At 64.7% G+C, this 54,891-nt stretch carries 46 protein-coding genes and 1 other RNA gene (1 of these 47 only partly in view); 15 read left to right on the forward strand and 32 right to left on the reverse strand.

The genetic code is table 11. The annotated features are described in order from the left end of the window. Positions 1-82, forward strand: partial view of an SspB family protein gene (locus ACFQ2F_RS11480; RefSeq protein WP_379089968.1) — the end only. Its footprint begins 461 nt before the window's first position; only the last 82 of its 543 coding nucleotides appear in the window; its start codon lies beyond the left edge, outside the window; its stop codon occupies positions 80-82. A 59-nt stretch (positions 83-141) separates the two neighbouring features. Here the strand turns inward: ACFQ2F_RS11480 and ACFQ2F_RS11485 are convergent, their stop codons facing one another. Further along, positions 142-2,082, reverse strand: a complete 1,941-nt coding sequence (locus tag ACFQ2F_RS11485; RefSeq protein ID WP_379089969.1) for a sensor histidine kinase — start codon at positions 2,080-2,082, stop codon at positions 142-144. Between the two features lie 215 nt (positions 2,083-2,297). On the opposite strand from ACFQ2F_RS11485, the gene fumC reads away from it, so the two are divergent. After that, the gene (gene fumC, locus ACFQ2F_RS11490) at positions 2,298-3,713 is read left to right on the forward strand and encodes a class II fumarate hydratase (protein ID WP_379090692.1); all 1,416 of its coding nucleotides are present in this window, start codon (positions 2,298-2,300) and stop codon (positions 3,711-3,713) included. A gap of 31 nt (positions 3,714-3,744) precedes the next feature. Beyond that, positions 3,745-3,954, forward strand: coding sequence for a ribbon-helix-helix domain-containing protein (locus ACFQ2F_RS11495; protein ID WP_379089970.1), 210 nt, complete (start codon positions 3,745-3,747; stop codon positions 3,952-3,954). Between the two features lie 48 nt (positions 3,955-4,002). Here the strand turns inward: ACFQ2F_RS11495 and ACFQ2F_RS11500 are convergent, their stop codons facing one another. The 3 genes from ACFQ2F_RS11500 to ACFQ2F_RS11510 all read right to left on the reverse strand — a co-directional run bounded on the left by ACFQ2F_RS11500 (position 4,003) and on the right by ACFQ2F_RS11510 (position 9,472). Continuing rightward, on the reverse strand, positions 4,003-8,079 hold the full coding sequence (locus tag ACFQ2F_RS11500) for an AsmA family protein (protein ID WP_379089972.1): 4,077 nt from the start codon (positions 8,077-8,079) through the stop codon (positions 4,003-4,005). Positions 8,080-8,317: 238 nt separating this feature from the next. Continuing rightward, on the reverse strand, positions 8,318-8,998 hold the full coding sequence (gene trhA, locus ACFQ2F_RS11505; protein ID WP_379089974.1) for a PAQR family membrane homeostasis protein TrhA: 681 nt from the start codon (positions 8,996-8,998) through the stop codon (positions 8,318-8,320). 93 nt (positions 8,999-9,091) lie between these two features. Continuing rightward, positions 9,092-9,472, reverse strand: a complete 381-nt coding sequence (locus ACFQ2F_RS11510) for a hypothetical protein (RefSeq protein WP_379089976.1) — start codon at positions 9,470-9,472, stop codon at positions 9,092-9,094. Positions 9,473-9,716: 244 nt separating this feature from the next. Here ACFQ2F_RS11510 and ACFQ2F_RS11515 point away from each other — a divergent pair, with 244 nt between their 5' ends. The 4 genes from ACFQ2F_RS11515 to ACFQ2F_RS11530 all read left to right on the forward strand — a co-directional run bounded on the left by ACFQ2F_RS11515 (position 9,717) and on the right by ACFQ2F_RS11530 (position 14,836). Continuing rightward, positions 9,717-12,050: an ATP-dependent helicase gene (locus ACFQ2F_RS11515; RefSeq protein WP_379089978.1), complete on the forward strand. Its 2,334-nt coding sequence runs from the start codon at positions 9,717-9,719 to the stop codon at positions 12,048-12,050. A gap of 132 nt (positions 12,051-12,182) precedes the next feature. Then, complete coding sequence (locus ACFQ2F_RS11520) at positions 12,183-13,148, forward strand: trypsin-like serine protease (protein ID WP_379089980.1); 966 nt, start codon at positions 12,183-12,185, stop codon at positions 13,146-13,148. Between the two features lie 145 nt (positions 13,149-13,293). Further along, a complete protein-coding gene (locus ACFQ2F_RS11525) occupies positions 13,294-13,473 on the forward strand; it encodes a YegP family protein (RefSeq protein WP_379089982.1) in 180 nt (59 codons plus the stop codon). Next, positions 13,454-14,836, forward strand: a complete 1,383-nt coding sequence (locus tag ACFQ2F_RS11530) for a DUF3754 domain-containing protein (RefSeq protein WP_379089984.1) — start codon at positions 13,454-13,456, stop codon at positions 14,834-14,836. The genes ACFQ2F_RS11525 and ACFQ2F_RS11530 overlap by 20 nt, the downstream gene beginning before the upstream one ends. A gap of 2 nt (positions 14,837-14,838) precedes the next feature. Here ACFQ2F_RS11530 and ACFQ2F_RS11535 read toward each other — a convergent pair whose 3' ends face one another. After that, the gene (locus ACFQ2F_RS11535) at positions 14,839-16,206 is read right to left on the reverse strand and encodes an APC family permease (RefSeq protein ID WP_379089986.1); all 1,368 of its coding nucleotides are present in this window, start codon (positions 16,204-16,206) and stop codon (positions 14,839-14,841) included. 79 nt (positions 16,207-16,285) lie between these two features. On the opposite strand from ACFQ2F_RS11535, the gene ACFQ2F_RS11540 reads away from it, so the two are divergent. Genes ACFQ2F_RS11540 through ACFQ2F_RS11550 form a run of 3 tightly spaced genes read left to right on the forward strand, consistent with a single transcriptional unit; the run spans position 16,286 to position 19,297 of the window. Continuing rightward, complete coding sequence (locus ACFQ2F_RS11540) at positions 16,286-17,188, forward strand: 50S ribosomal protein L11 methyltransferase (protein ID WP_379089988.1); 903 nt, start codon at positions 16,286-16,288, stop codon at positions 17,186-17,188. A gap of 31 nt (positions 17,189-17,219) precedes the next feature. Beyond that, positions 17,220-19,037 carry an aminopeptidase P family protein gene (locus tag ACFQ2F_RS11545; protein WP_379089990.1) on the forward strand — a complete coding sequence of 606 codons (1,818 nt, stop codon included), beginning with the start codon at positions 17,220-17,222 and terminating at the stop codon, positions 19,035-19,037. After that, the gene (locus ACFQ2F_RS11550; RefSeq protein ID WP_379089992.1) at positions 19,037-19,297 is read left to right on the forward strand and encodes a SemiSWEET transporter; all 261 of its coding nucleotides are present in this window, start codon (positions 19,037-19,039) and stop codon (positions 19,295-19,297) included. Before ACFQ2F_RS11545 ends, ACFQ2F_RS11550 begins: the two co-directional genes overlap by 1 nt. A gap of 160 nt (positions 19,298-19,457) precedes the next feature. On the opposite strand, the gene ligA is transcribed toward ACFQ2F_RS11550, so the two are convergent. The 21 genes from ligA to ACFQ2F_RS11655 all read right to left on the reverse strand — a co-directional run bounded on the left by ligA (position 19,458) and on the right by ACFQ2F_RS11655 (position 45,403). Continuing rightward, complete coding sequence (gene ligA, locus ACFQ2F_RS11555) at positions 19,458-21,641, reverse strand: NAD-dependent DNA ligase LigA (RefSeq protein WP_379089994.1); 2,184 nt, start codon at positions 21,639-21,641, stop codon at positions 19,458-19,460. 10 nt (positions 21,642-21,651) lie between these two features. Further along, a complete protein-coding gene (gene recN, locus ACFQ2F_RS11560) occupies positions 21,652-23,343 on the reverse strand; it encodes a DNA repair protein RecN (RefSeq protein WP_379089996.1) in 1,692 nt (563 codons plus the stop codon). Positions 23,344-23,352: 9 nt separating this feature from the next. After that, positions 23,353-24,228 carry an outer membrane protein assembly factor BamD gene (locus ACFQ2F_RS11565; protein ID WP_379089998.1) on the reverse strand — a complete coding sequence of 292 codons (876 nt, stop codon included), beginning with the start codon at positions 24,226-24,228 and terminating at the stop codon, positions 23,353-23,355. Positions 24,229-24,504: 276 nt separating this feature from the next. After that, a complete protein-coding gene (lpxC, locus tag ACFQ2F_RS11570) occupies positions 24,505-25,449 on the reverse strand; it encodes a UDP-3-O-acyl-N-acetylglucosamine deacetylase (RefSeq protein WP_379090000.1) in 945 nt (314 codons plus the stop codon). Between the two features lie 254 nt (positions 25,450-25,703). Continuing rightward, positions 25,704-27,413, reverse strand: a complete 1,710-nt coding sequence (gene ftsZ, locus ACFQ2F_RS11575; RefSeq protein ID WP_379090694.1) for a cell division protein FtsZ — start codon at positions 27,411-27,413, stop codon at positions 25,704-25,706. A 103-nt stretch (positions 27,414-27,516) separates the two neighbouring features. Further along, positions 27,517-28,767: a cell division protein FtsA gene (gene ftsA / locus ACFQ2F_RS11580; protein ID WP_379090002.1), complete on the reverse strand. Its 1,251-nt coding sequence runs from the start codon at positions 28,765-28,767 to the stop codon at positions 27,517-27,519. A 112-nt stretch (positions 28,768-28,879) separates the two neighbouring features. After that, positions 28,880-29,890 carry a cell division protein FtsQ/DivIB gene (locus ACFQ2F_RS11585; RefSeq protein WP_379090004.1) on the reverse strand — a complete coding sequence of 337 codons (1,011 nt, stop codon included), beginning with the start codon at positions 29,888-29,890 and terminating at the stop codon, positions 28,880-28,882. Beyond that, positions 29,878-30,780: a D-alanine--D-alanine ligase gene (locus ACFQ2F_RS11590; RefSeq protein ID WP_379090696.1), complete on the reverse strand. Its 903-nt coding sequence runs from the start codon at positions 30,778-30,780 to the stop codon at positions 29,878-29,880. Before ACFQ2F_RS11590 ends, ACFQ2F_RS11585 begins: the two co-directional genes overlap by 13 nt. Before the next feature lie 181 nt (positions 30,781-30,961). After that, positions 30,962-31,891, reverse strand: coding sequence for a UDP-N-acetylmuramate dehydrogenase (gene murB / locus ACFQ2F_RS11595; RefSeq protein WP_379090006.1), 930 nt, complete (start codon positions 31,889-31,891; stop codon positions 30,962-30,964). Beyond that, positions 31,888-33,312, reverse strand: a complete 1,425-nt coding sequence (gene murC / locus ACFQ2F_RS11600) for a UDP-N-acetylmuramate--L-alanine ligase (RefSeq protein ID WP_379090698.1) — start codon at positions 33,310-33,312, stop codon at positions 31,888-31,890. Before murC ends, murB begins: the two co-directional genes overlap by 4 nt. Before the next feature lie 42 nt (positions 33,313-33,354). Continuing rightward, on the reverse strand, positions 33,355-34,485 hold the full coding sequence (gene murG / locus ACFQ2F_RS11605) for an undecaprenyldiphospho-muramoylpentapeptide beta-N-acetylglucosaminyltransferase (protein ID WP_379090008.1): 1,131 nt from the start codon (positions 34,483-34,485) through the stop codon (positions 33,355-33,357). Beyond that, on the reverse strand, positions 34,482-35,657 hold the full coding sequence (ftsW, locus tag ACFQ2F_RS11610) for a putative lipid II flippase FtsW (RefSeq protein WP_379090010.1): 1,176 nt from the start codon (positions 35,655-35,657) through the stop codon (positions 34,482-34,484). The genes murG and ftsW overlap by 4 nt, the downstream gene beginning before the upstream one ends. Beyond that, positions 35,654-37,075 carry a UDP-N-acetylmuramoyl-L-alanine--D-glutamate ligase gene (gene murD / locus ACFQ2F_RS11615; RefSeq protein WP_379090012.1) on the reverse strand — a complete coding sequence of 474 codons (1,422 nt, stop codon included), beginning with the start codon at positions 37,073-37,075 and terminating at the stop codon, positions 35,654-35,656. Before murD ends, ftsW begins: the two co-directional genes overlap by 4 nt. Before the next feature lie 9 nt (positions 37,076-37,084). After that, positions 37,085-38,170, reverse strand: a complete 1,086-nt coding sequence (gene mraY, locus ACFQ2F_RS11620; RefSeq protein WP_379090014.1) for a phospho-N-acetylmuramoyl-pentapeptide-transferase — start codon at positions 38,168-38,170, stop codon at positions 37,085-37,087. A gap of 22 nt (positions 38,171-38,192) precedes the next feature. Beyond that, entirely contained in the window at positions 38,193-39,605 is a 1,413-nt protein-coding gene (locus tag ACFQ2F_RS11625; protein ID WP_379090016.1) for a UDP-N-acetylmuramoylalanyl-D-glutamyl-2,6-diaminopimelate--D-alanyl-D-alanine ligase, read from the reverse strand. Further along, positions 39,598-41,064 carry a UDP-N-acetylmuramoyl-L-alanyl-D-glutamate--2,6-diaminopimelate ligase gene (locus ACFQ2F_RS11630; protein ID WP_379090700.1) on the reverse strand — a complete coding sequence of 489 codons (1,467 nt, stop codon included), beginning with the start codon at positions 41,062-41,064 and terminating at the stop codon, positions 39,598-39,600. The genes ACFQ2F_RS11625 and ACFQ2F_RS11630 overlap by 8 nt, the downstream gene beginning before the upstream one ends. Before the next feature lie 103 nt (positions 41,065-41,167). After that, positions 41,168-42,922: a peptidoglycan D,D-transpeptidase FtsI family protein gene (locus ACFQ2F_RS11635; RefSeq protein WP_379090018.1), complete on the reverse strand. Its 1,755-nt coding sequence runs from the start codon at positions 42,920-42,922 to the stop codon at positions 41,168-41,170. Positions 42,923-42,937: 15 nt separating this feature from the next. Next, positions 42,938-43,324, reverse strand: coding sequence for a cell division protein FtsL (gene ftsL, locus ACFQ2F_RS11640; RefSeq protein ID WP_379090020.1), 387 nt, complete (start codon positions 43,322-43,324; stop codon positions 42,938-42,940). A 57-nt stretch (positions 43,325-43,381) separates the two neighbouring features. Continuing rightward, complete coding sequence (gene rsmH, locus ACFQ2F_RS11645; protein WP_379090022.1) at positions 43,382-44,407, reverse strand: 16S rRNA (cytosine(1402)-N(4))-methyltransferase RsmH; 1,026 nt, start codon at positions 44,405-44,407, stop codon at positions 43,382-43,384. Next, positions 44,404-44,883, reverse strand: coding sequence for a division/cell wall cluster transcriptional repressor MraZ (locus ACFQ2F_RS11650; protein WP_379090024.1), 480 nt, complete (start codon positions 44,881-44,883; stop codon positions 44,404-44,406). Before ACFQ2F_RS11650 ends, rsmH begins: the two co-directional genes overlap by 4 nt. A 391-nt stretch (positions 44,884-45,274) precedes the next feature. Further along, the gene (locus ACFQ2F_RS11655; protein WP_379090026.1) at positions 45,275-45,403 is read right to left on the reverse strand and encodes a hypothetical protein; all 129 of its coding nucleotides are present in this window, start codon (positions 45,401-45,403) and stop codon (positions 45,275-45,277) included. Here ACFQ2F_RS11655 and ACFQ2F_RS11660 point away from each other — a divergent pair. Further along, positions 45,402-46,304, forward strand: coding sequence for an alpha/beta fold hydrolase (locus ACFQ2F_RS11660; protein ID WP_379090028.1), 903 nt, complete (start codon positions 45,402-45,404; stop codon positions 46,302-46,304). The genes ACFQ2F_RS11655 and ACFQ2F_RS11660 overlap by 2 nt on opposite strands. On the opposite strand, the gene ACFQ2F_RS11665 is transcribed toward ACFQ2F_RS11660, so the two are convergent. After that, positions 46,301-47,224 carry a LysR substrate-binding domain-containing protein gene (locus tag ACFQ2F_RS11665; RefSeq protein WP_379090030.1) on the reverse strand — a complete coding sequence of 308 codons (924 nt, stop codon included), beginning with the start codon at positions 47,222-47,224 and terminating at the stop codon, positions 46,301-46,303. The genes ACFQ2F_RS11660 and ACFQ2F_RS11665 overlap by 4 nt on opposite strands. A 118-nt stretch (positions 47,225-47,342) precedes the next feature. Here ACFQ2F_RS11665 and katG point away from each other — a divergent pair, with 118 nt between their 5' ends. Then, a complete protein-coding gene (gene katG, locus ACFQ2F_RS11670; protein WP_379090032.1) occupies positions 47,343-49,580 on the forward strand; it encodes a catalase/peroxidase HPI in 2,238 nt (745 codons plus the stop codon). Between the two features lie 202 nt (positions 49,581-49,782). On the opposite strand, the gene rnpB is transcribed toward katG, so the two are convergent. Continuing rightward, positions 49,783-50,190, reverse strand: an RNA gene (gene rnpB / locus ACFQ2F_RS11675) — RNase P RNA component class A. A gap of 177 nt (positions 50,191-50,367) precedes the next feature. Here rnpB and ACFQ2F_RS11680 point away from each other — a divergent pair. Beyond that, on the forward strand, positions 50,368-50,634 hold the full coding sequence (locus ACFQ2F_RS11680) for a hypothetical protein (RefSeq protein WP_379090034.1): 267 nt from the start codon (positions 50,368-50,370) through the stop codon (positions 50,632-50,634). Between the two features lie 171 nt (positions 50,635-50,805). On the opposite strand, the gene ACFQ2F_RS11685 is transcribed toward ACFQ2F_RS11680, so the two are convergent. The 3 genes from ACFQ2F_RS11685 to ACFQ2F_RS11695 all read right to left on the reverse strand — a co-directional run bounded on the left by ACFQ2F_RS11685 (position 50,806) and on the right by ACFQ2F_RS11695 (position 52,796). Then, positions 50,806-51,576, reverse strand: coding sequence for an N-acetylmuramoyl-L-alanine amidase (locus ACFQ2F_RS11685; RefSeq protein WP_379090036.1), 771 nt, complete (start codon positions 51,574-51,576; stop codon positions 50,806-50,808). 42 nt (positions 51,577-51,618) lie between these two features. Next, positions 51,619-52,335, reverse strand: coding sequence for a TerB family tellurite resistance protein (locus ACFQ2F_RS11690; RefSeq protein WP_379090038.1), 717 nt, complete (start codon positions 52,333-52,335; stop codon positions 51,619-51,621). Between the two features lie 110 nt (positions 52,336-52,445). Further along, the gene (locus ACFQ2F_RS11695; RefSeq protein WP_379090040.1) at positions 52,446-52,796 is read right to left on the reverse strand and encodes a hypothetical protein; all 351 of its coding nucleotides are present in this window, start codon (positions 52,794-52,796) and stop codon (positions 52,446-52,448) included. A 140-nt stretch (positions 52,797-52,936) separates the two neighbouring features. On the opposite strand from ACFQ2F_RS11695, the gene ACFQ2F_RS11700 reads away from it, so the two are divergent. After that, positions 52,937-53,467 carry a gamma carbonic anhydrase family protein gene (locus tag ACFQ2F_RS11700; protein WP_379090042.1) on the forward strand — a complete coding sequence of 177 codons (531 nt, stop codon included), beginning with the start codon at positions 52,937-52,939 and terminating at the stop codon, positions 53,465-53,467. 51 nt (positions 53,468-53,518) lie between these two features. On the opposite strand, the gene ACFQ2F_RS11705 is transcribed toward ACFQ2F_RS11700, so the two are convergent. Further along, entirely contained in the window at positions 53,519-53,905 is a 387-nt protein-coding gene (locus ACFQ2F_RS11705) for a hypothetical protein (protein ID WP_379090044.1), read from the reverse strand. A gap of 179 nt (positions 53,906-54,084) precedes the next feature. On the opposite strand from ACFQ2F_RS11705, the gene ACFQ2F_RS11710 reads away from it, so the two are divergent. Further along, on the forward strand, positions 54,085-54,891 hold an 807-nt coding region (locus ACFQ2F_RS11710), incomplete at its 3' end, for a hydantoinase/oxoprolinase N-terminal domain-containing protein (RefSeq protein ID WP_379090046.1).

Consider the following 54,891-nt stretch of genomic DNA (forward strand, 5'->3'; position numbering starts at 1 on the left):
GGCCGAGGCCGACGGCGAGGATGAGGGACAGCCGGCGAAGACCGGCGAGGTGGTCGAGCTCGACCGCTTCCGCAAGAAGTAGCTTTCCAACTTCGATGTGACGTTCGGACCGTGCTGCGCGCGCGGTGCGCTTTCGCATGATTACGCGCTGGCCGATTCCGGCTGACGGACGCGGCGCTGGCTCGAGGCTTTCGGCGCCGATTCGTCCTCGACGGGCAGGTCGAGCTCCACATAAAGCCCCTCGTCGCGGAACTCGAGTTTGGTCTCGCCGCCGAGATTGTGGCGGATTCCCTTGTCGATGAGCTGCATGCCGAAGCCGTTCTCGCCCTTCTTGGGCGGGTTGCTCCCCTTCTCCAGCCAGGTGAAGCGCAGACGCTTGCCCTTCTTGCGCCAGACGACTTCCAGCCGCCCGTCGTTCTGGGAGAGCGCGCCGTATTTCACCGCGTTGGTGGCGAGCTCATGCAGGGTCATGGCGAGGATCGAAGTGGCGCTTGCGGGCAGCAGAATATCCGGTCCCTTGATGACGATGGTCGGGCCGTCCTCCCGTATGTACGGCGCAAGCTCCCGCTCGGCCATGGACTTCAGGCTGGCGCCGGACCACTGAGATTCCAGCAGAAGATCGTGGGCGCGATGGAGCGCCTGAAGCCGTTCGCCCAAGGTCTGGGCCATGGCCATGGCGCCCGGATTGTCCGCATGGCGCAGGCTCGCCTGGACCAGGGACTGGACGATGGCGAGCGCGTTCTTCACCCGGTGGTTCAATTCGCCTACTAGCATGGTCTGGCGCTCGGCGGCCCGGCGCGGCTCGGTGACGTCCCGGAAGATCAGAACGGCGCCGGTGAGCGTGCCGTCCACACCGATGATCGGCGCGCCGCTGTTCTCGATGGGAAGCTCGGCGTCGGCGCTGGTGACGAGCAGGCCCTTGTCGCTCAGCCGGGTCACGCCCCCGTCGTGCAGCGCAAGGGTCGCGGCATCGCTCAAGGGCTCGCGGGTGCCCTCGTCCACCACCCGGAAGATCTCCGCGATCGGGCGTCCATTCGCTTCTTCGGCGCGCCAGCCCGTCAGGTCTTCGGCGACCCGGTTGATCAGCAGCACATGACCGTAGGCATCGGTGGCGATGACGCCGTCGGAAATGCTGTCGAGGGTGATCTGCAGCCATTCGCGCTGACGGCTCAGCTCATGAAGCGCATCAGCCCGGTCCTTATCGGCATCCCGGACGGCCTTGGTGGTCGTCCAGACGAAGGCGGCAAGCAGCACGATGCTGGCAACGGCGAAGATGGCGTAGCTGGCAGCGCTTCCGTAGATGCCGTTGATCTCGGCCTGGTGGGCGAAGAACCCGGTGATCAGGGGCAGCGCCACGATGCCCGGCAGCAGGCGGCGGAGCATCTCGCCAGCCGGCGAGCGCTCCAGCACGGCGGCGGCGATGCCGCGATCCGGTGTGGCCAGCAGCAAACCGATGCCCAGCAGAAAGGCGCTGGTGGCGCCATAGATGGACAGGGCCGAGAACGGGAACGGCGAATAGGCCGAGGTGATGCCGTAGGCATAGCCCGTCAGCACGATCAGCACCTGGACGAGGAGCGCGACGCTGACGATCTGGCTCAGGAAGGTCATCGCCCTGTCCCGGCCGGCGGCCGCGAGCGCAAGCCCGAACAGGAGAAGCGCGATCCCGATGCCGAGCGACATGCGCACGGATTCCTGCGTGTCGACGAGATCGCCGCGCGGTACGTCGGGGCTGGTCAGCGCCTTGTTGAGCCCCAATTGCAAGCCCAGCAGATCGTGGCCCAAAGCCAGGAGCGAGATGGCGATGACCGGCACGGCGAGCAGCCACGCGACCACCCGGGTCCGCTTCCAGCTGAAGCAGAACAGCGCCAATCCGCCCAGGAAGACGCCGAGCGCCGCGTCGGGACGCATATTGGACAGATGATCCAGAAAGTCCGGCAGCTCCGCCGGCAGGTCGAATCGCCAGGCCGCCAGAATGTAGGCGCCGATGACAAAGGTCAGAACGGCAGCGACGCGCGCAAGCCCGACGGCGACCCGCTCGCGGCGGGGCTTGGGCAAGGGAAGATGATGCGGAACGTCGGTCATGGGCCGATCCTCAGCTGCCGCGACCCATCTCAGGGAACATCCCCCAGCGGCGCAGCAGCCCACTGAGCGAGCCGCCGCTAGCTGCGCGGCAGTGTCCTCTGTCAGGCCATGCTATAGCGTAGCCGATGACAGCATCATTTCGACTTGATGATGCCGTAATAGAATGACCAATGCGCGCGAAAAATGCGCACACAGACAAAGAAAACGAGGTGACCATGGCTGCGAGCAATCCTTCAAACACCGAGACCCGCACCGAGACGGATGCCTTCGGCGGCATCGAGGTGCCGGCGGACCGGTATTGGGGCGCCCAGACCCAGCGTTCGCGCCAGAATTTCAAGATCGGCGAGGAGACCATGCCGGCGCCGATGATCCGGGCTCTGGGCCTGGTGAAGAAGGCGGCCGCGCTGACCAATCTGGAGCTCGGACGGCTCGACGAGAAGCGCGCGAAGGCCATCGCCGCGGCGGCCGATGAGGTGATCGAAGGCAAGCTCAACTCCCATTTCCCTCTCGTGGTCTGGCAGACCGGATCGGGAACCCAGTCCAACATGAACGCCAATGAGGTGATCGCGAACCGTGCGAGCGAAATGTTGGGAGGAACGCTCGGGACTAAATCCCCCATACATCCCAACGATCACGTCAATCTAGGCCAATCGTCCAACGACACGTTTCCGACGGCGATGCATATCGCAGCCGCCGAGGAGATCGCCTACCGGCTGGATCCCGCGCTGGCGCATCTGTACGAAGCACTGAAGGTGAAGGCCGAGGAATTCCAGAACATCATCAAGATCGGCCGCACCCATATGCAGGATGCAACGCCCCTGACACTAGGTCAGGAATTCGGCGGCTATGCGGCGCAAATCGACCAGGGCATCAATGGGATGAAGCAGTCGCTCTACGGGCTCTATGAGCTTGCCCAGGGCGGCACGGCGGTCGGAACGGGGCTGAACTCCCATCCCGACTTCTCCGAGAAATTTGCCGAGAAGATCGCCGAGCTGACCCGCCTTCCCTTCATCACCGCGCCCAACAAGTTCGCCGCCCTGGCCGGCAACGACGCCTATGTGGCGACCCACGGCGCGCTGAACACCGTGGCGACGGCCATGTTCAAGGTCGCCAACGACATCCGCCTTCTCGGCTCCGGCCCCCGCTCCGGTCTCGGCGAGCTGATGCTGCCGGAGAACGAGCCCGGCTCCTCCATCATGCCGGGCAAGGTGAACCCGACCCAGTGCGAGGCAGTGACCATGGTCACCACCAAGGTGATGGGCAACCAGACCACCATGACCATCGCCGGCAGCCAGGGGCATTTCGAGCTCAACGTGTTCAAACCCGTGATGGCCTACACCATGCTCCAGTCGATTCGTCTGCTGGGCGACGTGGCGATCAGCTTCGTCGACAACTGCATCGTGGGCATCAAGCCCAATGAGGAGCGGATCGCGGAGCATATGGGCCGGTCGTTGATGCTGGTCACGGCGCTGGCGCCCCATATCGGCTACGACAAGGCGAGCGAGATCGCCAAGGCGGCCCATAAGAACGGGACGACCCTGAAGGAGGAAGCGGCCCGGCTCGGCTATGTGGATGAGGACGAGTTCGACCGGATCGTTCTGCCGGAGGAGATGATCGGGCCGAAGGCCTGATCGGTCCCGGCGCGGTGGCCAAGCTGACCGAATGACCTCAAGCAAACGGTCCATCACCATCAAAGGCCACAGGACCTCGGTCTCCGTTGAGGGCGAGTTCTGGGAGGCGCTTGCCGAGATCGCCGGCGAAGACGGCACGTCCGTCGCCAAGCTAGTGGAGCGGATCGACGAGACCCGCGGGCAGAAGAGCCTGTCCGCGGCAATCCGGGCCTTCGTGCTGGTCCGGGCGCGCGGCACCTAAAAGCAGGATTTTTTCCGAAAACCGGTTCCCACTTTTCGGGATCATGCCTTAGGGCGTGTATCCGAAAAGGGGAATGCCGCGCTTCCAATCGTCGGGCGCGGGCTCCGGGCGGCGGGAGCGCCGCGGGGCTGGCGGCGGCGGGCGGCGGCTGGGTTCGACGATCGCCTCTGTGGTCTCTTCCTCAGCGTCGGTGAGGGGCGGCTCGACCGCCGAGGTGGACGATCGGTCGAGTTCCAGGAGATCCTCGATGCTTGCCGGCGGACGTCTCGTGCCGGCGCTCTCTTCATTTTGCACCGGAGGCGCGTCTTCCTCCGGAGGCGCAGTCGCGGTCTCCGGGGCCGGCTCGACTGTGTCTTCCCCCTCTTGGACGTCCATCTCAGGCTGACTGACCTGAGGCGGGCTGACCTCCGGGGTCGTGGTCTCGGCTTCGGTCGTCTCGGGGGGCTGAGCCGGCGGGGCGCTGTCCGGCACCGGCGTCTCGATGGAGGTCTGCGGCTTTGCCGGCGGCGGAGCTTCCGGCTCGGGCGGCCCCTGCCCCGTGACGTCCAGATTCTCCAGCCGCTCCACATCCTCTTCCATGCGGCGGACGGTGAAATGGCCGACGAGCGCATCGGTATCGATGCGTGGCGTGATTTCCTCGATCTGCTCCAGCGGCCCTGCGAGCACCAGGGTCAGCGGCGGCGCATCCTCCACCGGCGGCCTACGAAGCGACATGGTCCATTCGCTGTCGAGGCGCAGGCTCGGCAAGGCGATCAGTCCGGACACGTCGGTGATGGCCTGGTCGTTGGCGAGGCGTCCCTTCTTCAGGCGGACCGTGCCGTTCTGCACCGAGAAGTCCATGACCGTGGCGTCGAAGTGATAGATGCCCTTCGTGATCTCCTTCTGAAGGGTCTCGGCTAAGGCCACGACCTCCTTTTCGTTCACCCGGTTCTGATCGGTCCGCACGGCTTGCCCCAGCATCTGGGCATAGGCGTCGGCGTTCAGCCCGTGGATCTCGCCGGGCCGTAAGGCGAGCCGGCCCTTGCCGCTCAGGCCTGCGATCAAGCCGGGCGGGCTCAGGCCATCGCCGGTCACATGGATATTGAAGCCGTACTCGCTCTTGGCCTGGACCTTCCCCAGAAGCGCTCTTGAGGTTTGGCTCATCTTGGCCGCGGCAAGCTCGGCATGGACGTCGAGATGAGCGCCTTCGCCCCGCGGGGCCAGCTCGCCGGCTGCCGTGAACAGACCGTCGAACAGCTTGCCCTTCAGCACCTTGATATCGAGCTTGCCGGCGTTCGACTGGGCCTTGAACTGAGCCTCCTTCAGGGGGAAGGCATCGCCCAGATACATAGTCTTCGCTTTCACGTGGAGCTGGGTCTTGGCCCATTCCAGCGGTCCGAGCGAGAAGCCGCGGGCGGGCCAGATATCGGCCTTGCCTTGGGTGACCGTGCCCAGCAGCTCTTCCGTGGAGGCGGTGCGCTCCCAGGCGATCAGGGGGCCGAGCATCGCGGGCAGCGAGACCGTGTCTGCGGTGGCGTCGAGATAGATCTCCGCCGCGGGCTCTTTGTCGGTGAGGATATGAGCGCCGAGCTCGACGCGCTCATCCCCGATCTTACCGTTGAGCGGATAGAGATGGATCTCGCCGGGCTTCTTGGTGAGCTTGCCCCTTAGATCGACGGCGAGGTCCCGTGCGCTGGGCGGGACCGCGACGCCGGCAAGCGCCAGCACCATGGCGGCATCGTCGGTGCGGGCGCCGAGCTGGCCTTGCAGGGTGAGGGTCTCGTCGGCATAGGCGCCCTCGCCCGCAAAGCTCGCCTGGAGCGGCCCGGTCAACTTGAGGCTGAGGTCGAGCTCCTTCTCCGGCACGCCCTTCACGGCGAGCACCAGAGTGTTCTTGGCGTCGGCATTGTCGCCCAGGCGGGACTTCAGCTCATCGGCGCTGAGATCGGGTGCGGCCAGCGAGATCAGCGTTTCGGAGGTGACGTCCGCGATCTCGCCTTCCAAATCCACCGTCGCCTTGGAAAGCTCGGAAAGATCGCCCTTGGCAGAGCCGTGCAGATCGACGCCCGCGCCCTTCACCGTGCCGGTGGCATCCAGGCGGCCGACGGAGCTTTCGCCTTCACTCTCCGCCTGCAGCACGAGCTGCAGATCCACCGGGGCGAGGCCTGCAAATGTCCGGTCGCCCAGACCAAGAGTATCGGCAAGGGCCTGCAGGCTCTCCGGCTGATCGCCTTTCACAGAGAGCGCGATGCGGCCTTCGGGGTTCTCGCTCAAGGAGGTGAGCTCGCCGTCGCCGGTCACCATGAGGGCGCCGGGGCTTTCGAATTGGAGGCTGCGAATGTTCAGCCGGTCGTCGGCATAATCGAGCCGGGCATCGATGGCGCCCGCCGGCAGCTCCGGCAGCATCAGCTCGTCGACGTTGAGAGCGATATGGACGGTCGCATCCTGGAGGCCGTTGAAGGCTGACCACAGCCCTGTCTCGGCCTCCTCAGGCTTGCCCTCGCCTTCGGAACTTTGCTCAGGCTTGCCCGACCAAAGGCGTGCGATACCGCCCTCGCCCATTACCTCGCGCAGGTCGAGACGCTCGCTCTCCAGCGCCAGATCGAGCTCTGGTTCGTCGCCGGCCCTGTACCGGAGGACGCCGCCGAATTCGGTGCCGCTGATCGAGCCGTTGATATCGCTCAAGGCGATGCTCTCCGGCGACAGCTCCGCATCGGCCTTCAGCGAGAAATTCCCGGTCGTGGTCTGGCCTGCCAGATCCCGGTCGCCCGCAGCCCAGCGGGTGAGCGTCGCAAGGCGCTTGCCCTTAAGGCTGAGCTCGCCTGCGAAGACTGGCTGAAGGTCGCGCTCCTCGATGGTGCCGGAGGCTGAGAACTCGGTATCGCCCGGCAGACGGGCCTCGAGTGACTCGATCGCAAGCGTGCCGCCTTGGGAGGCGAGGCTCAGATCGATCTCCGTGACGAGATCGCCGCCGAGGCTCGCCTGATCGACCTTGATGTCGACCTTGGCCGCATCGAAATGGGAGGTCTGCTGCAGGGCGAGATCGGCCAGACGCTGAAGCCGCGTGGCCGGATCGGGCTGAACTTTCGCCTTGGGATCTGAGAGCAGTGCATCCACGTCGACCCAGCGCGCGGTCACCTCGCCGGAGGCCGTGTCGATCTCACCGAAATCGACCGCGAACTTGCCCTTCAGCATCTGGGAGCGGCCGCGGCTATGGATGGTCATCTCGAAAGGCGAGAGCGCGACCCGCGCCGGACGGGCATCCAGCTCGCCCTTCAGCTCCACCAGCGAGGTTGAATCCGTGGGCGGTGGCGGCGGCGTCTCCTCGCCATCCTGACGGGTGGCGACAGGCACGCCGTCGAAGACGGCGGTCTCCGAAGGCGGCGGGGCACGGTATGGCAGGAGCCGCGCGGTTACGTCGCCGTCGAAGTATGGCGTTTCGCGCAAGCCGCCCGCCTGGCCGTCGAGGAGGAGCGTGGTACCCGAATTCGCTTCGGTAATGCGCGCCTTCAGGCGAACCTCGCCGTTCTCGTCGGCATTGCCGGTCGAGAAATGGATCTCCTGGCGATCGTCATCGATCAGATAGGTAGCGGCGACCTTATAGGGGCCCGAGAGACTGCCGGCGGTGGCTTCGCCGTCGATATCGTTGATGGCGGCGACCTGCTCGCCCTGCCTGTAGACCTCGATCCGGCCCCCGGTGACGGTGACCGAATCAAAGGCCACTTGCTTGGGCGCGAATGGCAGGGCCGCCTCGCTCAGCCCGACATCGCTCCAGGCCCCGGTGCCGTCGGCGTTGACGGCAAGGCGCAGGACCGGATCGACGATGGTGACCTGCTGGGTTTCCACGGTGCCTTGCAGCAGCGCACCGATATTGAGTGAAGCCTGAAGGGTCTCCGCCTCCATGAAGGGCAGCGTGGTGCCGCCATCGGCGGCCGCGACCGTCACCTGTTCGAAGCGCAGCTCCGGCACGGGCAGAAGGCGCAGCGCGACGGGGCCGCGCACGGTCACGTCGCGGCCCATGACCTTGGTCGCCTGCGCCTCGAAAACGTCGCGGTAATCGTTGAAGTCGACGAAGTACGGAACCGCGAAGAGCGCGCTCAAGGCGACGATCAGCAATACCGTCAGTGAGAGCAGAAAAGAATTCACGTAAGTTCGACCTTAGGGGCGTTGGCGCCGTCTCGTTGTCAACTCGGTGTCGGACCTATCTATCCAGCTTCGTCTGCCGCTGGAATACCATCAGTCTCCGCAGATGGCGAAATTGAGTGTGATTCTCACAGTCTAACCCATGGAGCCTCGCGCACTCGCGCATATTCCACAGGGGATCGGCGCATTTTTCGGGCAAATGCCCTGCCCTCACCTTGCGAAGACCGTGGCTTGAGGCCGTTCAGCTTCCAACCGCGTCAACCACGGCAGCGTAATGGAGGCTGGCCGCGCACAGCACGAAGCCGTGCCAGATCGCATTCTGATACGGCAGGCGCGACAGGTGGAAGATCACGCCGATGGTGTAGAGCACCCCGCCCACGGCGATCAAAACCGCGACGCGGGTGGAAACGGCGTCCGTGAGCGGCGCCCAGGCCGCGACCACCGCCCAGCCTTGCACAAGGTAGAGAACGGTCGAGACGCCCTGCAGGTATCGGGGCGCGGCGAGCTTGATGACGACGCCGACCGCCGCGATGGCCCAGACCACGGCCAGCAGCGTGTGGCCGGTGGAGGCATCCATCTTCATCAGGGCGAAGGGCGTGTAGGTGCCGGCGATCAGGAGAAAGATCGCCGCGTGATCGAGGCGGTGAAAGATCGCCTTCACCTTCGGCCGCACGGTCATGTTGTAACAGGCAGAGCAGGTGAAGCAGGCGACGAGCGCCAGGCCGTAGATCGCCAGGCTCACGACCCAGAGCGTGGTGTTCGACTTCACCCCGATGACCAGCAGGGTCAGCAGCCCGATCAGACTCGCGGCGACGCCGATGACATGTACGCAGCCATCGGCGATCCGCTCACGCAGCGTGTACTCGGGCACCGCCTCTCGATCCCTCTCGATCATGGTCCGTATATGAGAACGGATGTCCATGACGCCGAGATTACGGACGGTTGTGGCGAGTGTGAGGCACTCGCCTGCGCCGGATTGTCCGGTTTTTCCGAGCCTTAGAGGCTCGCGCTCAGCCTAGTTGCCGCAAGCGACCGCACCGGAGGTGCAGACATAGGGCACCACCACGCCGGGCCAGCACTGGGTGTAGGTCTTCCGGGTCACGATATCCGGCTTGATGAGGATCTCCTTAGGAACGACCGGACGAACGGCTTTCCAGAAGGGATCGGGCTCGACCTTCCTGGCACGCATGCTGACATAGCCCCAGCCGCGCTTGCGCTGGACCTGCTTGGCGACCTCGGCAGCGCTTGCCTGAGAGGCCCGTGCGGCGGCCTGGGGCGACTCCGCGCTGTTGGTGGCCTTGATGAGCTCGCACCCGGCCGATGCCGGCGTGGCGCTCGCCAGGCCGAAAGCGGCCAATCCGCAAAGAACGAAAATCGATTTCAACAGCCCGCGCATATCCCTCTTCTCCCAATCTCAATCCGCAAATTCGAATGTTCGGCAAATGCGAGCGGAAATGCCCGCGCGCCGAATTTACGAAATAAAGTGCGCAAAACCAGTGCATGCGGGCCACAATCACCAACAACTTTCGGGATACGGCGCCCTGAAGCGCGCTTTTCTCCTTTCGCGCTCTCCATTGCGGCGGGTGTGACGCGGGAGCGGTCCTTTTTTGCCGGCTTGCGCATGCTATATCTCAGAACAAATGGCGAAGAATCACTCATCGGCCGCCGAAGCGGCCTATCCGGAAGATAACAGGTCCCTCTCCCAGCGCGCCATGGGGCGCCCGGCGCAAGCCTCCTATCTTGAAGGGCTGAACCCGGAGCAGCGCGATGCCGTGGAGAGCCTGGAAGGGCCCCTGCTCGTGCTGGCGGGTGCGGGCACCGGCAAGACGCGGGTGCTGACAACACGCATCAGCCACATCCTCAATCTCGGCAAGGCGCGGCCCGGCGAGATCCTCGCGGTCACCTTCACCAACAAGGCGGCCCGGGAAATGAAGAGCCGCATCGGCGACATGATCGGCGGTGTGGTCGAGGGCATGCCGTGGCTCGGCACGTTCCACGCCATCGGCGTGAAGATCCTGCGGCGCCATGCGGAAGCCGTCGACCTGAAGCCCTCCTTCACGGTGCTCGATGTCGACGACCAGATCCGGCTTCTGAAGCAGCTTCTGGCGGCGGAGAACATCGACGAGAAGCGCTGGCCGGCCCGCATGCTGGCGGGGCTGATCGATAGCTGGAAGAACCGCGGCATCACCCCGAAGCGCGTGCCCGACGGGGAGAGCTTCGCGTTCGGCAACGGCAAGGGACAAGAACTCTATGCCGCCTATCAGAAGCGGCTGAAGGAGCTGAACGTCGTCGATTTCGGCGATCTTCTTCTGGAGAATCTGCGGCTCTTTCAGGAGCAGCCTGACGTGTTGGCCCAGTATCAGCAGCGCTTCCGCTATATGCTGGTGGACGAGTATCAGGACACCAATGTCGCCCAGTATCTCTGGCTGCGGCTGCTGGCCCAGGAGAACCCGAATATCTGCTGCGTCGGCGACGACGATCAGTCGATCTATGGCTGGCGCGGCGCCGAGGTCGACAACATCCTGCGCTTCGAGCAGGACTTCCCCGGCGCCAAGGTGATCCGCCTGGAGCGAAACTATCGCTCCACGAGCCATATCCTCGGCGCGGCCTCAGGCCTGATCGCCCATAACGAGGGGCGGCTCGGCAAGACGCTGCACACGGAAGAGCAGTCCGGCGAGAAGGTGAGCCTGCAGGGCTGCTGGGACGACGAGGAAGAAGCCCGCGTCATCGGCGAGGATATCGAGCAGCTGCAGCGTCAGGGCCATGCGCTGAACGAGATCGCGATCCTGGTGCGGGCGAGCTTTCAGATGCGCGCCTTCGAAGAGCGCTTCCTCAATCTCGGGCTCCCCTACCGGGTCATCGGCGGTCCGCGCTTCTACGAGCGCCAGGAGATCCGCGATGCCATCGCTTATCTCGCCGTCACCCTGAACCCGGCCAACGACATCAAGTTCGAGCGGATCGTCAACGTGCCCCGGCGGGGCTTAGGCGATTCCAGCGTGAAGGCTGTGCGTCAGCTGGCACGGGCCCGCGGCGTGCCCCTGACGCAAGCCGCGCGGATGATCGTGGAAACGGAAGAGCTGACGGCGCGGGCGCGCAAGTCGCTCTCCGGGCTAATCGCCTCCTTCGACCGCTGGCGCGGGCTGATCGACGGCATGAAGCACACGGATCTCGCCGAGCTGATCCTGGACGAGTCCGGTTACACGGCCATGTGGCAGAACGAGAAGAGCCCCCAGGCTCATACGCGCCTCGACAACCTCAAAGAGCTCATCCGCTTCATGGACGAGTTCGAGACCCTTGCCGGCTTCATGGAGCACGTCACGCTCGTGATGGACCGGGAGACGGAGGAGACCGAGGACCGGGTCAATCTGATGACGCTCCACAGCGCCAAGGGGCTGGAGTTCGACACCGTGTTTCTGCCCGGCTGGGAAGAAGGGCTGTGCCCTCATCAGCGGAGCCTCGATGAATCCGGCCGCTCCGGCCTCGAAGAAGAGCGCCGGCTCGGCCATGTGGGGCTAACCCGGGCGCGGAGCCGCGCGAAGATCACCTTCGCCCAGAACCGGCGCACCCACGGCACGTGGCAATCGGCGATCCCGTCCCGCTTCATCGACGAGCTGCCCGTGAACCATGTCGACGTGGTGGAGGACACGGGCTATGGCGGCTACGGCGCCAGCCGGTTCGACACGGTGGAAACCGTTTTCGCCGGCGGGTTCTACGAGACGCCGGGCTGGCAGCGGGCGCAACGCAATCGGCCCGATACGGCCAGTCCCCAGCGGCGGCGCGAGCCGCTGACCATCGAAGGCACCCTGGTGGCGGCCAGCACGGCCGAAGGCAGCGGGTTCAACACCGGCATGCGGGTCTTCCATCAGAAGTTCGGCTATGGCCGTATCGCGTCCATCGACGGCAACAAGCTCACGGTCGATTTCGAGAAGGCCGGCCGCAAGAAGGTGGTCGACAGCTTCGTGGAGCGCACCTGAGGGGCGGCCCGCTGAGTGCGTTCACGCTCCCGGGCCACAGCGTTCATACATCATTGTGCACTGCGTCACGATTGGCCGGGACATTCTTGCAATCTAGGCTAGAATACTGGTTCCAACTGACAGGAGGCCGTGATGCGCAGCCTGATCCTCGGAAGCCTGTTCTGCCTGCTGGCGGCGACGCCCGGCATGCTTGCCGTATCGCCCGCGTCCGCCCTTTCCGACGCCACGACGGATAGCAGCGACCGCTTCCCCTTCGTTGTCGAGATCAAGCGGGACGGTAAGCTGATGTGCTCCGGCACGGTGCTCTACCCCCGCATCGTGGTGACGGCCGCCCATTGCGTTCAGAAGAAAGTCTATTGGCGTGGCGGTCTCGTCTATGTCGATGAATATGCCGCCGCCGATGCGCTGACCGTCTCGGTGACCCGCCACGGCGAGGCGCGCGAATACCGCGTCACGGATGTCGACGTATCGCCGGACTGGCGCCGGGTGATCCGGAATTCCAATGCCGGAGACAGATTCCTGCATGACGTGGCGGTGATCGTGACCGCGGAGCCGGTCGCCGTGGGGCTTCCGCCGGGGCTGATGCAGCTTGCCCGCACGGCGGCTGCCGCCGAGGCGGCTCAGTATCACGCCGACGACCGGCCAAGCCCTCAGACCGATGACGCAGACGCGCTCGGACCCCTGGACGGGCACGGCGTAATCGTCGCCTTCGGGGCCGACCATTGCGAGCCCATGCGCGGCTGCGACAATGCCGGTATCCGGCGCTACCAGCCCGTGGTCATCAAGCAAAGCGTGGAGTGCTTCCGAAACCGCTACACGCGGCCCAAGCATCCTTCCCTGTCGCCCGCGGCCGGGGACGATGTCCCGCCGGCCGTCTGGTGCATGGAGTCCCTGGTGTTCCCCGGCGATAGCGGCGGCGCGCTCTTCGTAAAGGGGGCGGACGGTACGCTTTCCTTCATGGGGGTGATCTCCGCCCAGCAGGGCCTGCCCCCGACCCTGGCCGTCCTGCAGCGTAACAAGCGGAGCGTGGCCAGCGCGCTCTACCCCAATCTCGGCTTCATCACCGAGGCGGCGCGCAAGCTCGGCTATGTCCCCTAGAACCAGCTCGCCGTAGGAATTTCTTTCGCCCTCACGTTGCGACCGCCACCCGGTCGGCTAAGATCGCGTGCGACGGCCCGTCACATGCGGGTCGCGATTCATCGATAGATTTTGCACATTTGATTGCCGTCACGGGGGTTTCAGCATGGCTTACAAATTCGAGGTTTACACGGACAAGAAGGGCGAGACGCGGTTTCGCTTCAAGGCGTCCAACGGCGAGGTGATGTTCGGATCCGAGGGCTACAAGGCAAAAGCCTCCGCCATGAAGGCCATCGAGTCGATTCAGAAAAACGCCCCTGGCGCGGATGTCGACGACCAAACCTAACGGCCGGTCTCAAGGCCCGGCGGCGGAGGCGTCTCCTCCTGCCGCCGATCCTCCCGGCACTATCGAGCCGCCGGGCCATTTCATTCCGCTCACGCGGAAATATCTTCGCGCCAGCCTGCTAAAATACCTCAAGGACGACGGCGCGGATGTCCGCCCCTTCACCCACGCGCTGCACTGCCTGGCCTCCTGGCGTCATAACCAGTACCGGACGCGGCTACTGCATCTTCTGGAAGACTACCTGCCCTTCCTGCCCGACGGCGACACGACCTGTCTCGCCGATGTGACGGAGACGGAGAAGTCGGCCGCCCATCGCCGCTTCATCGATGGCGTCCAGGCCCTGCTGGAAAGCGCCAATTACCGTCGCCTGCGAGAAGAGGATATCCAGAAGCTTCTCGACGCGAAGACGCCTTACGGGCTCCATCTCAACGTGGACCTCACCGCCTTCGACGATGTGCTGATCTATTACCGCGGCACGGCGGAACGGGTGCGCGAGGCGCGCAATCCCTGGCTGCTTTACTTGCGCAAGGAGCAATTCAACGAGCCGCTGTTCCAGCGCCTCTTCCTGCTGCTCAAGCTGAAACCCGTCGAGGCCCGCGCCAAAGAGCTGATGGATCAAGACGGGATCGACTATGGGAAAGCTGAGAAGAAGGTGCGCAAGATCCGCAGCCAGCTGCCCGTGGGCGTCACCAGCAGCCACATCTATCTGAAGCTGTTCAAACGCATCCCCAAGGTCGATGTGGAGATGCTGTTTCCCAACACGAAGATCTCCTTCCGCCCCTTCGACAAGCTGAAGCTCTTCGTCACAGCGGGCGGAGGCACGGTGGCGGGCGTCGCGGGCTCCGCCAGCAAGCTTCTCGTCGCCACCAACCCGATCACGCTCTCCATCGCGCTCGCCGGACTATCGGGCGTGGTCTTTCGGCAGGTGATGGGCTTCTTCAACACGCGCAACCGCTACATGATGGTGCTGGCCCAGAACCTCTATTTCTGCACCCTCGCCAATAATCGCGGCGCGCTGACCCTGATCGCCGACCGGGCGGAAGAGGAAGACACCAAGGAGGACATGCTGCTCTATGTCTTTCTGGCCCGGCGGGAAGCGGTCTCGCGGGACGATCTCGACGCTGTCGCGAACGATATCCAGACGTTCCTGAAAGAGCGCTGCGGGGTCTCGGTGACCTTCGATCTGGCGGATGCGCTGCGCCGGCTCGAAGAGGACGGACTCGTGAGCGAGGACGAGGACGGCGAGCTCACGACCATGGCGCCGGAGGATGCCCGCGCCCATCTCGATGGGTTGTGGGACGGGCTGATGGACCCGGGCTGCATGGAGCGAGTCGAAAAGGCTAAGCCCGCCTTCGAGGCGCTCTAGGCTTAGGCTTCCGGCTCCGGCATCTCCTCGGCGGGTACGGCCTCCGGCCGCAGGATCGCGTAGAGCGCCACGATGCCGATAAGCAGCGCACCGGCCACCGCGGGTGCTTTGAGATCCCCCGTCGTGACGCGCACGGCCACCAGCACGAAACAGGTGATGAGCCCCAGCACGGGCACGATCGTGGGGACTTCGAAGCGGCCCTTCGGCTCGCCCGGGCGCCGTTTCAGGACTATGAGTGCTGCGTTCGCCACGGCAAATATGGTCAACAGCAGCAGCACGGTGGCGGCGGCGAGATCGGAGATCGTGCCCGCCAGAGCAAGCGGCACGACGATGATCAACAGGGTGAGGATTGCGACATGGGGCGTGCGCCGCTCCAGATGCACCTTGCTCAAGGCCCGCGGCAGGAGCCCTTGGCGCGCCATGCCGAAGAGGAGGCGCGAGGCGGTGACGTAGTTCACCAGCGCGGTGTTGGCGACGGCGAAGAGGGTGATAGCGGTGAAGAGAATCGGCGGCAGAAGCGGGGCTGCCCGATGCACCACCTCGGTAATCGGTCCCGGCGCCTCCGCGAGCTCCGGCCAAGGCACCACCGACACCGCGGTAATGGCCACGGCGACATAGATGATCGCCGCGGCGGTCATGGCCAGGATGATACCAAGGGGCACGTTCCGCCCTGGATCCTTCACCTCCTCGGCGACATTGAGGGTGTCCTCATAGCCGATGAAGGCGAAGAAGGTGAGGATTGCGCCCTGGAGGACGAGGAGCCATTGGGTGTCCGCGCCCGGGACCTGCGGGGTTTCCATATAATCGACGCTGCCCCAGTAGGAGACGCCGACGGCGATGACGATGATCAGGCCGGTCGCCTCCACCAGGGTGCATACGACGTTGACCCACATGGATTCCTTGATGCCGCGAAATACGATGGCGGCCAGCACGAGCAGGAAGCCGAGGGCGAGCACGCTCAAGGGAAGACTTTCCCACCCCAGGAGCGTCGCGAGATTGGCCGCGAAGACCCGGGACTGAGTGGCCACGGAGGTGAGGCCGGAGCAGACGAGGGCGAGCCCCACGGTGAAGCTCAGCAGCGGCCAGGAGAAGGCGCGATGGGCGATGTAGGCCGCGCCACCAGCTCTGGGGTAGCGCGATCCGAGCGAGGCGTAGGAGAGGCCCGTGAGCAGCGCGGCGACGAAGGCGACGAGAAAGGCGAGCCAGACGGCATTGCCCACCTGGCCGGCCGCCTTGCCGATCAGACCGTAGATGCCGGCGCCCAGCATGCTGCCGAGGCCATAGAGCGCCATCTGCCACGGACCGATGCTCCGCTCCAGCTTCGGCTCGCCACTGGGCACAGATCGGCCCTCGTCCGGAGATACAGTCATTGCGCCGCCCGCCCCCTTAGGCTAACCGCGAGGTCCGGAGCTGGCGTGCCCGCCAGGTCCCCCGCGAAAATTCGGTGAGATGACCCACGCTATCCAATCAGACCCAATCCGTCGATCTGTCACTATTCCCGTCCCGCTGGAGGCCGCAGCGCGGATCGCCGCAGCATTGGAGGAGACCTGGCCCGCCCCCGATGCGGTCGGCCATTTCGAGACGGGTCCGGCGAGTGCCGAGGTCTTCGCCCATTACACGGAGACGCCGGATATCGGGCTGATCGAGACCATGGTGGATGCGGCGGCCGACGGCGCGGAGATCGGGCCGATTCAGGTGGAGGATATTGCCGACGCGGATTGGGTCACGATCTCCCAAGGCAAGCGCGGCAAGGTCCGCGCCGGGCGCTTCACGGTGCATGGCAGCCATGAGGCGGTGGCCCCGTCCCGCGGCGCTATCGAGATCGATGCCTCCATAGCCTTTGGAACGGCGCACCACGCCAGCACGAAAGGCTGCCTGATCGCGCTTGATGGGATCCTGAAACGGTATCGGCCGAAGCGCGTGCTGGATATCGGCACGGGGAGCGGCCTGCTTGCCATCGCGGCCGCGCGTTTCTCGCAAAGCCAGGTCATTGCCACGGACAACGACGCGGCGGCGGTCGGGGTCGCCGAAGAGAATGCGTTGCTGAACGGGACACCGCATATCGGGTTCTATGCCTGCCACGGCTTCGAGCATCCGGCCCTCGTTGGGCTGAGGGCCGATCTCGTCTTCGGCAACCTTCTGAAATCGATCCTGCTGGATCTCGTCGAGGGCTTTGCCAAGCACACGGCGCCGGGCGGTTTGGCGGTGCTGTCGGGCATCACGGAAGATCAGGCGGCGAGCGTTGAGGCCTGCTACCGGAATTTCGGTTTCGTCCTAAAGAAGCGCATCCTGCTGGACGGGTGGGCGATCCTGGTGCTGCAACGGCGGCCCGCGATTCCGGTCTTCGATTGATCGCCCGGCGTGTCCGGCTTACATAGCCGCCATGTTTCAAGACTTCGAAGACCTCGCGCCCAAGGGCGATACCGCGGCCAGAGTGACGGCGCTTCGCGCTGCCATAGCCGAGAACGGCGTGCAGGCGTTTCTCGTGCCCCATAGCGACGAGCACCAAAACGAGTTCCTGCCGGCCCATGCGGAACGGCTGCACTGGCTCACCGGCTTTTCGGGCTCGGCGGGCACGGCCATCGTGGCTGAGGACAAGGCCGTCCTCTTCGTCGACGGGCGCTACACGCTGCAGGCCCGCGCCCAGGTCGATACCGCACTCTTCGAGATCCTGCAGGTGCCGGGCCATCGCCCTTCTCACTGGATCGCCGAACATCTGAACGAGGGCGACGCGGTCGGTTACGACGTCAACCTCCATACGGTGAACGAGATCGCGCGTCTGTCGAAGACGCTGGAAGAGTCGGGCATCACGCTAAAACCGCTTGGGGCCAACCCAATTGATACGCTGTGGACCGACCGCCCTGCCCCGCCTGCCGGTCCGGCCTATCCCCATGGCATCGCCTTTTCCGGCAAGACCGCGGCGGAGAAGATTGCGGAGGTTCAGGAGAGCCTGACCCACGCCAAGGCGGACGCTCTGCTCGTCACCATGCTCGATTCCGTCGCCTGGCTGTTCAACATCCGCGGCTCGGACATCAAGCATCTGCCGGTGGTGATCGCGAGCGCCATCGTGCCGGTCGAAGGCCGCCCGACGCTCTTCATCGATCCCAGCAAGCTTGGCGACAATGTTCGCGGCGCGCTCGCCGACACGGTGGAGTTCCTGCCCCCGGCGGAGCTCGATGCGCGGCTCGAGGCGTTGGGGACTCAGAAGGCGAAGGTGAAGCTCGATCCTTCGACCACGCCGGCGCGGTTCGAGAACACCCTGAAGGATGCGGGCGCCGAGGTGCTCCATCGCACCGATCCCTGCGTCGCGGCCAAGGCGGTGAAGACCGAAGCCGAGATCGCCGGCGCTCGCGCGGCTCACTTACGCGACGGGGCGGCCGTGGTCCGCTTCCTGGCCTGGCTCGACGAGACGGCTGAGAGCGGGGAGATCGACGAGGTCCAGGCAGCCGGGAAACTCGAGTCATTCCGGGCCGATACGGGTGAGCTGAAAGAAATCAGTTTCGACAGCATTTCGGCCGCCGGACCCAACGGGGCGGTGGTGCATTACCGGCCCATGGCGGCGACGGCGCGGAAGCTGGAGCCGGAGAGCCTCTATCTGATCGATTCCGGCGCGCAATACGAAGACGGCACGACGGATATCACCCGCACGGTCGCCATCGGCCAGCCGACGCCGGAGATGCGCCGCCACTACACTCTGGTGCTGAAGGGGCATATCGCTGTCTCGAAGGCCCGCTTTCCGGAGAAGACGCGCGGCCAGGATCTCGATCCGCTGGCGCGGTTGCCGCTCTGGCAGGCTGGGCTCGACTACGACCACGGCACGGGACACGGCGTGGGCAGCTTCCTTTCCGTCCATGAAGGGCCCCAGCGCCTGTCGCGGACGGGCTCGGTGGAGCTAAAGCCCGGCATGATCCTTTCCAACGAACCCGGCTATTATCGAGAGGGCGAATACGGCATCCGGATCGAGAACCTGATCCTGGTGACGGAGCCTGAGGCCATCGAAGGGGGCGAGCGGGAGATGATGGGGTTCGAGACCCTGACGCTGGCGCCCTACAATTTCCGGCTGGTCGAGCCGATGCTGCTCAACTCCGAGGAGCTGGCCTGGCTCAACGCCTATCACGCCCGCGTGCGCGAGACCCTGGAGCCGCTGCTCGACGAGGCCGCGAAAAGCTGGCTCGCGAAAGCGACGGCGGCGCTGCAATAGTGTTCGATTTCTGGGCCAATCTGGTGTCGGCGATCGCCGCGACCCTGACCACTCTCGCCTTCGTACCCCAGGCGCTGCACATCATCCGGCACAAGGAGACCCGCGCGATCTCGCTGTGGATGTACATCACGTTTGCGAGCGGTGTCGCCGCCTGGCTCACCTTCGGCATCATGATTTGGAACTGGCCGATGATGATCGCCAACACGATCACGCTTTCCCTGGCGCTGGCGATCCTGGGGATGAAGATCCGGTACGGGTGAGGTTCCCTGGACCGTCATGCTGAGGTGCAGTGCGCTAGCGCTGCCTCGAAGCAGACGGGCCCCATCCTTCGAGGGCCGCTTTGCGGCCGCCTCAGGATGACGGCTTCCCATGATCGTCATCGCCGGGTTTGACGCGGGCATGACGAAGAGATGTTTGGCCTCAGGCGCTGCCGATCAGCTTCAGCCAGTCGTCTTCCGAGAGCACGTCGACGCCGAACTTTTCGGCATCCTTCAATTTCGAGCCCGCGCCAGGTCCGGCCACGACGATGTCGGTGTTCTTCGACACGGAGCCGGAGACCTTCGCGCCGAGCCGTTCCGCCGTGGCCTTGGCTTCGGAGCGGGTCATCTGCTCCAGGGAGCCGGTGAAGACCACGCGTTTTCCGGCGATGGGTGATGAGGTATCCCGCTGCTCCAGGGCTTGCGGCTCCACATATTTCAGCAGCTCCTCGACCACCTCGACATTGTGAGGCTCGGCGAAGAACTCGGTGATCGCATCGGCGACCGTCGTGCCGATCCCTTCGATATTGTCCAGCTCGGCGAAGGCCTCGCCCTCCTTATCGGCGGCGATTTCCTTCATGGCGGTCATGAAGCTGTCGATATCGCCGTAGCTCCGGGCCAGGAGCCGCGCGGTGATCTCGCCCACATGGCGGATGCCAAGCGCGAAGATGAAGCGGTCGAGCGGGATCTTGCGGCGTTCGTCGATGGCCTCGAAGAGATTGGCGACGGAGGTTTCGCCCCAGCCTTCCCGGTCCTGGAGCTTCGTCTGGCTCCGCTCATTCCGCTGCCTTAGCGTGAAGATGTCGGGCGGCGACTGGATCAGGCCCTGGTCATAGAAGGTCTGGATGTTCTTCTCGCCGAGGCCTTCGATGTCGAAGGCATTGCGGGAGACGAAATGCTTCAGGCGCTCCACCCGCTGGGCCGGGCAGATCAGCCCGCCGGTGCAGCGGCGGACGGCGTCGCGCTTGCCCGTCTTCTCGTTGACCTCGCGCACGGCGTGGCTGCCGCAGGCGGGGCAAGCTGTCGGAAAATTGTATGGTTTCGAATCCTTGGGCCGTTTGGCTAGCACGACGTCGACCACCTGGGGGATCACGTCGCCGGCCCGCTGCACGATGATCGTGTCGCCTTCGCGGATATCGCGCCCCTCGCGGATCTTCTCGCCCTTTGCGCCGATGCCGGCAATGTAATCCTCGTTGTGGAGAGTGGCGTTCTGCACCACCACGCCGCCGACGGTGACCGGCTCCAGCTTGGCGACCGGAGTCAGCGCGCCAGTGCGGCCGACCTGGATGTCGATCTCGCGCAAGATTGTCGTCGCCTGCTCGGCGGGGAATTTCTGGGCCACGGCCCAGCGGGGCGAACGGGAGACGAAGCCGAGCCGCTCCTGAAGCGCCAGGGAGTCCACCTTGTAGACGATGCCGTCGATATCGTAGTCGAGATCGGCACGCTCGCCCTCCACGTGATGATAGGTGGCGAGCATCGCTTCCAGGTCTTCGGCCAGGCGCATGAGGGGGTTCACCGGAAAGCCCCAGCGCTTCATGGCCTCGTAGACGCCCCATTGGGTGTCGGCGGGAAGCGAGGCGACCTCTCCCCAGGCATAGGCGAAGAAGGCGAGCGGCCGGCTGGCGGTGACCTTGGAGTCGAGCTGGCGCAGGGAGCCGGCGGCGGCGTTGCGCGGATTGGCGAAGAGCCGGTCGCCCTTTTTCTCCTGCTCCTCGTTGAGCTTCCGGAAGGCGGACTTGCTCATATAGATCTCGCCGCGGACCTCGAACGGATCGGGAAAATCCTCAGCGTCGACGGTTTGGGGAATATCGGAGACCGTGCGCACATTTGCGGTGACGTCCTCGCCCTCATAGCCGTCGCCCCGGGTCGCGGCCTGATGCAGCTTCCCGTCCCGATAGGTCAGGCTGATGGAGAGACCGTCGATCTTGGGCTCGGCGGTAAATTCCAGCGGCCGGTCCTCATCGAGATTGAGAAAGCGGCGGATGCGGGCGACGAACTCCGCCACGCCTTCATCGTCGAAGACATTGGAGAGCGACAGCATCGGCACCGTGTGGCGAACCTTGCTGAAGGCCGCGGACGGGGCGGCGCCCACCCGCAAAGACGGGCTGTCGGAGCGGACAAGTTGGGGGAACAGCGCCTCGATCGCTTCGTTGCGGAGACGAAGCTCGTCGTAGGCCGCATCGGAGATCTCCGGCGCGTCTTCCTGATAGTAGAGGCTGTCGTTGCGGGCGATCTCTTCGGCGAGCCGCTTCAGCTCCTCGGCCGCCTGGTCCTCGGTGAGATCTTCCGGCGCGAGGCGCGCGAGCTCATCGCCGCTCGTTCCTTCGTTCTTCTTCTTGGCGCTCATGGTCTCGCAATCATGCCCGCTCGCCCGCGCGGTGGCTCATGAGCCGCTCGGCGGCCGCGCGGGCCTCGTCGGTAATCTCCTGGCCGGCCAGCATGCGGGCGATCTCTTCGCGGCGATGGGCCCCTTCCAGATGGACGACCCGGGTCGCGACCGCCTCGCCCTGATCGCCGTCGACGGATTCCTTGGCGATGCGCAGATGACCGTGAGCCTGGGCGGCGACCTGGGGCGCATGGGTCACGACGAGAACCTGCACCTGATCGGCGAGGCGTGCCAGGCGCTCGCCGATGGCGGCCGCGGTCGCGCCGCCGACGCCCGTATCGATCTCGTCGAAGACCAAAGTGGGTGCTGAACCGCGAGAGGCAAGCACCACCTTCAGGGCCAGGATGAAGCGGGCCAGCTCGCCGCCGGACGCCACCTTCATCATCGGACCCGGCTCGGTGCCCGGGTTGGTCTGGACGTGGAAGGCGACCCGGTCGATGCCGCTGGGACCGCCCTGTTCAAGGGGAAGGCGCTCGATTTTGGTGATGAAGCGCGCCTTCTCCAGCTTCAGGGGCCCAAGCTCGGCGACGATGGCCTCGTCCAGCTTGGCGGCGGCGTCCTGGCGGGCATCGCTGACCGCAACCGCTTTGGTTTCAAACGCTTCGCGGGCTTTCGCCACATCTTGATTCAGAGCTTCGAGCCGGCTTTCGCCCTGCTCCAGATTCTCCAGCTCCTCCTCCAGCTTCTCGGTGAGGGCCGGGAGATCGTCCACCATGACCTTGTGCTTGCGGGCAAGCGCCCGAAGCGCGAAGAGGCGTTCTTCCGCCTGCTCCAGCTCTTCCGGCTCGAAGGCAGCCTCGGCCAGGCTGTGCTCAATGGTGTTGCGGGCGTTCTCCGTCTCCAGCATCACCTTTTCCAGCGCCTCGGCCACGGGGGTCAGGAGCGCGCTGGCGCTGTCGGCCTGGCGTTCGATCCGGCGGAGCGCCGCGGCAATCCGGGCCTGGGCCGTCCCCTCGCCTTCCAGAGCATCCAGGGCCTCGTTCAGCTCACCGGCGATCTTCTCCGCGTTCATCATGAGCGCGCGGCGATCGGCGAGGCTCTCCTCCTCGCCTTGCTGCGGGTCGAGAGCGCGGAGCTCCTCCAAAGCGTGGGAGACGAAATCGGCATTGGCACGGATGGTCTCGATCTCGCGGGCATGCTCTTCAAGGGCGTGCTCGGCGGCCTTCCAGGTGTCCCATCGCTTTCCCAGCTCTGCGACGTCTCCGGTGAGGCCCGCATAGGCATCGACGAGGTCGCGGTGGCCGCTCTGATCGATCAGGGCGCGGTCGTCGTGCTGGCCGTGGATCTCCACCAGCAACTGCCCCACCTGCTTCAGGAGCTGGATGCTCACGGTCTGGTCGTTGAGGAAGGCGCGGGTCCGGCCGTCGCTGTTTTGGACGCGGCGCAGGATCAAGGTGCCTTCCTGGGCGATCTCGTTCTCCTCAAGGAGGTCCAGCACGGGATGGCCAGGCACCGGCTCGAAGACGGCGGTAACCTGCCCCTGAGAGGCGCCTTTGCGCACGAGCGCGGCATCGCCCCGGCCACCAATGGCCAGGGTGAACGCGTCGAGAAGGATGGATTTGCCCGCGCCGGTTTCACCGGTGAGGACCGAAAGCCCCTCGCCAAAGACAAGGTCGAGCTTGTCGATCAGAACAATGTCGCGGATCGACAGGGAGGTCAGCATGGCTTGGCGTTAGGCCGGGTTGCCTTCACCCCGGAAGGTCTGGGTGATCCAAGAGCCAGCATGCTCGTGTGGGCTACGTCCCGCCTTCTGCAGCAGCGAATAGGACTTCTGGTACCATTTGCTGTTGGGGAAGTTGTGGCCGAGAACGGCGGCGGCGGTCTCCGCCTCATTCACGATGCCGAGCGCCAGATAGGCTTCCGTGAGGCGCATCAAGGCCTCTTCAACCTGCTCGGTCTGCTGATACTCGGTCACCACGTCGCGGAAGCGGTTGATGGCGGCCAGATAGTCGTGGTCGCGCAGATAGTAGCGCCCGATGGTCATGGAGTTGGCGGCCAGCAGGTTGCGCAAAATGAGGATTCGATTGCGAGCCTCTGCCGAATAGCGCGAGGTGGGATAGCGCTGAACCAGGGTCTCGTAGGCATTCAGGGATTCGCGCGCATTGGTCTGATCGCGCTTCGGATCCAGGACCTGATCGTAATAGGCCATGGCGATGATGTTCTGGGCGAGCGGGGCCTCGTCGGTGCCCGGATGCAGGGTCAGGTACCGCTTACCGGCAGAGATCGCTTCCGGATATTTGCCGTTCTTGTAGTAGGCATACGCCGACATCACGATGGCGCGGCGGGCCTCGGTGGAATACGGGTGGTTGACGTCGACGTCTTCGTATTTCTTCGCCGCGTCCTTCCAGTCCTGCTCGTTCAGCAGGGTCTCGGCTTCGCCGTAGATCACTTCGGGCGGACGGGAATCGCCGACCGGCTGTTCGGCCTTCTTACTTTTGAACGGATTCAGGCCGCCACCGCAGCCTGCCAGCATGACGGAGGCAGCCACGAGCAGCACGCCCGCACCAAGTGGCCTCAACGCCCGGGCTGAGAGCAGGTCACATCGCAAAGCCGATATCCCCCCGACCAAAAACTGCATCGAATCTCCTGCGAATTTTGGCGCGTTCGCTTTTACGAAGGGTGAACCATAACGGTCCGGGACCGCCAAAAGACGCCGAGAAGCTTACCCAAGCGGCGCATTATGGTGTTTTTTTGCCCGGAGCCTAAGATCAAGTCCCTTTTTCCGGACCTTCCATAGCAGATTCCGCGGGCCATTACGCAAGCAATCTCGATGGCGCTTTTGGGCTCCACCGAGATGCTTGGCGTCGGGCTACTGACGTTTAGCTTATTCTGCTGCGAAATTCGCGGCCGCGAGCTGCGGGCTGAGCTCGGCGTGGCGGACCTCGTGATGCCGCGGGGCATCGACCATGGTCCACGCATCCGGATCGGCCAGCAGAGCCTCCAGCACCAGGCTGTTTAGACGGTGGCCGCCGCGCACGGAGCGGTAAGCCCCCAGGATCGGCGCGCCGACGAGGGCGAGGTCGCCCACGGCGTCCAGAGCCTTGTGGCGCACGAACTCGTTCTCGTAGCGCAGGCCTTCGCGATTGATGATGCGGTCGTCGCCGATGGCGACGGTATTCTCAAGAGATGCGCCGAGCGCCATGCCGGAGGCCCAGAGCCGCTCCACATCCTTCATGAAGCCGAAGGTGCGGGCGCGGGCCAGCTCGCGGCGGAATGCGCCGGGGTTGAGATCCAGCTCCAGGCGCTGATGGCCGATGAAGCAGTTCTCGAAATCGATCTGGATGTCGAGGCGGAAACCGTTATGGGGAACCAGCTCGCCGGAGGCCGCGCCATCCTGGACACGGATCGGCTTCAGGACCTTGAGGAAACGGCGGGGTGCGTTCAGCTCCTTGAGGCCGACCTCGTCGATGGCCTCCACGAAGCGGGCGGCGCTGCCGTCCATGATCGGCACTTCGCCGTTGTCGATCTCGACGATGACATTGTCGACGCCCATGCCCCGAAGCGCTGCCATCAGATGCTCGACCGTCGCCACAGAGGCGCCATTGCCGTCGCTCAGGATGGTGCAGAGGGTAACGCCGGTGATCATACGCTGATGGGCGATGATCTCACTGCCCTCGGCATCTCCGTCGGAGATGAGGAAGCGGATGCCGGTGTCGCTATCGGCGGGAATAAGGAGGAGAGAAACCGGTGCGCCGCTATGGACGCCGATGCCGGTCAGCGAAACTTCGTTGGCTAGCGTGGTTTGCTTAGCCCCAATGAACCCCTTCATGATCCCCCGCAGATGTTACCTCTGTTTCCAGGTCCGGGGCCGTCCCCTGCCCCTCGATCGGTGACCTCAGCTTTGCGCTTATTGGGTCAACCGATCTCTCTAGTGGAAACCATACGGGGCGCGTGGGTGGGCTACAAATCACGCTTTCTTTCAATGTGTTACCAGTCCGGTAACCATGTAACACATTGATCGATAAGCCTTTTTCTCTCTCCCCTCAAACTCCTTCGTTACAATTAGCGCAGATCCCGCAGCCGTCAGTTGGCCTGACGGCGCAGGAATGCGGGAATCTCAAGCTCATCGTCAGAATCATGCGACTCAGGCTCGGGGCGATTCTCCGCTGCCGGACGCGGTTGCGGGCGCTGGGCCTGCTCCTCGCGCTGGGGCATCGGGGTCACCGGGGCCTTGGCCTGAGGACGCTCGGCTTGCTGACGCTCCCCTTGCGGGCGCTCCATCTGGGCGGCCTCGTGTTCCGGGGCTTTCGTCCGGGGCTCTTCGCCGCCAAAATCGGGCTCCATCTTCTCGCCGCCCTCTTCCTCGTCGCTGCCGGCAAGGCCGCGGCCGACGCCAGCAAGACGCTCCAGGAAGCCGACTTTCCGCTTGTGAGCCTCGAGGCCTTGCGCCGGATCCTCGCCGGAGCGGGCTTTCAGCTCCTTCTGAGCGACCATGGGGAACTCCTCCACATTGGGCATGCGGCGGAGGTTCCGCGGGCCGGAGGCCGGCGGTGCGGGCCGGAACTGCGGCTGCGGCGCGGCCGGCTTCTGCTGGCCCGTCTCCTGCTTGGGCTGAGCCGGGGCCGGACGGCGCTCGATGGTGACGTTGCCGGGAGCCTGCCAGACCGGAGGCTCGGAAGCCTCTTTCTTCTCCGCCTGGGGCTGCGGCGCGGCCGGCTTCTGCTGCTCCGCGGGGTGGAAGGTGCTCGGCGTGTTGCCAAGACCGGCCAGACGCTCGGTGAGGGTGGGCTTGTCCTCCAGCACCTCGGAGATCGCTTCCTCCATCTCGACGGGACCGAGACCGGTCGCCACCACGGAGACGCGGATGCGGCCGTCGAGCTGATCGTCGAAGGTGGCGCCAACGATGATGTTGGCTTCCTCGTCGGCTTCCGCGCGGATGCGGCTGGCCGCCTCGTCCACCTCGAACAGGGTGAGGTCGTTGCCACCGGTGATGGAGACCAGCAGGCCGTTGGCACCGCGCATGGAGACGTCGTCCAGCAGCGGGTTGGAGATCGCCTGCTCGGCGGCATCCACCGCGCGGCGCTCGCCCTCGCTCTCGCCGGTGCCCATCATCGCCTTGCCCATGCCGGCCATGATGGCGCGAACGTCGGCGAAGTCGAGATTGATCAGGCCTTCCTTCACCATCAGGTCGGTGATGCAAGACACGCCGGAGCGCAGCACATCGTCGGCCATGGCGAAGGCATCGGCGAAGGTGGTCTTCTCGTTGGCGATGCGGAACAGGTTCTGGTTCGGGATCACCAGCAGCGTGTCGACATACTGCTCCAGATCCTTGATGCCCTGCTCGGCGGAGCGCATGCGGCGCACGCCTTCGAACTGGAACGGCTTGGTGACCACACCGACGGTCAGGATGCCCTCCTCGCGGGAGGCGCGGGCAATCACGGGCGCTGCACCGGTGCCGGTGCCGCCGCCCATGCCGGCGGTGATGAACACCATGTGGGAGCCGGAGAGATGGGCCTTGATGTCGGCCATGGCCTCTTCGGCGGCTGCGGAGCCGATCTCAGGCTTAGAGCCTGCGCCCAAGCCCTCGGTGACATTGGCGCCCATCTGAATGCGGCGCTCGGCTGCCGAGCTGGTGAGTGCCTGGGCGTCCGTGTTGGCGACGACGAATTCGACGCCCTGCACACCCTTGGCGATCATGTTGTTGACGGCATTGCCGCCGGCACCACCGATACCGAACACGGTGATGCGCGGCTTGAGTTCCGTCGTATCTGGGACTCTGAGATTGATGGTCATGTCGCGGTTCCGATCCTCTCCGGTGTGAGGTGTGTCTGTCATCTCTGGCTCCTTCCGAAGCGACTGAAGCCCTTTCGCGCAAGAGCCGTTAAGTGTGACCTCGTTAAAAGTTGTCTCGGATCCATTCGCTTACCCAGGCGAAGTACCCTGTACCGGTACCGAGAAAACGCTGCTCTGCCCGGCTTGCCAGCCGGTCATCATCCCGCGCCCACTGGAACAGAAGTCCAGTTGCCGCAGAAAAATCGGGGCCGCCGCCGGTCTCCGGCGCGCCGGTCAGCTTGCGCGGACGGCCAAGGCGCACGGGACGGCCAAACATGTTCGAAGCGAGCTCGCTCAAACCCGTCAGCTGGCTTCCGCCGCCGGTCAGAACGATGTGCTGGGCGGCTTCGGATGCATGTCCGTTGGACGCGAGGCGCCGCCGCATTTGATCCAGAATCTCTTCTATGCGCGGGCGAATCATGACTGACAATTCGCCCTTGGTGATCTGATTGAGATTGCGATTGTGAACGTCTCCGACGGACGGGTACGTGATGATCTCGCATTCGTCGGATTCGGTTGCGAAGACGCTGCCGTGGAGCGTCTTGAGGCGCTCGGCATGCTCGATGGGCGTCGAGAGCGAGCGTGCAATGTCAGTGGTCATGCCGTAGCCGCCCATCGCGATGGCATCGACGTGAACCAGGTGGTCATCGGCGAAGACGGAAAGCGTCGTGGTGCCGGCGCCGAGGTCGAGGCAGGCCACGCCGAGCTTCGCCTCGTCATGGGTGATGACGGAGAGCGCGCTCGCGTACGGCGCCGCGACCAGGGTGGCGATGTTGAGATGGCACCGCTCCACGCACAGCATCAGGTTCCGCATGGCGACGTCGTCGGCGGTGACCGTATGGATATCGATCTTCAGCCGCTCGCCGCACATGCCGACGGGATCGTGAATGCCGGCATTGTCGTCCAGGCCGTAGCTGGTGGGCAGGCCGTGCAGGACCGTGCGGCCGTCGCGGCCGGCATACTGACGGGCACCGGCCAGGATGCGCATGATGTCGTCTTCGCGGACCACGCCGTTGGGCAGCGCGACGGAGGCGGAGAAGCTGTCGCTCTTCAGGCGGCCGCAAGTTACGGCGATGTGCACGTCCTCGACGGTGACGCCGGCCATGCGCTCTGCCTCGTCGACGGCGGAGCGGATGCAGTGCTCGGCGCTGTCGAGATGGACGATCAGCCCACCTTTCAGCCCTTCGGCACGATGATGACCGAAGCCCAGCAGCTCGAACTGCATGGGCTCGTTGGTTTCCAGCCAATCGGGGGCGGGCTTCGCCTTGGCGATCAGACACGCGATCTTGCTCGTGCCCAGATCGAGCACGGTCACGATGCGCGGTCGCCTTCCCCTATTTATGATTGGATGCCGCATCCAAGTCTTACCTGATCCAAAATGGCCCGATCGCAATCAGGCCGTGTCCCTATTTCCAGTCAGTTTTGCGTTAAGTGCTTCCCTTCGGCGGCGCAGCGCTCGTGCTTGCCGTCGGCAGTTCGGGATCCTGGCTGGGTGGCCCTCCAGCCGGGATCCGCGGAGCTTCGTGAAGGCGAACGGTCACCCGGTCGCCCAAGCGGAGATCGACGCTGGCGATGTTGCGGTTCAAAATCCCGCGCCGATCGTCCAGGTCTGTGAGGGCGGTGAGTGCCTGGCCGATATTGTCGTCCGGCAGCATCACATCGAGCCCAGAGATGAGTTTCAGATTCCAGCGGCGGTCGCCAACCCGGATAGCCGCGAGCAGCTGCTCGTCGAGGTTAGAGAACATGTCCAGGGTGGCGAACAGCTCGGACGCGTTCTTGGCCGCCCCCTCGCCCACCACGATGGGCAGAGCCGGATAGGCGTCCGGCACCGCCGGAGCCAGGACGGCGCCTTCGGAATCCACCACGTAGGTCTTGCCCTTGTTCTGCCAGATGGCGAAGGGCGTGCGCTCCTCGATGACGACCTTCAGGGTCGACGGCAGAAGCCGCATGACCTGAGCATGCTTCACCCACGGCACCTGCTCCAGTCGCTCCTTGGCGGCGGCGGTGTCGAAGCCGAGGAGGATGGTGTTGGAGTTCGCACCGAGGGCACCGGCGATCTCCGCGTCGGAGGCATGCCGCTGGCCTTCCAGGACGATGCGCTGGGCACCGAGCCCGGCCGCAACGGCCATGGCGCCGACGCCGTTCTCGGCCTGCTCGTAGAGCTTCTGAACCTGGCCGCCAGACCACAGCCCGTAGGTCGCGCTCAGCCCCATGAAGACAAGGGCGAAGAGGCGCCAGGGGCGCTGCTTGCGGCTCGACGCCAGCTCGATGCGGCGCAGACGGCGCGAGGCGACTTTGCGGACCTCGCGGGAATTGGGCACACGGATGGTGGTGAGGCTACGGCCACGCGGCGGCACGATCGCCCGCTGAAACAGCGGGTCGGCTTGGGTCTCGCCTTTCTGTCGTGGCCGCAGGGGCCAGAAGTTCAGCGATTGCACGACGCGTCCTCCACGATCCAGCGGACAAGCTCTCCGAATGAGCGCCCGCTATACGCCGCCAGCTCGGGCACGAGCGACGTGGATGTCATTCCCGGTTGGGTATTAACTTCTAGACAGATGAGGCCCCCGGACCCTCCCGTAGAATCGTCGTAACGGAAGTCCGAGCGGCTTACCCCTCGGCAGCCCAGTGCCCGATGAGCCGCTACCGACAGCTTCCGCACCAGCTGGTAAACATTTGGTAAAAGTTTAGCGGGCAGGACGTGATCGGAGCCTCCTGCGGCGTATTTCGCCTCGTAGTCGTAGAACACCGATTTGTCGGCCGGGCAGATCTCGATCACGTCCAGCGGCTCGTCGCCCATCACGGCGCAGGTGAGCTCGCGGCCGGGGATGAAACGCTCGATCATCACCTCATCGCCATGGCCCCATTCTTCGCTGAAAAGCTCCTGGGGCGGATGCTCCTGATCCTCGCGCACGATGTAGACGCCGACGCTGGAGCCCTCGTTAACGGGCTTGATGACGTAGGGCGGCTTCATGGGGTGCCCCTCAGCCGCCTCCAGACGGGGCAGCACGAGGCTTTCGGCGACGGGAACGCCGCCGGCCTTCAGGGACGCCTTGGCGCGCTCCTTGTGCATGGCAAGGGCCGAGGCGAGCACGCCGGAATGGGTGTAAGGGATCTGCAGGGTCTCGAGGATACCCTGGACGCAGCCATCTTCGCCGAAACGGCCGTGCAGCGCGTTGAAGCAGACATCGGGGGCGACTTCGACGAGACGGCTTGCGACATCGCGCCCCGCATCGATCTTGGTGACGCGATAGCCCTCTTCCTCGAGGGCCTTGGCGCAGGCGTCGCCGGAACGCAGAGAAATCTCCCGCTCCGCGGACATGCCACCCATCAAAACCGCAACATGGGTTGCTTTATGGGCCCCGCCTTCGCTCAATTGTGGATATCCCCCATCGCCAATTTGCTTATCGACGCCGAATCAATAAGCGAATCACCTCCCCCTCCGGTCTACGCCAGAGGCGGGAATCTGACAACGGATACGGTGACTTAAGGGGCCGAAAGGGGCGAAATTTTTATTTCCTGGCGCCCAGACGCTTGATCTCCCAGTCGAGATCGACGCCGCTCATCTCCTTCACCCGGGCGCGAACGGTCTCGCCCAGAGTCTCCAGGTCGTCCGCGGTGGCCCCGCCCTCGTTGATGAGGAAGTTGCAGTGGAGCTCGGAAACCTTGGCTTTTCCGACCTCCAGGCCCCTGCAGCCGGCAGCATCGATGAGCTGCCAGGATTTGTGGCCGGGCGGGTTCTTGAAGGTGCTGCCGCCGGTGCGGCTCTTGATGGGCTGCACCTCTTCCCGGTAGTCGGCGATCTCGTTCATCTCGGCCTGGATCGCGGCCTGCTCGCCGGGACGCCCCTGAAAGAGGCCTTCGGTGAAGATGAGATCTTCGGGCGCGCCGCAATGGCGGTAGGTGTAGTCGAGATCGGCGACGGAGAGGGTGTGGATGTCGCCCTGCCGGTCCACCGCCCGCGCTTCCACCAGCACGTCCTTGGTCTCGCTGCCATGGGCGCCGGCGTTCATGCGGAGCGCGCCGCCAAGCGAGCCCGGGATGCCGCGATAGAAGGCAAGACCGGCGATGGATGCATCGGCGGCGGCGCGAGCGAGCTTCACGTCCGGAACGGCGGTGCCTGCGCGCAGGCGGTCGGAGCCCTCCAGGGCGATGGTGCCGAAGCCCTTGCCGAGACGGATAACGACGCCCCTTATGCCGCCATCGCGGACCAGGAGGTTTGAGCCGAGCCCCACCATGGTGACAGGCACGTCGGCCGGCAGGTGTTTCAGGAAATAGGCGAGATCGGCTTCGTCGGCGGGCGTGAACAGCACCTCCGCCGGGCCGCCGACGCGGAACCAGGTCAGTTCCGCCAGAGTGGCTTCCGGCTTCAGCCGGCCGCGCAGCTCGGGCATGGCTTCCGTGATCTCGGAGGCGAGACCGCTGGTGGCTGTCTCGCTCACGACTTGTCCTCTTTTCCGGCCAGGCGTCCGGGCAGGTTCGCCATCCATTCGGAGATGGTGCCCGCACCGAGGCCCACAACCATGTCGCCGGGCTTGGCCTGCTCGGCGATGGCCGCCGTCAGGCTCTCCTCGTCTTCGACAGGGATCACGTGAGCGTGGCCGTGGCGGCGGAGGCTCGCCACGAACTCGTCCTGATCGATGCCGGGGATCGGCGCTTCGCCCGCCGAATAAACCGGCGTGATGATGGCCGTGTGGGCGTCGTCCAGGCAGGCGGAAAACTCGTTGAACAGGTTCTGCAGCCGCGTATAGCGGTGGGGCTGCATGATGGCGATGACGCGGCCAGCATCGGCGGAGCGGGCGGCGCGCAAGACGGCCGAGATCTCCACCGGGTGGTGGGCGTAGTCGTCGTAGAAATGGATGCCGTTCCATTCGCCGACGAGGGAGAAGCGGCGCTTCACGCCTGAGAAATTCGCGAGGCTCTCGCGGATCTGAGCTTCGCTCAAGCCGGTCTCGATGCCGACGCCGATGGCGGCGAGCGCATTCAGGGCGTTGTAGTGACCGAGCGCCGGAAGCTTCACGTCCGGATAGCGGTTCGGGCCGCCGCGCACCTCGCGCCCCAGCTCCACGTCGAACACCATGCCGTGGCCTTCGGTGCGCAAGTCCGTCATGCGGATATCGGACTCCCGGGAGACGCCGTAGGTCAGCACGCGACGCCCGTTGGCCGCGCCGCCGAGGCGGGCCAGCATTGCGCGCACCACCGGGTGGTCGATGCCCGCGACGACGAGACCGTAGAACGGGATCGCGTCGATGAACTGCTCGAAGGCGGCATGGAGACGGTCGGTGGTCTCCCAGTAGTCCATGTGCTCGGGATCGATATTTGTGACCACGCCGATCTGTGTCGGCAGCTTCACGAAGGTGCCGTCGGATTCGTCCGCCTCGACGATCATCCATTCGCCTTCGCCGATGCGGGCATTGGTGCCCCAGTCGTTGATGATGCCGCCGGCGATCACCGTCGGGTCGAGACCGCCATCGTTCAGAAGGTCGGCGATCATCGCCGTGGTGGTGGTCTTGCCGTGGCTGCCGGTGACGGAGACGGTCGCCCGGTCGCGCATCAGCTCGGCCAACATCTCGGCGCGGCGGATGATCGGGATGCCCTGCTCCTTCGCCGCCTCGAATTCCGGGTTGCCCGGCTTCACGGCGCTGGAGATCACCAGATAGCCGATCCCCTTCACGTTCTCCGGATCGTGTCCGATAAGGCAGCGGATGTTCTTCGACCGCAGACGCTCCAGGTTGGCGCTGTCCTTCAGGTCGCTGCCCTGAACCCGGTAGCCGCGGGTGTGCATCACCTCGGCGATGGCGCTCATGCCGATGCCGCCGATGCCGACGATATGGAAGAGGCCGGTCTTCTCCGGCGGAGGCAAACGCATGGCGTCAGTCGTATCCCTTCATTCGGATGAGGCTTGTCAAGCCTTCGCGTGGTGCTCCGCGGCGGCGAGCTCTTCGGCGAAATCGGCGAGCCGTGTCACCGCATCCACCATCGCCGCTTCGTGTGCCGTCGCCGCGGCGGCCGCGAGGCGATCCGGATCGTCGAACAGGCTTTCCAGCTCGGCCGCCAGGCGCTCCGGCGTCAGCTCGCTTTGGGGAAAGCACCAGCCACCGCCTTTTTCGGCGAGCCGAGTAGCATTCTCAAACTGATCGTTGTCAAGAGCATGGGGCAGCGGCACGAAGATGGCGGGCCGGCCGATGGCCATCATCTCATTGACGGTCGAGGCACCGGAGCGGGAGCAGACGAGGTGGGCGTTGGCGATGCGCTCCGGCAGATCCCGGAAGAACGGCGCGAGATGGACGGCGATTCCGGCCTTCTCATAGGCCGCCCGCGTCGCCTCCATGTCCTCCTCCCGGGTCTGCTGCACGATGGTCAGCCGGTCCCGCATGGCTTCGGGCAGAAGCGGGAGGGCCGCCGGAAACACCTCGGAGAAGAAATGGGCGCCCTGGCTGCCGCCGAAGATGAGGAGCAGAAGCCTGCCGTCCTTGGTCGGCGGGTCGTAGGGCTGGTCGCGATAGGCAAGCACGGCACTGCGGACCGGCGTCCCCGTCACGGTGGATTTGGCGACGGCGTCCTCGCTCATCTTCTTGGTGGGCGAGACGGTGAGCGCGACCCTGCTTGTGATCTTGGAGAGAAGCCGGTTGGCGCGGCCCATAACGGCGTTCTGCTCATGCACGGCGGTCGGGATGCCGAGGGTTCGCGCAGCGATGACCGGCGGCAATGTGGGGTAGCCGCCGAAGCCAATTACAGCGAGGGGGTTCACCCGGCGGAGCATGGCGAGGCCCTCGAAATACCCTATGCCGAGGGTCGCGAAGGTCTTCGCAATGCCGAACGGGTTGCGGCTGCGTAGCGTGGCCGACGGCAACTGATGGATTGCACGGGCGGGAAAATCGATCGCGTATTTCTCCGTGCGCAGATCCGTGGCGAGTTCGACCGGATACCCCCTCGTCTTCAGCTCCTCGGCCAAGGCCGCAGCCGGGAAGAGATGCCCGCCCGTGCCGCCGGCGGCCAGAAGAATGGGGCGCTCCTCGACAGACTCCGCACTCACGCCGCCTGCTCCCGCACGTCGTTCTCCGGCGCATGGTTGCTCCGGTCGCGGGCGATTCGCTGGGCCGCCTTGGGACGCTTGCGGGTCAGGCCAAGAATGAAGCCCGCCGTGAGGCCCATGGAGAGCATGGAGGTGCCGCCATGGGAGATGAACGGCAAGGTCATGCCCTTGGCCGGCAGCAGGCCGACATTCACGGACAGATTGATGAGGGTCTGGAAGCCGAAAAGCATCACCAGACCTGCGATGGCGAGACGGATAAAGCCATCGGGCTCGTGAGCCGCCTTGGCGAAGCCGCGCAGCACGATGAAGGCGAACATGGCGACCAGCACGATGCAGGCGACGATGCCGTATTCCTCCGCCGCGACAGCAAAGATGAAGTCCGTATGGGCGTCGGGGAGCACAGTCTTGATGGTGCCCTCCCCCGGACCGCGGCCGAACCAGCCGCCTTGCAGGAAGGACTCGATGGCCCGGTCGGTCTGATAGGTGTCGCCAGACTGGGGATCGAGGAAGCGGTCGATACGGGAGGCCACGTGGGGCACCAGGAAGTAGCTCGCGGTCAACCCTGCGATGGCGACGATGGCGAGCGCCACGATCCAGACGAGATCCATGCCGGCCATGAAGAACAACCCGCCCCAGACGAGGGTGACGAGAAGCGTCTGGCCGAAGTCGGGCTGGAGCACGAGCAGCGTCGCCAGCACGATGTAGAAGAAGACGGCGAGCTCGATGCCCGGCACGTCGCGGCGGGTCTGGTGCTCATGGAAGAGCCAGGCCACCAGCACCACGAAGGCGGGCTTCACGAACTCTGTCGGCTGGATGGAGAAGGAGCCGATCTGTAGCCAACGCTGGGCGCCCTTCACCTCGGAACCGACCCAGAGAGTCAGCAGCATCATGACGATGCCGATGAGGAAGATCACCAGGCTGGTGCGCCGGATCATCTTGGGCGACAGGGTCGAGGCGGCGAACATGACGATCACGGCGGGCGGGATCATCATGGCGTGGCGGCGCACGAAGTAGAACGGCTCGAGGTCGTAGCGCGCCGCCATGGGCGGGCTGGCTGCGAAGGAGAGCAGAAGCCCCGCCGCCATCAACAACAGCATGCCGAAGAACATCAGGCGGTCGACAGTGAACCACCAGTCGCTCAGCACGCTGCGGTCGGCACGGGCAAGCCTCATTCGGGCGCATCTCCGTTCCCGTCGGCGGGGATGACGTCGTCGATGGCGAGGACGGCGTCGATGAAGGCCTCGCCCCGCTTCTCGAAATTATCGAACTGGTCGTAGGAGGCGCAGGCCGGCGACAGGAGAACCACCGATTCGTGCGGATTTGCGGCAGCCACCGCATCCTCGGTCGCCTGCTTCACGGCCTCTTCCAGGGTGCCGGAAATGGTGTGCTCCAGATCGTCGCCCAGGGCCTTGTCGAAGTCTTCTGCCGCTTCGCCGATCAGATAGACCTTGTTGATCTTCTGGAAGAAGGGCTCGAGCCCCTTCAGCCCGCCTTCCTTCGCCCGGCCGCCGGCGATCCAATAGATGTTGTCGAAGGCCGCGAGCGCCTTGCCGGCAGCATCGGCATTGGTTGCCTTGGAATCGTTAACGAAGAGGATGCGCCCCAGCTTGCCCACGAGCTGCATGCGGTGGGACAGACCCGGGAAGGTCCGGAAGCCCAGCTCCACCTCCTGCAAGGTCAGCCCCTGGCTGCGCACCAGCGCATAAGCCGCGGCGGCGTTCTGCCAGTTATGGGTGCCGCGAAGCGCCGAGATACCGTCGATGCTCACCTCGTCGCCACGCTTGCCGTTGCCGATCTCGAACAGCTCCGCGCCTTCGGCGAAGACGCCCTCCTCGACCTCGTGCTCCACGCTTATCCGCTTCACCTCGTAGGGGCCTGCCAGGCCGTCGGCAATCTTGCGGCATTCGGGATCGTCCACGCCGATCACGGCGGTGTCGCCCTCGCCCATCTTCGCAAACACCCGCGCCTTAATGGCGGCGTAGTGCTCCAGGCTGCCATGACGGTCGAGATGGTCCGGTGTGATGTTGAGAAGCGCCGCCGCATTAGGATGAAGCGAGGGCGTGAGATCGATCTGGAAGGAGGACATCTCCAGCACGTAGATCGCATCGTCCGCGAAGGGCTCCAGGTCGAGCACGGCGCGGCCGATATTGCCGCCCTCCTGCACGTTCCGGCCCGACTCGCGCAGCAGATGGGCGGTCAAGGCCGTGGTGGTGGATTTGCCGTTGGTGCCGGTGACGACGATGGTCTTGGCCTTGCTTCCTTCGGCTTCGCGCTGGCGGAAGAAGAGCTCCGTGTCGCCGATGATCTCGACGCCGGCCTCTTGGGCCTTCATCACGATCCAGTGGGGCGAGGGATGGGTCAGCGGCACGCCAGGCGAAAGGACAAGGGCTGCGAAACGCGACCAGTCGGAGGTCGATAGGTCGCCGCACTGGACATTCTCCTCGTCCGCCTTCCAGCGTTTTTCCGGTGCGTCGTCCCAGGCGAAGACATGGGCCCCGCCCGCGCTCAAGGCCTTGGCGGCGGCGATGCCGCTCATGCCGAGACCGAAGACCGCGACATCGCGGCCCGTGAAGACATCGATGGGAATCATTGTTCGACCCTAACGCAATTTGAGCGTCGCGAGACCCGCCATGGCCAGCACGACGGCGATAATCCAGAACCGGATCACGATGGTCGATTCCTTCCAGCCCTTCTGCTCGAAGTGGTGATGGAGGGGGGCCATGCGGAAGACCCGGTGGCCGGTCAATTTGTAGGAGGTCACCTGGACGATCACGGAGACCGCTTCCAGGACGAAGAGACCGCCGACGACGGCCAGCACGATCTCGTGCTTGATGGCCACGGCGACGGTGCCGATGGCGCCGCCCAGCGCAAGAGAGCCGGTATCGCCCATGAAGATCTGAGCGGGCGGCGCGTTGAACCACAGGAAGCCGAGTCCCGCGCCCACAAGCGCACCGCAGAGCACGGCGAGTTCGCCGCTCCCCAGCACGAAATGGATCTGCAGGTATTCGGCGAAGACGGCGTTACCGACCAGATAGGCAATGAAGCCGAAGGTGGCCGAAGCGATCATCACCGGCACGATGGCGAGCCCATCGAGCCCGTCGGTCAGGTTCACCGCGTTGCCCGCACCGACGATGATGAAGGCACCGAAGGGGATGTAGAGCCAGCCGAGATCGACGGTGACATCCTTCAGGAAGGGAATCGCCACCTCGTTGGTCAGGGACGGCTCGGCCAGATAGGAGATGGCGCCGGCAGCCAGGAGGGCGGCGATGCCTTCGATCACCAGCTTGATGCGGCCGCGGAAGCCGGCGGTCGTCTGGCGGGTGACCTTGAGATAGTCGTCATAGAGGCCGACACCGCCATAAACGAGGGTCAGTAGGAGCACCACCCAGACGTAAGCATTGGCCAGATCGCACCAGAGCAGGATCGAGGCGGTCGCGCCGAACAGGATCATCAGCCCGCCCATGGTGGGCGTGCCCTGCTTCTCCAGAAGATGATTGGCCGGGCCCTCGGTGCGGATGGGCTGGCCCTTGCCTTGGCGGATGCGCAGGGAGCGGATGATGGCCGGACCGAACAGGAAGACGAGCAGAAGCGCGGTGAGCATCGCCGCGCCTGTCCGGAAGGTGATGTAACGGAAGACATTGAAGATGCTCAGCTCGTCAGAGAGCGCGAACAACCAGGTCAGCATCTTCGATCCCCCAATCGGCGCCTCAGTTCAGTGCGCCGTCCTCCAAATGCCGCTTCAGCTCCGTCACCAGCGGTGCAAGCTTGGCCCCGAAGGAGCCTTTCACCATCACGATATCGCCCGGCCGGACTGCATCCAGAACGAGCGGCGTGAGCTCTCCCGCAGCGCTGGCATAGCCGCCTTTCTTCCCGTCAGGCAAGGCGTCAATAAGCGCAGGCATGAGTTCCCCGCATGCAAAGACACTATCGATCCCGGCGGCGTCTATAAACTGTGCCAATCCCCGGTGGAATTCTTCGGCTCCCTCGCCAAGCTCCAGCATGTCGCCCAGGACGACGATCCGGCGGCAGTAAACGTCCCGGGGGACTAGGCCGAGGGTCTCAAGTGCCGCGCGCATGGAGGCGGGATTGGCGTTGTAGGCCTCGTCGACGACAGCGACCTTGCCCCTCGCGCCCTCGAAGACCTGCCATTCGCCGCGGCCCGCCTGGGCCCGCCATTGCAGGAGCGCCGCGGCGGCCTCTTTCAGGTCCGCGCCGGCGGCCTGGGCAGCGGCCAGCACCGCCAGGGAATTCTGCACCAGATGACGGCCCGGCGCACCGAGGCGGTAGGACAGTTTCGTCCCGCTGAGATCAGCCTCGACCGCCGAGCCCTCCGGGGTGAGCGAGACATCGAGAAGGCGAATGTCTGAGCCTTCCGCCTCGCCGAAGCTGACGATCTTCGCATCCTTGGCTTTCGCCGCCGTCGCAAGGCGGCCGAAAAATTCATTGTCCCTATTGAGGATCGCGACGCCACCGGGCTCTAGCCCTTGGAAGATCTCCGCCTTGGCATCGGCAATCTCTTCCACAGAGGCGAAATGGCCGAGATGGACCGGTGCGATGGTGGTGATGATGGCGATGTGGGGCCGAATCATTCGGCTTAAGGGCGTGAGTTCGCCCGCATGATTCATGCCCGCCTCGAACACGCCGAAGGCGGTGTCCTTACGCATATTGGCCAGGGTCAGCGGCACACCCCAATGGTTGTTGTAGGACTTGGCCGAGGCATGCACCGAACCGCTGGGGGCGAGGGCCAGACGCAGCGCCTCCTTGGTGCCGGTCTTTCCGGCGCTTCCCGTGACGGCGATGATCTTGGTCTTCGTGGCGCGAGCCCGCGCGGCGCGGCCCAGATCCTGTAGCGCCTCGAACGGGTCGCCGACGCGGATCAGGCGGGGATCGTCGTCCTCATAGTCACGATCGACAATGGCGCAGGCCGCTCCCGCCTCGAAGGCGGCTGGCACGAACTTGTGGCCGTCGAGCGAGACGCCCTTGATGGCGACGAAACATTCGGCGGGCTGGAGCGTACGGGTGTCGATGGAGACGCCGGTCACGGCGGTCGCTCCGTCTTGATACGTCTCGCCTCCGATCGCTTTCGCGATCTCTCCGACGGTCCAAAGCGGCTCAGCCACGCGCGTGCCCCTCGCCCGCCTTTAGGGCTGCGGCCACCGCGTCGTGATCGGAATACGGAATGATCTGGTTGCCGACGATCTGGCCGGTCTCGTGGCCCTTCCCCGCCACCAGCAGCACATCGCCCGCTTGCAGATGAGCGATCGCCTCGTCGATGGCTTGGGTCCGGTCGCCGATCTCGATGGCGCCCGGCGCATGGGACAGGATGGCCCGGCGGATATCGGCCGCCTCCTCGCTGCGGGGATTGTCGTCGGTAACATAGACCTGGTCGGCAAGCTTAGTGGCGACGGCGCCCATCTGGGGCCGCTTGCCGCGATCGCGGTCGCCGCCGCAGCCGAACACCACCAGCAGCCGGTGACGTACGTAAGGGCGGAGCGCCGCGATCGCCTTGGCAAGCGCGTCGGGCGTATGGGCGTAGTCGATAAAGATGGGCGCGCCGTCATCGGTGGTGCCGGCAAGGTCGAGACGGCCCTTGGCGCCCTCCAGCTCCGCCAGCATGGGGAGGACCTCTTCGAAGGTCGCGCCGGTCGCCATGACGAGACCGGCCGCCACGAACGCATTGGAGGCCTGGAAATCGCCGACCAGCGGCAGGCGCACCTCGTAGGTCTCGCCTTCGTAGAGAACCTTCAGGGTCTGGGAGAAGCCATCAGGCACCGCTTCGAGCAGGCGCAGGGTCTTGCCGCGCTTGCCGACGGAGATGAGATTCAAGCCCCGGGCGATGCATTCGGCGGCCACGCGCTCCGCTGCTTCGGAGCCGATATCCACCACCGCCGTGTCACCCGGCTGGAGCAACTCCCGGAAAAGACGGAGCTTCTGGGCCAGGTAATCCTCGAAATTGTGGTGATAATCGAGATGGTCGCGGGTGATGTTGGTGAAGCCGCCCGCCTTCAGCTTCAGCCCGTCCAGCCGGTGCTGCTGGAGGCCATGGCTTGAGGCTTCGATAGCGAGATGGGTGACGCCCTCGCCCGCCAGTTCCGCCAGGATACGGTGGAGCTCGATGGGGTCCGGCGTGGTGTGATTGAGGATGGTCGTGCTCTTGGGCGCGATCACGCCGATGGTGCCGACGCTCGCAGCGTTCAGCCCGCGGCGCGACCAAAGCTGGCGCACGAAGGACGCGACGGACGTCTTGCCGTTGGTGCCGGTGACAGCGACGGAGGTTTCGGGCTGGGCGCCGAAAAAGCGGGCCGCCGCGATCGAGAGCGTATGGCGGGGCTCGGGCACTTCGATAACGGGCACGCCGACATCGTCGGCCTCCGTCCCTTGCGGCGCCACGACTGCCGAGGCCCCTTTGGCGACCGCTTCGCCGATGAACTTGGTCCCGTCGGCTTTCACGCCCGGCAATGCCGCAAAGAGGTAGCCCGACTGAATGTCGCGGCTATCCGCAGACAGGCCGGTGATCGAGATGCCGGCCACGTCTTCGGCCAAGGCCGCTTCGGGCCCGATCAACTCGCCAAGCTTCATCACGGAATTCGCCCCATGCGCTAATTCGGGTCGTTCCCGACCCGCCACACTGCCGGCTTTCGCCGGTTACGCGCTACCCCAGCCGGACGGCTGGCCTTCCGCTCTAATAGGAGGCCACCACGGGATCGTCAAACCGCCGCCTGGGCAAGGACGCAGCAGCCTTTTCCAGGTCCAGATTGGGCTCCACGCCGAGGATCGGCGCGATGCGGGCGATGACCCTGCCAACGGTCGGCGCGGCATTGGCGCCCGCCGTGTGGAGGAACTTGCTCGCTTCGACCTTCTGCGGCTCGTCCAGCATGACCAGCACGACATATTCGGGAGCGTCTGCCGGAAATGTGGCGACAAAAGAGTTGAGCAAGGCGGAGCGGGCATAACGTCCGTTGACCACCTTCTCCGCCGTACCGGTCTTGCCGCCGACGCGATAGCCTTCGGCGTTGGACTGCTTGCCGGTGCCTTCCATGGCATTGAGGCGCATGAGGCGGACCATCTGGTCGCTGGTGCTTTGCTGAAGCACGCGGGTGCCGCTCGCCATCCCTTCCGCCCGGGAGCGCGGCAGGAAGGTCGGCTGGACCTTGATGCCACCGTTGACGATGGGAACGGCGGCGGCTGCGAACTGCAGCGGCGTGACCGACAGACCGTGACCGAAGGCGATTGTCATGGTGTTGAGCTTCTTCCAGTGCTTGGGCACCAGGGGCGCCGCGGTCTCGCCCAGCTCAGTCGCAGTCGAATCCAGCAGCCCCAGCTTGCGCAGGAACGCCTTGTGGCGGTCGACGCCCACATCGACGGCGATCTTGGCCGCGCCGATATTGGAGGAATGGGTGAACACCTCCTCCACGGTGATCGGACGGTGGAGGCCGTGGAAGTCGCCGATGGAGAAGCGGCCGATCTTGATGGCGTGGGTCGCGTCGTAGACCGAGTTGACCGAGCAGACGCCCGTGTCGAGGCCGGCGGCCACGGTGATCAGCTTGAAGATAGAGCCGAGCTCATAGACGCCCGCCGTCACCCGGTCGTGGCGGTCCTTGTCCAGGGCCTGCTCGCGGTGATTGGGATCGTAATCGGGAAGCGAGGCGAGCCCGACCACCTCGCCGGAATAGACATCCATGACGACGCCGGCGGCGGCCTTCGCCTTGTAGGTGTCGATCGCGTTCTGAAGCTCCTCGTGGAGCACATGCTGAACGCCGAGATCGAGGGAGAGCGAGATGGTCTCCTCGCCGGCCGCCGTTTCCGGATTGAGGAAGGAAAGCTGCGGGTTCTGATCGACGAAACGCTCCATGCCGGCCAGGCCGTTATTGTCGATATCCACGAAGCCTACGACGTGGGAGGCCGTGGCGCCGACCGGATAGACGCGGCGGTATTCCTCGATGAAGCCTAGCCCCGGCACGCCGAGAGCATGGATCTCCGCCTGCTGGCTCGGGGTCAGCTCGCGGCGGATGCTGACGAAGCGGCCGCCCTTGTTGATGCGCTTGCGGATATCGGCCGCCTTGATGTCGGGCAGCACGGTGGAGACCTTCTCCACCAGCTCGTCGGAATCGATCACACGGAGAGGGTCAGCGAACAGGGTCGCGCCCTTGATGTCGGTGGCGAGGAGCTGGCCCTTTCGGTCCAGAAGGTCCGGCCGGTGCACCGTGGTGGTGGTGTCGTAGAAGGCGGGATCGGGGGCGACCTGGAAGTTCATGCCCATGGAGACCAGCCGGCCGCCCACGAGCAGGAAGCCGATCACGAAGCCGAGGCAGATCAGCTGGAACCGGCGGCGGCTGCGGGCGATATAAGCCCGCTCGGCGCGCGCGGTCGCCGCGTTCGGCTTTTCGGCCCCTTCCGGCGTGTCGGCCGCGTTGGGCGTCTCGGCCTTGGTCGTCATGTCCAGCGCTCTTCCCTATTCGTCGTCTGTGTTCTGCAGCAGCTTCACGTAGTCCGGCACATCGTCGCCCGGCTCAACCGGCGCGCCCTCGTCCTCTGGTGAGGAGACGGTCAGCTTCCGGTCGAACTCGGCCTGGGCGACCGTGTCCAGGGTGAGCAGCTGGCGCGGGTTGGCCGCATGCAGATTGAGAAACTTCTTGGCCAGGCGCTCGATGCGCGCAGGCCGGTTCAGCAGGCTCCATTCAGCGCGGAGAACGGCGATGGAATCGCGCTCCTCGTCGATCTGGTTGTGCAGCACGGCGATGTCGTGATCGAGAGCACGCGCCTCGTACTTCACCTCGTAGATTACGTAGGCGAGGGCCACGAGGCCGAGCAGAAGACAGATATTGACGAAACGCAGCATCGAACGAACCAACGAAACAATTCGAGACGAATTTTAACCGAGCCTACAGCCAAGCCCTTAAGCAGGTGTTGCGAGAGCGGGCAGGCCAAGTGCGGCAAGATCGCTCCGGTGGGCCGGGGCTTCGGTGCGGATCCCGGCTCTGAGCCGCGCAGAGCGGGACCGCGGATTTCCTTGGATTTCCTGCTTGGACGGGCCGATGGGCTTGCGGCTCGGCAGCTCGAAGCTTGGCGCCGGACCGCGCTCGCCGGAATCGGGCATATGGCGCGAGCCCTTCGGCTCCGGCTTGCTTCGGCTGGCGAAGAATCGTTTTGCGATTCGGTCCTCCAGGGAATGGAACGTCACCACTACGAGCCGGCCGCCCGGCGCCAGCAGCCGTTCGGCCGCCGAAAGCCCCTCGGCAAGCTCGGCAAGCTCCGCATTGAGATAGAGGCGCAGGGCTTGAAACGTGCGGGTCGCGGGGTGCTTCGCCTCGTCCCGCTTGCGGCCCAGCACCTTCTCCACGAGATCGGCAAGCTGTCCGGTGCGTTCGATGGGTGCCTCGGCGCGCGCGGCCACGATGGCCTTGGCGATCGCGCGGGAGCGGCGCTCCTCGCCCAGCTGAAACAGGATGTCGGCGATTTCTTTCTCGGGCCGCTCATTGACGATCTCGGCGGCGGTGGGGCCCGATGCGCCCATCCGCATGTCCAGCGGTCCGTCCTGCATGAAGGAGAAGCCGCGCTCCGCCTCGTCGAGCTGCATGGAGGAAACGCCGAGGTCGAGGACGATCCCGTTTACGGCCTCGATATCAAGCGCTTCTGCGATTTGCTCCATCTCGGCGAAACGGCCGAGGGTGAGCTTGAGCTTGTCTGGAAATTCTTCCGCGAGGGCTTCCCCGCCTGCGATGGCGCGGGGGTCGCGGTCGATGGCGACGACGTTGCAGTCGGCGGCCTCCAGGATTGCGCGGGTGTAGCCGCCGGCCCCGAACGTGCCGTCGATGATCGTCTCACCGCTGGTGGGATGGAGGTTTTCGATCACCTCCGAAAGCATCACGGGAATGTGGCGGGCCGGTCCGCCAACGGCTCCCTCGCCGTGGCCCGCCATCATTCCCGTGTACTCGCAGGTCCGCCGTCTTTCCGTCCCGCGCCGAGTAAAGTCCGCAGATCGCGCGCTTGCCGCTGCGACTCCGCCATGTACTCTTCGAACCGGCCCGGCTCCCACATCTGGAACTTCGGGCCCATGCCTACAAAGGTGACCATGTCCTCGATACCGGCATGCTTGCGCAGACGCTCCGGTATGATGGTGCGGCCGTCCCCATCGACTGAAAGCTTGTCGCTGGTGCCGTAAAGGGCGGTCGCGAGGTAATCGTGCTCGTCGGAATACGGCGCGAGCTCGCCGATAAGCCTGTCGATCTGGTCGACCAATCGCTGACCGCCGCCATCGAGCGCGGGCCGGTCAAGCGATGGATAGCAATAGATTCCGTCGAAGCCCTCTTGGGCGAGGATCGTTCGGAAAGAGGCCGGAACGGAGACACGTCCCTTGCTGTCGATCCGATTGGTGAAGGACGAAACAAAACTGTCCATCTCCCCCTCTTGGTCCTCAGCGACGCGGTGACTTCAGAACTTCGAACTGAGCCGAGGTGGGCTACCCGTTTCTCGAGATTGAGAGCTGGGAGGAGCAGCGCATTCCTCGTGGCCTGAAGGATGCTGCCGGCCCCTCCCAACCTCAGTACCGAACGGGCATTTATGGGATAGCATGGGATTTCATGGGGGTCAATGGTTAAGCATGGGTAAAGCGCGGATTCTTGCGGGGTCAATGCGCCCCTCCTGCGGGCGTTCCGGGATGGCCACCGCCATGGTTCGGGCCAAATGATTTGTCGGGATGAGGCGAACGGGGGTATTGAGGACCGCTGCTGACCGGGACACGGTCAGTCATCGAGATTCGAAAGGTCGCGCCACGACGCGCTACGGCCTTTCAGCAGACGGGATCGTCATCGGCGATTGGACTTTGGCAGGTGAGCACGCCCAAACCGTATTCAGGCATGTTCCGATGGGTCGTCGTCGCTTTCATGGTGACGGCGGTTTGCGGCATGGCTTGCGACATGGCTGACGCTTCGCCAAATGGGGGCGGCTATGCGCGGCTCGGCCCGCCGGACTCCCCTGTCCGCCTCTATTACAGCGATACCGGCACGGGCTCCCCGGTGCTGCTGATCCACGGCTTCGGCTCCAGCACCTATACCTGGCAGCACATCATGCCCGGCCTCGCCCGCAAGCACCGGGTGATCGCCGTCGACATGAAGGGCTTCGGCCAGTCGGACAAGCCTTACGACGAGCGCTACTCGGCCATGGACCAGGCGGAGCTCCTGGCGGAGCTGATGGAGCGGGAGGATCTGCGCGACGTCACCTTGGTCGGCCATTCCTTCGGCGGGGGCGTGGCGCTAGCGCTCGCGCTCCAGGCGGACGGCCGGCTGAAGGGGCGCATCTCCAAGCTCGTGCTGATCGACACGATCGCCTATCCTCAGAAGATCCCAGTCTTCTTCAAGCTGCTTGGCGTGCCCGGCCTGTCCCACTTAAGCGTTCGGATGGTGCCCGCCAGCATGCAGGTCTCGGTGGCGCTGAAGCTCGCCTATTACGATGAGAGCAAGATCACCGACGAGACCCTGGAGGCCTATACGGCGCCCTTGCGAACAGCGGCGGGGAAGTATGCGGTGATCCATAGCGCGCGGCAGATCGTGCCGCCGGATCTCGACGAGATCGCCGCCCGCTACAACACCATCCAGCTGCCGACCCTGATCATGTGGTGCGACCACGATAAGATCGTGCCCATGGATATCGGGCTGAAGCTGCGGCGGAACATGCCCAACTCCGACTTCCAGCTCGTGAAATCCTGCGGCCACATTCCCCAGGAGGAGCAGCCGGAGCAGACCCTGCAGATTCTGGACGACTTCCTGGACGGGCGGAACCAGGCTTCCCTCAGCGAGCCCTCGAGCTCGGTGAAGCGCTAGACCGCAACCGGCGCCTTCGCCGGAGTTGCGCCATAGGCCGCCCAAGTCTCCTTCATCAATTTGCCGAGCTTGCGCATCTGTGGCTTGCGGGGCGAGCTCGCCCGCCAGGTCAGCCCGATGGTGCGGGAGGGCTCGGGCGCCTTGAAGCGGATCATCTTGAGCCCCGATTGGGGCTTCACCTCCGCCTGCACGGCGATCTCCGGCACCAGGGTCGTGCCGTAGCCGCTGGCGACCATCTGCAGCAAGGTGGCGAGACTGGTGGCGCCGAAACGGCGCATGGCCGCCGGCTGGGCGGCACTGCACAGGGCAAGGGCCTGGTCGCGCAGGCAGTGCCCCTCCTCCAGAAGAAGCAGCTGCTCGGCCTGCAGATCCTCAAGCCGGACCGCGCGGCGGGGCTCCGTCTCGTCGCCGGTCACATAGAGAAACCGGTCCTCGAAGAGCGGCATGCTCTCAAGCTGCGGATCGGGAACCGGCAGAGCGAGAATCGCCGCATCGAGATCGCCGCCGAGCAAACCCTCCACCAGGGTCTCGGTGCGCGTCTCGTGAAGGCGCAGTTCCAGCTTCGGATATTGCCGCTGCAGGCGCGGCAGGACGCCGGGGAGGAAATACGGCCCGACAGTTGGGATCACGCCCAGGGTGAGGCTCGTGCCGAGGTCGCTTCTGCGCTCGGCTGCATAATCGGTGAGATCGCGCACCTGGAGCAGGATATCTTCCGCGCGCCGGGCGACCTCCCGCCCCTCCCCGGTCAGCCGGAAATCGCGATGGCTGCGCTCCACCAGCGCTACGCCCAGCTCCTTCTCCAGCTCCTTGATCTGCATGCTGAGCGCCGGCTGGGAGACTGCGCAGGCATCGGCCGCCCGGCCGAAATGGCCGTGCTGAGCGAGGGCGCGCAGATAGCGAAGCTGTCGTAGAGTTATCATAAGCTCAGCTTATCAATACTGAGGGTAAAAGCAATTTGCACTTATCAGGCCCGGCGCGCACATTGCCAACTCAAAGCGCGGGTAAAAGACCACTCGATAGCTAACACGGGAGAGTATGATGGACGCGAAAGTCGACAAAGCGGGCGGTTGCCCGGTCGCGCATGGGATTACGAATATCGGCATGCGCTCGAACCGCGATTGGTGGCCGAACCAGCTGAACCTGAAGATCCTCAGCCAGAACTCGGCGAAGACCGATCCTCTCGGTGCGGATTTCAATTACGCCGAAGCATTCAAGACCCTCGATCTGCAGGCCGTGAAGGAAGATCTTTACGCGCTGATGACCGACAGCCAGGCTTGGTGGCCGGCCGATTTTGGTCATTACGGCGGTCTCTTCATCCGCATGGCCTGGCACAGCGCCGGCACCTACCGCACGGCGGACGGCCGCGGCGGCGGCGGTTCGGGCACCCAGCGTTTCGCGCCGCTGAACAGCTGGCCTGATAACGGCAATCTGGACAAGGCGCGCCGTCTGCTTTGGCCGATCAAGCAGAAATACGGCAACAAGCTTTCCTGGGCCGACCTGTTCATCCTGGCGGGCAATTGCGCCATCGAATCCATGGGCGGCAAGACCACCGGGTTCGCCGGCGGCCGCGAGGATATCTACGAGCCGGAAGAGGACATCTATTGGGGCGCCGAGGACGAGTGGCTTGCCAACTCCGACCATGCCCAGGCGCGCTATTCGGAAGATCGCGAGCTGGAGAACCCGCTCGCAGCCGTGCAGATGGGCCTCATCTACGTGAACCCGGAGGGCCCCGACGGGCAGCCCGATCCCCTGGCCTCGGCCAAGGACATCCGCGAGACCTTCGCCCGCATGGCCATGAACGATTACGAGACCGTCGCGCTCACCGCCGGCGGCCACACCTTCGGCAAGACCCATGGCGCGGGTCCGGTGGACCAGGTCGGTCCCGAGCCGGAAGCGGAAGGCATCGAAGCCATGGGCTTCGGCTGGCTCTCCACGTGGAAGAGCGGCATCGGCAGCGACACCATCACGAGCGGCCTGGAAGGCGCGTGGACGACCAACCCGACCAAGTGGGACATGGGCTATTTCGACCTTCTGTTCGGCTACGAGTGGGAGCTCGGTCAGAGTCCTGCCGGCGCGTGGCAGTGGCACGCGAAGGATCTGAAGGAAGAGGACATGGCGCCCGACGCTTCCGATCCCAGCAAGCGCGTACCGCTCATGATGTCCACGGCCGACATGGCCATGAAGATGGACCCGGACTACGAGAAGATCTCGCGTCACTTCCATGCCAACCCGGAAGAGTTCGCGGACGCCTTCGCCCGGGCCTGGTTCAAGCTGACCCATCGCGACATGGGACCGAAATCCCGCTATCTCGGGCCTGAAGTGCCGGAAGAGGATTTCATCTGGCAAGACCCGATCCCGGAAGTCGATCATCCGCTGATCGACGATACGGACATCGCTGCGCTTAAGGCGAAGATCCTGGATTCCGGCCTGTCCATCGCGCAGCTGACGAAGACGGCGTGGGCCTCGGCTTCGACCTTCCGCGGCTCCGACAAGCGTGGCGGCGCGAACGGCGCGCGGATCCGTCTCGCCCCCCAGAAGGATTGGGAGGTCAACGAACCGGCAGAACTCGCCAAGGTGCTGGAGATCTACGAGGGCATTCAGCAGGACTTCAACGCCTCCGCTTCCGGCGGCAAGAAAGTCTCCCTCGCCGATCTGATCGTGCTCGGCGGCTGCGTGGGCGTCGAAGAGGCCGCGAAGAAGGGCGGCTACAACGTCACCGTTCCCTTCGCCCCGGGCCGCATGGACGCCACGGAAGAGCAGACGGACGCGGAATCGTTCGACGTGCTTGAGCCCATGGCGGACGGCTTCCGGAACTACCAGAAGGCCAAGTACACGGTCTCGACGGAAGAGCTGCTGATCGACAAGGCCCAGCTCCTCGGCCTCACCGCCCCGGAGATGACGGTTCTGGTCGGCGGCATGCGGGCGCTGAAAGCCAATTACGGCTCTGCCCAGCATGGCGTTTTCACCGACCGGCCCGAGACCCTGAGCAACGACTTCTTCGTCAACGTCCTCGACATGGCCACGGAGTGGAAGCCGACGGACGAGGATGAAGACACCTTCGAAGGCCGCGACCGGGCGACGGGCGCCATAAAATGGACCGCGACCCGGGCCGACCTCATCTTCGGCTCGAACTCGCAACTGCGGGCGCTGGCCGAGGTCTACGGCCAGGAAGATGCCAAGGAGAAGTTCGTGCGCGACTTCGTGGCGGCCTGGACCAAAGTGATGAACGCCGACCGCTTCGACCTCGCAAAATCCGAAGTGAAGGCAGCGGCGTAGAAACTATAAAGCGCGCGCTCTGGAGGTGGCCTGAAGGCAGAGTCGCGGCTCAGGCCTTCGGCCCACAACCTCTAGAGATTTGGCCGGTGCGGGATTCACCTCCCCGCCGGCCTTTTTTTGTTTGCCGGTCGAGCGGTTCGCTCATGCTGTGCTGTGAGAAATTGGCGGCCGGCGGAGGGAATTGCCCTCGCGCCGGCCTTATCATGTCAGGAAGCCTATAAGCCGGGTTCTGTACCGCTTTCGCGGCGATGGCCATTCATCTGGGACGTGCCTTGCGGCACGCCTCGAGCAACCAACCCGGGCGGCTGGTCTGGAAGCGGACCTGAACGGCAAACCGTTCACGCCGCCCCTATTTGGTCTTGCTCCCGGTGGGGTTTACCGTGCCGCGGCCGTTGCCGGCGCGCGCGGTGCGCTCTTACCGCACCCTTTCACCCTTACCCTTCTTCGCACTCCTTCCGGAGCGCTTCGAAGGGCGGTTTGCTTTCTGTGGCACTTTCCCTGGGGTCGCCCCCGCCGGAGGTTATCCGGCACCGTGCTTTCCATGGAGCCCGGACTTTCCTCTCCGCCCGACAAAATACTCACGAGGCGGAGCGGCCATCCGGCTTTCTGACACGTCTAATAAGGGCGTACGCCGCGTTTCCGTCAAGTTAAGCGCCGCTGAAGCCAGGCCAGCCGGGGCTTTTGAACCGATCACAAATTGTTGGGGTGATGTGAAAAGCCTTCGCCGCCTGGCACGGCTAATGTCGGCTCAATAAATTGGGCAATTTCGGATCGACCGGAGGCGTAAATGATCAAAGCCTACATAACCTCGGCGATCGGCGCCGCGCTGCTGCTCGGCTCGACGCTCCTGGCTACGGCCTCGATGTATAAATACGACGCCATGTGCGCCATGGGCCTGGCTAGCGAGAAGACAATCCAGACCGATTGCGCAATCTACGAAGAGATCGGCGGCATGCGCTATTGCTTCGGCAGCGAGGAAGCCAAGGCGAAATTCATGGAAACGCCCGAGCCGAATATCGCCCGGGCAGAGAAATACTACCAAACCCTCGAATAGGGTCTTCCCGGAGATCCAGTCTCGAGGCTCCCCCGTACAAGTTGATGAGCGGCAACCCCCAAGCCGCTTTCTCGGCAAGGGCCCGCCTCCGCCCCCTCCCAAGTCGGCGGGTCCTTGCCTCCCCTTCCCCTTTTTCAAGTTTGCAGCAGCTCGCCCGGCGAGACGCCGCGCTTACGCTTTCGGCGCGGTTTCCAGCAGCCGCTGGAGGGTCTCGATGGTCGAGTTGTCGGCCCGGCCGTCAATTCGCTCGGGGCGGAAATGGCGCTGGAACGCGCTCACGACATTTTCGAGCCCGCGGCCGTAGGTGCTGGTGATCTCGAGCCCGTAGCCATAAGCGCTGAGCGCTTCCTGAAGCTCCTGGACGCGCGCGCCTTCGTCGCCGGTCTCCATGCCCAGATCGTCGCCGATTGCCGCGGGCTCGACCCAATGGCCGATGCCGGCCGCATGGAGCCTGCCCCAGTCGAAGGTCTCGCCCGGGTCCTTCTTACGGGTCGGCGCGATATCGGAATGGGCGAGCACCCGGGTCGGCGGAATTGCGTGGCGGGTGAGGATATCGCGGCAAAGAGCTTCGACGGCCTGCATCTGGACTTCCGGATAGGCGGGCAGCTCGCCCTCCTCACCCTTGGCGGGATGGCCGGTGTTGTGGATCTCGATGCCGATGGAGCAGGAATTGAGGTCGGTCTCGCCGGCCCAGAGGCTCTGGCCCGCGTGCCAAGCGCGCATCTCCTCCGGCACCATCTGGGTGATCCGGCCATTCTCATCGACGAGATAATGGGCTGAAACCTTGGACTCTTCCGTCGTCAGCCAGTCCAGCGCCTCCTGGGCGCTCGCCATGCCCGTGTAATGCAGGATGAGCATGTCGGGCGTGCGGCCTTCGCGGCGCGGCTCGACATTGGGCGAGGCGCGCCATTCGGCGAGCGGGCTGTCGGGCGCAGCCGTCATGGACGCCCTGCCCTTCCATATCCTGGCAAGCGGAAAGCCAAGCTAGATGCGCCGCTCTTTGGCGATGGCATCGTAGGATTCGTTGATCGCCGCGAGCTTCTCGGTGGCGATGTTGATGAACTCCGGCGGCACGCCGCGGGCCAGCAGCTTGTCGGGATGGTTGTCCGCGACGAGCTTGCGGTAATGGGCCTTCAGCGCATCGTTGCCGATGCTTGGATCGACGCCCAGAACCTCGTACGGGTTGCGCCGCTCGGCCACCACGTGGCGAGCCCGGATATAATCGAAATGGCTGTCGGAGAAGCCGAAGCGCTTGGCCACCTGGCGCAGGAAGTTCTCCTCCCGCGGATGGACGGAATCGTCGGCCTTGGCGATGTGGAAGAGCCCTTCCAGCACGTCTTCCAGGAGCTTCTGGTTGCCCTTGAACATGGACGCGAGCTGCTCGGCATAGGCCTCGTAGCCTGAGACATCCTGTTTGGCGAGATTGAAGACGCGCGCCACGTTGCGCATCTCACCCTCGGGCACCTTGAAGACCTCCTTGAAGGCGGTGACCTCATCCATGGTCACGACGCCATCGGCCTTGGCCATCTTGGCGCCAAGCGCGATCACGCCGACGGTGAAGGCGACCTGGTTTTCAGCCGGGGTTTCCTGGTCCTCGCGGTCGATCGCGAAATGGCCCGCGACGCCGCCCAAAAGGGCGCCGATGGGTCCGCCGATGGCCAGCCCCGCTGCCGCGCCGGCCAATTTCCCCCAAATAGACATGGGTCTCCCCCAAGAAACGTTCGCTCAAGCACAACTGGGCTGAAGCATAAGGCTTTTTGCCTGTCATCGCACCGACGTTTTTGCCGCCGGGCGCAGGCCTCTCAAGGGGACTACTCCTGAGACGTGGCAGGCGTTCCTCGGCCGGAATTGCCGAAAATTGCAAAGGTCGGCTGATCGACGTCCAGACCTGCCCGCAAGCGCCGCTCGACATGGAGCGCGCGCACCAGGCACCACACGAAAAGCCACAGGGTAATGGCGCCGATCACCACGCCGGTGACCCAGAGATAGGTCTCGCCGAAATCGAACAGGCCGCCGGCGGCCACGGCGAAGGCCTCGAACACCAGGCCGAAGGAGATGGCCAGGCAGATGGCGGCGCTGAGCGCGGTGATGAAGATCGCCAGCGGGTTGTTGCTGCCGCGCTTGGCGAGCGGATGCTCAGGGGTATCAGCTTTGGTGCTCATGTGCTTTGGCCAGCCATTACGGAAGAAATATATCCGCTGGGTCTTACCGAGGGCGGTCGAAGCTTACAAGCCCTCTCGCGACTCCCCCCTCATTTGGGCTAGAACCGGCTGACGTTTCCAAGCACGGCACAGGAGCATTCATGGCGATCTACGAGCTCGACGGCATCAGCCCCGAATTCCCCGAAGACGGCCTCTACTGGGTGGCTGAGACGGCGACCGCGGTGGGCAAGATCCGCATGAAATCCGACACCAGCATCTGGTGGGGCTCGGTGCTGCGCGGCGACAATGAGTGGATCGAGATCGGCGAACGCTCGCAGATCCAGGACAATTCCACGGTGCATACGGACCCGGGTTTCCCCGTCACCATCGGGAAGGACTGCGTGATCGGCCATAACGTCGTGCTGCATGGCTGCACCATCGGCGACAACAGCTTGATCGGTATGGGGGCAATCGTCCTGAACGGCGCTAGAATAGGCAAGAATTGCCTGGTGGGCGCCGGCGCGCTGGTCACCGAAGGCAAGGAGTTTCCGGACAATTCGGTGATCCTCGGCGCACCGGCAAAGCAGATCCGCGAGGCGGATGCCAAGACCCGGGAGATGATTGCGCGGGGCGCCGATGTCTATGTGCGGCGCTGGAAGCAATATGCGAAGGGCTGCAAACGGATCGCTTGATGAAAAGCCGCCTGCGGAATGATCCGCAGGCTGCACTTCAAGTCTTATCGGCTATGGGGAACCAGAGCCCCAATCCGTTTGGCTTTGGGTCCCCGGCAGCTGCGGTTTCTCGCGACCGTATTTCTTGATCTCCTCCAGCACGAAATATTGGAGGATGCCCATCAGGGCCAGAAGCATACCGACCTTGCTCAGCGAGCCGACGAGTAGGTCTCTGAAAGCTTCGCTTCTGCTGCCATAGCCGATCATGATCAGCGCGAAGCTGGCGGAAAACAGCAATAGGCGTGTCACGAATTGCCGGCTGATATCATCCGCAACCAGACGCCGCTCCCGGAGCCTTTCCGCAAGCAGGTTGCTCCAGCTGTGGAAGAGATGATTCCCGACCCAACACATCACCACGGCGGACAGGCCGAGATAGATCGCGTCGTTGAGTGCCAACATCGTCTCTCTCCTTCACTGGCTAGGGTTGAAGCCCCATGCTTATGCTCCTATTGACTATAAGTCAATTGAGCCCCTGCTGCCAGAATGTCGCGGGGCATGCCGGGCGCGAGGCCCGGATCGATGCGCAAAATTCAGCATTGCGGCTTTGCATCGCAGCGCGAGCTGTTTAACTCAGACCGATGACATCGCGCGGCAAATGGCAGTTCTTCATCGACCGGGGCGGCACCTTCACCGATATCGTGGCGCGGAGGCCCGACGGATCGCTGGTCACCGCGAAGCTGCTGTCGGAGAACCCCGAAGCCTATAAGGATGCCGCGATCGCCGGCATCGCCGATATCATAGGCGTGTCGCGTGACGAACCGCTTGCCACCGGAAACATCGAGAGCGTGAAGATGGGGACCACGGTCGCCACCAACGCGCTGCTCGAGCGGAAGGGCGACCAGGTTCTGCTACTCACCAGCGAGGGCTTCGCCGATGCGCTGGAGATCGGCTATCAGGCGCGGCCCAAGATCTTCGCCCTGAATATCGAGAAGCCGTCGATGCTGTATGCGAGCGTGGCCGCCCTGCCCGAACGCGTCCGGGCCGACGGCACGGTGGAAACCCCGCTCGACATGGATGCGACGCGGGAGGCGCTCGAAGCGGCGAAAGCGGACGGCATCAACGCCGTCGCTATTCTCTTCATGCATTCCTATGCCCATCCCGCGCATGAGCGGCAGGCGGCGGATCTCGCCCGGGAGATGGGGTTCGCCCAAATCTCCGCCAGCCACAATGTCAGCCCTCTGGTGAAGCTGGTTGGCCGCGGCGACACGGCGGTTGTCGACGCCTATCTCTCTCCCCTGCTCCGCCGCTACGTGGCGCAGGTCGCTGATGCGCTGGATGCCAAGCCGGTTGGCACGGCTCCTTCACCTCTCCCCGCCGGGGAGAGGTCGGATGCGCAGCATCCGGGTGAGGGGGAGAAAAAGACCGGATCCGTCCCCCCTCACCCC

The sequence above is a fragment of the Methyloligella solikamskensis genome, assembly GCF_042676065.1.
Classification (GTDB): domain Bacteria; phylum Pseudomonadota; class Alphaproteobacteria; order Rhizobiales; family Methyloligellaceae; genus Methyloligella; species Methyloligella solikamskensis.

Bases quoted from the DNA above. Each gene is read 5' to 3' on its own strand.
- ftsL (WP_379090020.1), bottom strand. From the start codon at position 43,324: ATGCTGCGTTTCGTCAATATCTGTCTTCTGCTCGGCCTCGTGGCCCTC.
- ACFQ2F_RS11545 (WP_379089990.1), top strand. From the start codon at position 17,220: ATGTTTCAAGACTTCGAAGACCTCGCGCCCAAGGGCGATACCGCGGCC.
- ACFQ2F_RS11590 (WP_379090696.1), bottom strand. From the start codon at position 30,780: ATGGGTGGCATGTCCGCGGAGCGGGAGATTTCTCTGCGTTCCGGCGAC.
- ACFQ2F_RS11520 (WP_379089980.1), top strand. From the start codon at position 12,183: ATGCGCAGCCTGATCCTCGGAAGCCTGTTCTGCCTGCTGGCGGCGACG.
- ACFQ2F_RS11700 (WP_379090042.1), top strand. From the start codon at position 52,937: ATGGCGATCTACGAGCTCGACGGCATCAGCCCCGAATTCCCCGAAGAC.
- ACFQ2F_RS11525 (WP_379089982.1), top strand. From the start codon at position 13,294: ATGGCTTACAAATTCGAGGTTTACACGGACAAGAAGGGCGAGACGCGG.
- ACFQ2F_RS11510 (WP_379089976.1), bottom strand. From the start codon at position 9,472: ATGCGCGGGCTGTTGAAATCGATTTTCGTTCTTTGCGGATTGGCCGCT.
- ACFQ2F_RS11660 (WP_379090028.1), top strand. From the start codon at position 45,402: ATGGCTGACGCTTCGCCAAATGGGGGCGGCTATGCGCGGCTCGGCCCG.
- rsmH (WP_379090022.1), bottom strand. From the start codon at position 44,407: ATGATGGCGGGCCACGGCGAGGGAGCCGTTGGCGGACCGGCCCGCCAC.
- ACFQ2F_RS11650 (WP_379090024.1), bottom strand. From the start codon at position 44,883: ATGGACAGTTTTGTTTCGTCCTTCACCAATCGGATCGACAGCAAGGGA.
- murD (WP_379090012.1), bottom strand. From the start codon at position 37,075: ATGATTCCCATCGATGTCTTCACGGGCCGCGATGTCGCGGTCTTCGGT.
- lpxC (WP_379090000.1), bottom strand. From the start codon at position 25,449: ATGAAGGGGTTCATTGGGGCTAAGCAAACCACGCTAGCCAACGAAGTT.
- recN (WP_379089996.1), bottom strand. From the start codon at position 23,343: ATGCTGACCTCCCTGTCGATCCGCGACATTGTTCTGATCGACAAGCTC.
- ACFQ2F_RS11690 (WP_379090038.1), bottom strand. From the start codon at position 52,335: ATGTCTATTTGGGGGAAATTGGCCGGCGCGGCAGCGGGGCTGGCCATC.
- trhA (WP_379089974.1), bottom strand. From the start codon at position 8,998: ATGGACATCCGTTCTCATATACGGACCATGATCGAGAGGGATCGAGAG.
- ACFQ2F_RS11495 (WP_379089970.1), top strand. From the start codon at position 3,745: ATGACCTCAAGCAAACGGTCCATCACCATCAAAGGCCACAGGACCTCG.
- ACFQ2F_RS11635 (WP_379090018.1), bottom strand. From the start codon at position 42,922: ATGACGACCAAGGCCGAGACGCCCAACGCGGCCGACACGCCGGAAGGG.
- ACFQ2F_RS11665 (WP_379090030.1), bottom strand. From the start codon at position 47,224: ATGATAACTCTACGACAGCTTCGCTATCTGCGCGCCCTCGCTCAGCAC.
- ftsW (WP_379090010.1), bottom strand. From the start codon at position 35,657: ATGAGGCTTGCCCGTGCCGACCGCAGCGTGCTGAGCGACTGGTGGTTC.
- ligA (WP_379089994.1), bottom strand. From the start codon at position 21,641: ATGAGCGCCAAGAAGAAGAACGAAGGAACGAGCGGCGATGAGCTCGCG.
- ACFQ2F_RS11680 (WP_379090034.1), top strand. From the start codon at position 50,368: ATGATCAAAGCCTACATAACCTCGGCGATCGGCGCCGCGCTGCTGCTC.
- katG (WP_379090032.1), top strand. From the start codon at position 47,343: ATGGACGCGAAAGTCGACAAAGCGGGCGGTTGCCCGGTCGCGCATGGG.
- ACFQ2F_RS11695 (WP_379090040.1), bottom strand. From the start codon at position 52,796: ATGAGCACCAAAGCTGATACCCCTGAGCATCCGCTCGCCAAGCGCGGC.
- ACFQ2F_RS11530 (WP_379089984.1), top strand. From the start codon at position 13,454: ATGTCGACGACCAAACCTAACGGCCGGTCTCAAGGCCCGGCGGCGGAG.
- ACFQ2F_RS11535 (WP_379089986.1), bottom strand. From the start codon at position 16,206: ATGACTGTATCTCCGGACGAGGGCCGATCTGTGCCCAGTGGCGAGCCG.
- ACFQ2F_RS11515 (WP_379089978.1), top strand. From the start codon at position 9,717: ATGGCGAAGAATCACTCATCGGCCGCCGAAGCGGCCTATCCGGAAGAT.
- ACFQ2F_RS11655 (WP_379090026.1), bottom strand. From the start codon at position 45,403: ATGTCGCAAGCCATGCCGCAAACCGCCGTCACCATGAAAGCGACGACG.
- ACFQ2F_RS11685 (WP_379090036.1), bottom strand. From the start codon at position 51,576: ATGACGGCTGCGCCCGACAGCCCGCTCGCCGAATGGCGCGCCTCGCCC.
- ACFQ2F_RS11630 (WP_379090700.1), bottom strand. From the start codon at position 41,064: ATGAAGCTTGGCGAGTTGATCGGGCCCGAAGCGGCCTTGGCCGAAGAC.
- mraY (WP_379090014.1), bottom strand. From the start codon at position 38,170: ATGCTGACCTGGTTGTTCGCGCTCTCTGACGAGCTGAGCATCTTCAAT.
- ACFQ2F_RS11540 (WP_379089988.1), top strand. From the start codon at position 16,286: ATGACCCACGCTATCCAATCAGACCCAATCCGTCGATCTGTCACTATT.
- fumC (WP_379090692.1), top strand. From the start codon at position 2,298: ATGGCTGCGAGCAATCCTTCAAACACCGAGACCCGCACCGAGACGGAT.
- ACFQ2F_RS11705 (WP_379090044.1), bottom strand. From the start codon at position 53,905: ATGTTGGCACTCAACGACGCGATCTATCTCGGCCTGTCCGCCGTGGTG.
- ACFQ2F_RS11485 (WP_379089969.1), bottom strand. From the start codon at position 2,082: ATGACCGACGTTCCGCATCATCTTCCCTTGCCCAAGCCCCGCCGCGAG.
- ftsZ (WP_379090694.1), bottom strand. From the start codon at position 27,413: ATGACCATCAATCTCAGAGTCCCAGATACGACGGAACTCAAGCCGCGC.